Annotated in this window: 51 protein-coding genes and 1 tRNA gene (2 of these 52 cut by a window edge); 23 read left to right on the top strand and 29 right to left on the bottom strand. The window is 71.7% G+C overall.

All coding sequences use genetic code 11. The features are described 5' to 3' along the window. Together ACIQH8_RS04705 and ACIQH8_RS04710 are read left to right on the top strand one after the other, a co-directional pair. On the top strand, positions 1–858 hold the 3' portion of the coding sequence (locus tag ACIQH8_RS04705) for an NADP-dependent oxidoreductase (RefSeq protein WP_400995366.1). Its footprint begins 105 nt before the window's first position; the window shows 858 of its 963 coding nt (coding positions 106–963); its start codon lies beyond the left edge, outside the window; the stop codon is at positions 856–858. Positions 859–1,036: 178 nt separating this feature from the next. Further along, complete coding sequence (locus ACIQH8_RS04710; protein WP_400995367.1) at positions 1,037–2,416, top strand: cryptochrome/photolyase family protein; 1,380 nt, start codon at positions 1,037–1,039, stop codon at positions 2,414–2,416. A gap of 21 nt (positions 2,417–2,437) precedes the next feature. Here the strand turns inward: ACIQH8_RS04710 and ACIQH8_RS04715 are convergent, their stop codons facing one another. After that, on the bottom strand, positions 2,438–3,034 hold the full coding sequence (locus ACIQH8_RS04715) for a GNAT family N-acetyltransferase (RefSeq protein ID WP_400995370.1): 597 nt from the start codon (positions 3,032–3,034) through the stop codon (positions 2,438–2,440). 156 nt (positions 3,035–3,190) lie between these two features. Here ACIQH8_RS04715 and ACIQH8_RS04720 point away from each other — a divergent pair, with 156 nt between their 5' ends. Beyond that, a complete protein-coding gene (locus tag ACIQH8_RS04720) occupies positions 3,191–4,564 on the top strand; it encodes an ATP-binding protein (protein WP_400995372.1) in 1,374 nt (457 codons plus the stop codon). A 180-nt stretch (positions 4,565–4,744) separates the two neighbouring features. Here the strand turns inward: ACIQH8_RS04720 and aceB are convergent, their stop codons facing one another. Both aceB and aceA read right to left on the bottom strand, forming a co-directional pair. Then, positions 4,745–6,409, bottom strand: a complete 1,665-nt coding sequence (gene aceB, locus ACIQH8_RS04725) for a malate synthase A (protein ID WP_400995374.1) — start codon at positions 6,407–6,409, stop codon at positions 4,745–4,747. A gap of 114 nt (positions 6,410–6,523) precedes the next feature. Further along, the gene (gene aceA / locus ACIQH8_RS04730) at positions 6,524–7,849 is read right to left on the bottom strand and encodes an isocitrate lyase (RefSeq protein WP_400995376.1); all 1,326 of its coding nucleotides are present in this window, start codon (positions 7,847–7,849) and stop codon (positions 6,524–6,526) included. Positions 7,850–8,059: 210 nt separating this feature from the next. Here aceA and ACIQH8_RS04735 point away from each other — a divergent pair, with 210 nt between their 5' ends. The 8 genes from ACIQH8_RS04735 (at position 8,060) to ACIQH8_RS04770 (ending at position 16,487) form a co-directional block, all read left to right on the top strand. After that, positions 8,060–8,368 (top strand): hypothetical protein, encoded by a 309-nt coding sequence (locus tag ACIQH8_RS04735; RefSeq protein WP_400995378.1) that lies wholly within the window; start codon positions 8,060–8,062, stop codon positions 8,366–8,368. A gap of 78 nt (positions 8,369–8,446) precedes the next feature. Next, positions 8,447–8,818: a PadR family transcriptional regulator gene (locus ACIQH8_RS04740; RefSeq protein ID WP_400995380.1), complete on the top strand. Its 372-nt coding sequence runs from the start codon at positions 8,447–8,449 to the stop codon at positions 8,816–8,818. A gap of 1 nt (position 8,819) precedes the next feature. Next, a complete protein-coding gene (locus ACIQH8_RS04745; protein WP_400995382.1) occupies positions 8,820–10,259 on the top strand; it encodes a permease prefix domain 1-containing protein in 1,440 nt (479 codons plus the stop codon). A gap of 224 nt (positions 10,260–10,483) precedes the next feature. After that, on the top strand, positions 10,484–11,668 hold the full coding sequence (locus ACIQH8_RS04750) for an ABC transporter ATP-binding protein (RefSeq protein WP_400995384.1): 1,185 nt from the start codon (positions 10,484–10,486) through the stop codon (positions 11,666–11,668). Between the two features lie 45 nt (positions 11,669–11,713). After that, positions 11,714–12,901, top strand: a complete 1,188-nt coding sequence (locus ACIQH8_RS04755) for a spermidine/putrescine ABC transporter substrate-binding protein (protein WP_400995387.1) — start codon at positions 11,714–11,716, stop codon at positions 12,899–12,901. Next, the gene (locus tag ACIQH8_RS04760; RefSeq protein ID WP_400995389.1) at positions 12,894–13,787 is read left to right on the top strand and encodes an ABC transporter permease; all 894 of its coding nucleotides are present in this window, start codon (positions 12,894–12,896) and stop codon (positions 13,785–13,787) included. Before ACIQH8_RS04755 ends, ACIQH8_RS04760 begins: the two co-directional genes overlap by 8 nt. Then, on the top strand, positions 13,784–14,725 hold the full coding sequence (locus ACIQH8_RS04765) for an ABC transporter permease (RefSeq protein ID WP_400995391.1): 942 nt from the start codon (positions 13,784–13,786) through the stop codon (positions 14,723–14,725). Before ACIQH8_RS04760 ends, ACIQH8_RS04765 begins: the two co-directional genes overlap by 4 nt. Positions 14,726–14,810: 85 nt before the next feature. Next, complete coding sequence (locus tag ACIQH8_RS04770; RefSeq protein WP_400995394.1) at positions 14,811–16,487, top strand: amidohydrolase; 1,677 nt, start codon at positions 14,811–14,813, stop codon at positions 16,485–16,487. A 19-nt stretch (positions 16,488–16,506) separates the two neighbouring features. On the opposite strand, the gene ACIQH8_RS04775 is transcribed toward ACIQH8_RS04770, so the two are convergent. Both ACIQH8_RS04775 and ACIQH8_RS04780 read right to left on the bottom strand, forming a co-directional pair. Next, positions 16,507–17,154 (bottom strand): GNAT family N-acetyltransferase, encoded by a 648-nt coding sequence (locus ACIQH8_RS04775; RefSeq protein WP_400995396.1) that lies wholly within the window; start codon positions 17,152–17,154, stop codon positions 16,507–16,509. 39 nt (positions 17,155–17,193) lie between these two features. After that, complete coding sequence (locus ACIQH8_RS04780) at positions 17,194–17,661, bottom strand: hypothetical protein (protein ID WP_400995399.1); 468 nt, start codon at positions 17,659–17,661, stop codon at positions 17,194–17,196. Positions 17,662–17,940: 279 nt separating this feature from the next. Here ACIQH8_RS04780 and ACIQH8_RS04785 point away from each other — a divergent pair, with 279 nt between their 5' ends. Continuing rightward, positions 17,941–19,458, top strand: a complete 1,518-nt coding sequence (locus ACIQH8_RS04785; RefSeq protein WP_400995401.1) for a helix-turn-helix domain-containing protein — start codon at positions 17,941–17,943, stop codon at positions 19,456–19,458. A 27-nt stretch (positions 19,459–19,485) separates the two neighbouring features. Here ACIQH8_RS04785 and ACIQH8_RS04790 read toward each other — a convergent pair whose 3' ends face one another. Continuing rightward, positions 19,486–20,292, bottom strand: coding sequence for a glycoside hydrolase family 16 protein (locus ACIQH8_RS04790; protein WP_400995403.1), 807 nt, complete (start codon positions 20,290–20,292; stop codon positions 19,486–19,488). A gap of 164 nt (positions 20,293–20,456) precedes the next feature. On the opposite strand from ACIQH8_RS04790, the gene ACIQH8_RS04795 reads away from it, so the two are divergent. Continuing rightward, positions 20,457–21,905 (top strand): NAD(P)/FAD-dependent oxidoreductase, encoded by a 1,449-nt coding sequence (locus ACIQH8_RS04795; protein ID WP_400995405.1) that lies wholly within the window; start codon positions 20,457–20,459, stop codon positions 21,903–21,905. Continuing rightward, the gene (locus ACIQH8_RS04800; protein ID WP_400995407.1) at positions 21,902–22,279 is read left to right on the top strand and encodes a cupin domain-containing protein; all 378 of its coding nucleotides are present in this window, start codon (positions 21,902–21,904) and stop codon (positions 22,277–22,279) included. Before ACIQH8_RS04795 ends, ACIQH8_RS04800 begins: the two co-directional genes overlap by 4 nt. A 61-nt stretch (positions 22,280–22,340) precedes the next feature. Here the strand turns inward: ACIQH8_RS04800 and ACIQH8_RS04805 are convergent, their stop codons facing one another. Next, entirely contained in the window at positions 22,341–22,934 is a 594-nt protein-coding gene (locus ACIQH8_RS04805; RefSeq protein WP_400995409.1) for a TetR/AcrR family transcriptional regulator, read from the bottom strand. 17 nt (positions 22,935–22,951) lie between these two features. After that, on the bottom strand, positions 22,952–24,436 hold the full coding sequence (locus ACIQH8_RS04810) for an APC family permease (protein WP_400995411.1): 1,485 nt from the start codon (positions 24,434–24,436) through the stop codon (positions 22,952–22,954). A gap of 143 nt (positions 24,437–24,579) precedes the next feature. Between ACIQH8_RS04810 and ACIQH8_RS04815 the strand changes: the two genes are divergently transcribed. Beyond that, complete coding sequence (locus tag ACIQH8_RS04815; RefSeq protein WP_400995413.1) at positions 24,580–25,740, top strand: P1 family peptidase; 1,161 nt, start codon at positions 24,580–24,582, stop codon at positions 25,738–25,740. Between the two features lie 46 nt (positions 25,741–25,786). Here the strand turns inward: ACIQH8_RS04815 and ACIQH8_RS04820 are convergent, their stop codons facing one another. The 4 genes from ACIQH8_RS04820 to ACIQH8_RS04835 form a co-directional block, all read right to left on the bottom strand. Beyond that, a complete protein-coding gene (locus ACIQH8_RS04820) occupies positions 25,787–27,469 on the bottom strand; it encodes an alkaline phosphatase D family protein (protein ID WP_400995415.1) in 1,683 nt (560 codons plus the stop codon). 62 nt (positions 27,470–27,531) lie between these two features. Next, entirely contained in the window at positions 27,532–28,242 is a 711-nt protein-coding gene (locus ACIQH8_RS04825; RefSeq protein ID WP_400995418.1) for a winged helix-turn-helix transcriptional regulator, read from the bottom strand. A gap of 25 nt (positions 28,243–28,267) precedes the next feature. Continuing rightward, positions 28,268–28,726: a VOC family protein gene (locus ACIQH8_RS04830; protein WP_400995420.1), complete on the bottom strand. Its 459-nt coding sequence runs from the start codon at positions 28,724–28,726 to the stop codon at positions 28,268–28,270. Between the two features lie 106 nt (positions 28,727–28,832). Next, positions 28,833–30,554 carry a PucR family transcriptional regulator ligand-binding domain-containing protein gene (locus tag ACIQH8_RS04835; RefSeq protein WP_400995422.1) on the bottom strand — a complete coding sequence of 574 codons (1,722 nt, stop codon included), beginning with the start codon at positions 30,552–30,554 and terminating at the stop codon, positions 28,833–28,835. Between the two features lie 149 nt (positions 30,555–30,703). On the opposite strand from ACIQH8_RS04835, the gene ACIQH8_RS04840 reads away from it, so the two are divergent. From ACIQH8_RS04840 to ACIQH8_RS04850, 3 genes are all read left to right on the top strand, one after another. Further along, complete coding sequence (locus ACIQH8_RS04840) at positions 30,704–32,254, top strand: CoA-acylating methylmalonate-semialdehyde dehydrogenase (protein ID WP_400995425.1); 1,551 nt, start codon at positions 30,704–30,706, stop codon at positions 32,252–32,254. Between the two features lie 108 nt (positions 32,255–32,362). Next, positions 32,363–33,796, top strand: a complete 1,434-nt coding sequence (locus tag ACIQH8_RS04845; protein WP_400995428.1) for an aspartate aminotransferase family protein — start codon at positions 32,363–32,365, stop codon at positions 33,794–33,796. Positions 33,797–34,040: 244 nt separating this feature from the next. Next, entirely contained in the window at positions 34,041–35,606 is a 1,566-nt protein-coding gene (locus ACIQH8_RS04850; RefSeq protein ID WP_400995430.1) for an FAD-dependent oxidoreductase, read from the top strand. A 67-nt stretch (positions 35,607–35,673) separates the two neighbouring features. Here ACIQH8_RS04850 and ACIQH8_RS04855 read toward each other — a convergent pair whose 3' ends face one another. The 4 genes from ACIQH8_RS04855 to ACIQH8_RS04870 form a co-directional block, all read right to left on the bottom strand. Next, on the bottom strand, positions 35,674–36,552 hold the full coding sequence (locus ACIQH8_RS04855) for a Pr6Pr family membrane protein (RefSeq protein WP_400995433.1): 879 nt from the start codon (positions 36,550–36,552) through the stop codon (positions 35,674–35,676). Positions 36,553–36,618: 66 nt separating this feature from the next. Continuing rightward, on the bottom strand, positions 36,619–37,452 hold the full coding sequence (locus ACIQH8_RS04860) for an amino acid ABC transporter ATP-binding protein (protein ID WP_400995435.1): 834 nt from the start codon (positions 37,450–37,452) through the stop codon (positions 36,619–36,621). Continuing rightward, entirely contained in the window at positions 37,439–38,104 is a 666-nt protein-coding gene (locus ACIQH8_RS04865) for an amino acid ABC transporter permease (protein WP_328288708.1), read from the bottom strand. The genes ACIQH8_RS04860 and ACIQH8_RS04865 overlap by 14 nt, the downstream gene beginning before the upstream one ends. A gap of 30 nt (positions 38,105–38,134) precedes the next feature. Next, a complete protein-coding gene (locus tag ACIQH8_RS04870) occupies positions 38,135–38,947 on the bottom strand; it encodes an amino acid ABC transporter substrate-binding protein (protein ID WP_400995439.1) in 813 nt (270 codons plus the stop codon). 343 nt (positions 38,948–39,290) lie between these two features. Here ACIQH8_RS04870 and ACIQH8_RS04875 point away from each other — a divergent pair, with 343 nt between their 5' ends. Next, positions 39,291–39,623 (top strand): hypothetical protein, encoded by a 333-nt coding sequence (locus tag ACIQH8_RS04875; protein ID WP_400995442.1) that lies wholly within the window; start codon positions 39,291–39,293, stop codon positions 39,621–39,623. A 118-nt stretch (positions 39,624–39,741) separates the two neighbouring features. On the opposite strand, the gene ACIQH8_RS04880 is transcribed toward ACIQH8_RS04875, so the two are convergent. Continuing rightward, positions 39,742–41,025 carry an acyl-CoA dehydrogenase family protein gene (locus ACIQH8_RS04880; RefSeq protein WP_400995444.1) on the bottom strand — a complete coding sequence of 428 codons (1,284 nt, stop codon included), beginning with the start codon at positions 41,023–41,025 and terminating at the stop codon, positions 39,742–39,744. A gap of 46 nt (positions 41,026–41,071) precedes the next feature. Continuing rightward, on the bottom strand, positions 41,072–42,238 hold the full coding sequence (locus tag ACIQH8_RS04885; RefSeq protein WP_400995446.1) for a CaiB/BaiF CoA transferase family protein: 1,167 nt from the start codon (positions 42,236–42,238) through the stop codon (positions 41,072–41,074). 218 nt (positions 42,239–42,456) lie between these two features. Between ACIQH8_RS04885 and ACIQH8_RS04890 the strand changes: the two genes are divergently transcribed. Continuing rightward, on the top strand, positions 42,457–43,824 hold the full coding sequence (locus ACIQH8_RS04890) for an NAD-dependent succinate-semialdehyde dehydrogenase (RefSeq protein WP_400995449.1): 1,368 nt from the start codon (positions 42,457–42,459) through the stop codon (positions 43,822–43,824). A 64-nt stretch (positions 43,825–43,888) separates the two neighbouring features. On the opposite strand, the gene ACIQH8_RS04895 is transcribed toward ACIQH8_RS04890, so the two are convergent. After that, entirely contained in the window at positions 43,889–44,251 is a 363-nt protein-coding gene (locus tag ACIQH8_RS04895; RefSeq protein WP_400995451.1) for an iron chaperone, read from the bottom strand. An 84-nt stretch (positions 44,252–44,335) separates the two neighbouring features. On the opposite strand from ACIQH8_RS04895, the gene ACIQH8_RS04900 reads away from it, so the two are divergent. Then, entirely contained in the window at positions 44,336–44,605 is a 270-nt protein-coding gene (locus ACIQH8_RS04900) for an acylphosphatase (RefSeq protein WP_400995454.1), read from the top strand. Positions 44,606–44,646: 41 nt separating this feature from the next. Here ACIQH8_RS04900 and ACIQH8_RS04905 read toward each other — a convergent pair whose 3' ends face one another. The 9 genes from ACIQH8_RS04905 to ACIQH8_RS04945 form a co-directional block, all read right to left on the bottom strand. After that, a complete protein-coding gene (locus ACIQH8_RS04905; protein ID WP_400995456.1) occupies positions 44,647–45,405 on the bottom strand; it encodes an FHA domain-containing protein in 759 nt (252 codons plus the stop codon). 140 nt (positions 45,406–45,545) lie between these two features. Continuing rightward, complete coding sequence (locus tag ACIQH8_RS04910) at positions 45,546–45,878, bottom strand: hypothetical protein (RefSeq protein WP_400995459.1); 333 nt, start codon at positions 45,876–45,878, stop codon at positions 45,546–45,548. Positions 45,879–45,991: 113 nt separating this feature from the next. Then, positions 45,992–47,680, bottom strand: a complete 1,689-nt coding sequence (locus ACIQH8_RS04915; RefSeq protein ID WP_400995462.1) for a LuxR C-terminal-related transcriptional regulator — start codon at positions 47,678–47,680, stop codon at positions 45,992–45,994. A gap of 83 nt (positions 47,681–47,763) precedes the next feature. After that, the gene (locus ACIQH8_RS04920; RefSeq protein WP_400995465.1) at positions 47,764–48,927 is read right to left on the bottom strand and encodes a flavin-containing monooxygenase; all 1,164 of its coding nucleotides are present in this window, start codon (positions 48,925–48,927) and stop codon (positions 47,764–47,766) included. A 281-nt stretch (positions 48,928–49,208) separates the two neighbouring features. After that, positions 49,209–49,898 carry a 50S ribosomal protein L1 gene (gene rplA, locus ACIQH8_RS04925; protein ID WP_400995467.1) on the bottom strand — a complete coding sequence of 230 codons (690 nt, stop codon included), beginning with the start codon at positions 49,896–49,898 and terminating at the stop codon, positions 49,209–49,211. 143 nt (positions 49,899–50,041) lie between these two features. Continuing rightward, on the bottom strand, positions 50,042–50,470 hold the full coding sequence (gene rplK, locus ACIQH8_RS04930; RefSeq protein WP_155050323.1) for a 50S ribosomal protein L11: 429 nt from the start codon (positions 50,468–50,470) through the stop codon (positions 50,042–50,044). A 159-nt stretch (positions 50,471–50,629) separates the two neighbouring features. After that, positions 50,630–51,553, bottom strand: a complete 924-nt coding sequence (nusG, locus tag ACIQH8_RS04935; protein ID WP_328288710.1) for a transcription termination/antitermination protein NusG — start codon at positions 51,551–51,553, stop codon at positions 50,630–50,632. 66 nt (positions 51,554–51,619) lie between these two features. After that, positions 51,620–51,895, bottom strand: a complete 276-nt coding sequence (secE, locus tag ACIQH8_RS04940) for a preprotein translocase subunit SecE (RefSeq protein ID WP_400995471.1) — start codon at positions 51,893–51,895, stop codon at positions 51,620–51,622. A gap of 41 nt (positions 51,896–51,936) precedes the next feature. Next, positions 51,937–52,009, bottom strand: a tRNA-Trp gene (locus tag ACIQH8_RS04945). A gap of 450 nt (positions 52,010–52,459) precedes the next feature. Here ACIQH8_RS04945 and ACIQH8_RS04950 point away from each other — a divergent pair. Together ACIQH8_RS04950 and ACIQH8_RS04955 are read left to right on the top strand one after the other, a co-directional pair. Next, positions 52,460–53,677, top strand: coding sequence for a pyridoxal phosphate-dependent aminotransferase (locus tag ACIQH8_RS04950; RefSeq protein ID WP_400995473.1), 1,218 nt, complete (start codon positions 52,460–52,462; stop codon positions 53,675–53,677). Between the two features lie 14 nt (positions 53,678–53,691). After that, entirely contained in the window at positions 53,692–55,203 is a 1,512-nt protein-coding gene (locus tag ACIQH8_RS04955; RefSeq protein WP_400995475.1) for a deoxyguanosinetriphosphate triphosphohydrolase family protein, read from the top strand. A 76-nt stretch (positions 55,204–55,279) separates the two neighbouring features. On the opposite strand, the gene ACIQH8_RS04960 is transcribed toward ACIQH8_RS04955, so the two are convergent. Then, positions 55,280–55,770, bottom strand: the 3' portion of a protein-coding gene (locus ACIQH8_RS04960) for a LysR family transcriptional regulator ArgP (RefSeq protein ID WP_400995478.1). It continues 430 nt past the right edge of the window; only the last 491 of its 921 coding nucleotides appear in the window; its start codon lies off the right edge, out of view; the stop codon is at positions 55,280–55,282.

Below are 55,770 nucleotides of genomic sequence, written 5' to 3' on the forward strand. Positions count from 1 at the left end.
GCCGCGGGCGTGAACCCCATCGATCGCAAGACGAAGCTCGGCCGAGGCGTCGCCGCCGCGATCGCGTCGTACCCCGCGATACTCGGGCTCGACTTCGCGGGCATCGTCGAGGAGGTCCCCTACGCCGCGCATCCGCTGAAGGTCGGCGACCGGGTCTACGGCATGGGGCGGGTGCCGCGCATGACGGGCACCTACGCCGAGGTGGTGTCCGTCCCGTCGATGTCGGTCGCGCCCATGCCGATCGGCACGGGCTTCGTCGAGGCGGCGGGGATTCCGTGCGCGGCGCTCACCGCGTGGGGCGCGGTCGTCGACGTCGCGCGCGCGCACGACGGCCAGCGGATGCTGATCCACGCGGGCGCGGGCGGCGTCGGGCACTTCGCGGTGCAGCTCGCCACGTACTTCGGCGCCCAGGTGACGGCCACGGGATCGCCCCGCAACGCCGACTTCCTGCGCTCGCTCGGTGCGCAACGCGTCATCGACCACACGTCGGAGCGCTTCGAGGAGGTCGCGGGCGAACAGGACGTCGTGATCGACCTCATCGGCAACGTCATCGACGACACGGGCACGCGCTCGCTCGACGTGATCCGTCGCGGCGGGCTCATCGTCAACGTGCCGACGAAGTCGTGGCCGACCATGGCCGATGAGGCGGCCGCACGCGGCATCCGCTCGACCGGATTCGTGGTCTCGCCCGACGCGCGCACGCTGTCCGTGATCTCGCGCCTCGTCGACGACGGGGCGATCCGCGTGCACGTCGACGAGGTGTTCCCGCTCGAGCAGGGCGAGACCGCACACTCACGCCTCGGCGGCGGCCACGTGCGCGGCAAGCTCGTGCTGCGCGTCGCCGACGATCCGGCCTGAGCCCTCCGAGCGGGAGCCCTCGCCTGCCGGACCGCGCTCACCCGGTTCACCGGGGACCGACCGTCTCCGGGAGGATCGCTCGCGATCTCGTCTCGCGCGCCGTCCGACCCCCTGTGAACCGGGTGCGGGCCGGACGCCGCACGGCCCGGGTGACGGATGCCTCGGCTAGCGTCGAGCCATGGGTGCCGCGCCGTCGATCGTCTGGTTCCGTGACGACCTCCGGGTCGGCGACCACCCCGCGCTGCACGCGGCCGTCGAACGCGGCGAGCCCGTCGTCGCGGTGTACGTGCTCGACGAGGAGTCGGCGGGCATCCGGCCGCTCGGCGGTGCGGCGAAGTGGTGGTTGCATCACTCGCTCGACTCCCTCGCGGGCGTCCTGCGCGAGCGCGGAGTGCGGCTCGTGCTCCGGCGCGGGGCGGCGGGGCGCGTCATCCGCTCGCTCGTAGACGAGACCGGGGCCGGCGCCGTCTTCTGGAACCGGCGGTACGGCGGCGCCGAGCGCGAGATCGACGCCGACCTGAAGTCCGCCCTGTCCGACGACGGGCTCGAGGTGCGCAGCTTCGACGGGTCGCTGCTCTTCGAGCCGTGGACGATCCGCACCGGGTCGGGCACGCCGTTCTCGGTGTTCACCCCGTTCTGGAAGGCGTGCCTCGCGGCCGACGAGCCGCGACATCCGCTGCCCGCGCCCAGCGAGATCGACGGATTCGGCGGGCCGTCCGGCCGAGGCGGCCCCGCGAGCGACGACCTCGACGACTGGGAGCTGCTCCCGACGCGACCCGACTGGGCGGCCGGGCTCCGCGAGACCTGGGAGCCCGGCGAGCAGTCTGCCGACCGACGGTTGCGTGCCTTCCTCGCCGACGACCTGGCCGACTACGCGACCGGCCGCGACCGGCTCGATCGCGACGTCACCAGCCGGCTGTCGCCTCACCTCCGCTGGGGTGAGATCAGCCCGCACCGCATCTGGCACGCGACCCGCGAGCGCGCGGCCGGCACCGAGGGCGCGAGGAAGTTCCTCGCCGAGGTGGGCTGGCGCGAATTCGCCTGGCACGTGCTGTTCCACTTCCCCGACCTCGCGACGAAGAACTGGCGCGAGGAGTTCGACGCGTTCCCGTGGCCGCAGTTGCACCCGACCGCCCTCACCGCGTGGGAGGAGGGCCGGACGGGCGTCCCGGTCGTGGACGCCGCGATGCGCGAGCTCTGGCACACGGGTGGCATGCACAACCGGGCGCGCATGATCACCGCGTCGTTCCTCACGAAGAACCTGCTCATCGACTGGCGGCGCGGTGAGCAGTGGTTCTGGGACACGCTCGTCGACGCCGACCACGCCTCGAATCCGTTCGGCTGGCAGTGGGTCGCCGGCTCGGGGGCGGATGCCGCGCCCTACTTCCGCGTGTTCAACCCCGAGCTGCAGCGCGAGAAGTTCGACCCCGATGGCCGATACGTCGGTCGGTGGGTGCCCGAAGTCGATTCCGACGACTACCCCGAGCCCATCGTCGACCTGCGGGAGACGCGTGCCGCCGCGCTCGCGGCGTACGAGCAGGTGAAGGCCGCGAAATAGCAGACGGGCCGCGGGCGGCCGCTACCGCAGCGCGCGTTCCAGCACGTGGTCGTGCTCGACCCGGTCGCCGAGCCGGAACCCCTTCGAGCCGACCACCTCGAAACCCTGCTTCTCGTAGAAGCGGATGGCGCGGCCGTTCTCCTGGTTCACGCCGAGCCACACGACCGACGCGCCCGTCCGCGCCGCCGCCGCGAGCGTCTCGTCCATGAGCGTGCCGGCGATGCCCGCGCCGTGCGCGGCCGGATGGACGTACATCTTGCTGAGCTCGATCGCGGGACGCGTCGTGACGCTGGCTGCGGCGTCCGCATCGCCCGGCACGCCGTCCTCGGTCGCGACGAGCATCGACCAGCCGACCAGCCCGCCGGTCGCGGCGACCTCCTCGGACCCGGCGAGCGCGATGCCCGCCCCGGTCGACCGATCGGGTTCGGCGACGAGGATCGTCCGTTGGGGGTCGGCGAGGTACTCGGCGAAGCGCACCTCGCTGAGCTGCTCGGCGATGAACCAGGCGATCGCGTCGGCCTTCGTCGACGGCGGGCACGCGAGCGGGAAGGTGACCGCGGCGATTCGCGCGAGGGCCTCGGCATCGCCCGCCGTCGCGGGCCGGATCGTGACGGTCACATGGCGACGTTACCCCGGCGGCGCCTTCCGTGGTGGAGCGAGGCCCGCGAGTGCCGTGCCCCGGCCCAGCCGGGATCGTGGGATCAGGCTGAACCGGCCGGCGTCGCAGTGTCCCGATGGGTGCCCCGCTGGGCGCTCCGGTGGCAGGATCGGCGCATGGACCTTCGCGCCGACCCGCTCACCGCCCGCTCCGACGACGGACGCTCGTTCCGCATCCCCGGGCCCGCCGACGGATTCGTCGTGGGCGCGCTCGTCGTGGTCGACGACGGCGAGCAGCGCCAGCTCGGCCTGATCGAGCAGCGCGACGACGAGCACGGTCACCTCCGCGGGCGCCTGCTCGGCGTCATCTCGGAGGGGCTGCTCGACACGCGCACGACCGTCGCGTTCGCCTCGGCCGCGGTCGCGGCGGTCGATCCCGCTGCGGTCGACCTCTTGCACACGGCCACGGGCGCCGCGCTCGAGGTCGGCACCGATCTCACACCCCCGGGCGGTCCGGCTCGGCTGCTCCCCCACCGGTTCAACCGGCACACGTTCTGGTGCGGCCAGAGCGGGTCGGGCAAGACCTACGCACTCGGGGTCGTGCTCGAGCAGGTCATCGCGCACACCGCGCTTCCGATCGTCGTGTTCGACCCGAACTCCGACTTCGTTCGTCTCGGCGAACTGAACCCCGGGGCGAGCGGTCCGAGCGCAGACGCGTTGCGGCAGCGCGACATCCGTGTGCTCAGGCCGAACATCGAGGGCGCCGAGCCGCTGCGCGCCCGGTTCGTCGGCATGCCGATGGCCTCGAAGGCCGCCGTCCTCCAGCTCGACCCCGTCGTCGACCGCGAGGAGTACAACGCGCTCGTGCACCTGCGCGACGTCCTCGACACGAACGACCTCGGGTCGGTGCTGCCGACGCTGCGCTCCTCCGACGACCCCGTGCACCGCCAGCTGGCCCTGCGGGTGGAGAACCTCGGGCTCATGGAGTGGGAGGTCTGGGCCGGAACGGGTCGCGCGGCGACCGACGTCATCGACGAGCGGCCGGATGCCACGGTGCTCGACCTCGGCGGCTTCTCGACGCCCGAGCAGCAGCTCGTCGTGGCGCTCGCCGTGCTCGACGAGTTGTGGGCGCGACGCGAGGAGCGCCGGCCGGTGCTGCTCGTGATCGACGAGGCGCACAACCTCTGCTCGCCGCAGCTCGATTCGCCGGTCGCGGTCGCCGTTCGCGAGCGCCTCGTGCAGATCGCGGCGGAGGGCCGGAAGTTCGGCCTCTGGCTGCTGCTCTCGACGCAGCGGCCGTCGAAGGTGCACCCGGGGATCATCTCGCAGTGCGACAACCTTGCCCTGATGAAGATGAGCTCGCCGATCGACCTCGAGGGCCTCGCCACGTACTTCGGCTACGCGCCGACGGGGCTCATCGCCCGCTCCCCGTGGTTCCGTCAGGGTGAGGCCCTGTTCGCCGGCGGCTTCGTGCCCGCGCCGACCCTCCTGAAGATGAATGCCCGCCTGACCCCGGAGGGCGGTGTCGACGTCCCCGTCCCCCTCCGCTGACCCGCTGGATGGTGCGTTTCTCAGGAGTTTTTCGGCGTGTCGCGTCAATCAGCGGCGTGTCTTCCTGAGAAACGTGCGGATTGGGAGATTTCTCCTGAGAAAAGCATCAGGCGGACGGGCGTGGCGAAGCGGATGCCGCGGGCTTCCCGTCCCGCGACATCCGCTCTCGCACGGCCGGCCCTAGAGGAACCGGGCGTAGGCCCCGACGGTGAGGAAGGTCGGGAACTCGGGCTCGAGCGCGACCGACCGGAACACCGAGATGGCGTCGTCGAACCGGTCGCCCTCGAAACGGGGCAGGTCGGCCACGGCGGCCGCCATGATCCGCACGATCGACGTCTGGTCGATGCGCGTGCCCTCGGCGGTGACCGTGTTGTCGTGCAGCCACTGCCACACCTGCGATCGCGAGATCTCCGCGGTCGCGGCGTCCTCCATCAGGTTGTCGATCGCCGCGGCACCGGTCCCTCGGAGCCACGACTCGATGTACCGGATGCAGATCGAGATGTTGTCGTACACGCCGGCCTCGGTGACCTCGCCGCCGACCGACGGGATGTCGAGCAGCTGGGCGGCGGTGACGTGCACGTCCTCGCGGAGCCGGTCGACCTGGTTCGGCCGTTCGCCGAGCACCGCGTCGAACTCGGCGCGCGCGGTCGGGATCAGGTCGGGGTGCGCCACCCACGTGCCGTCGAAGCCGTCGCCGGCCTCGCGCCGCTTGTCGGCCGACACCGCGGCGAGCGCGCGCTCCGTGACCTCCGGGTCGCGGCGGTTCGGGATGAACGCGCTCATGCCGCCGATGGCGTGCGCGCCACGCTGGTGGCAGGTCGAGACGAGCAGCTCGGTGTAGGCCCGCATGAACGGCACGGTCATGGTGATCGCCTTGCGGTCGGGCATGACCCACCGGCGGCCGCGCGAGCGGAACGTCTTCACGATCGAGAAGATGTAGTCCCATCGGCCGGCGTTGAGGCCCGCGCAGTGGTCGCGCAGCTCGTAGAGGATCTCGTCCATCTGGAACGCGGCCTGGATCGTCTCGATCAGCACGGTCGCGCGGATCGTGCCGTGCGGGATCCCGATCTCCTCCTCGGCGAAGGTGAAGATGTCGTTCCACAGCTTCGCCTCGCGGTGCGACTCGAGCTTCGGCAGGTAGAAGTACGGGCCGCGGCCCTGCTCGATCAGCTTCCGGGCGTTGTGGAAGAAGTACAGCCCGAAGTCGACGAGGGAGCCGGATGCGTGCATGGCCCGCCCCGCACGGTCGTGGAACTTCAGGTGCTTCTCCACGAGGTGCCATCCGCGCGGGCGGAACACGATGGTCGGGGTCTCCGACGCCGTGACCCGGTACTCCTTGCCTTCCGGGCTCGTGTACTCGAGCTCGCCGCGGAGGAAGTCGAAGAGCGAGAGCTGGCCCTCGACGACGTTCGCCCAGGTCGGGCTCGTGGCGTCCTCGTGGTCGGCGAGCCACACCTTCGCCCCGGAGTTCAGCGCGTTGATCGCCATCTTGCGGTCGGTGGGACCGGTGATCTCGACGCGACGGTCCTCGAGGCCGGGGCCGGCACCCGCGACGCGCCAGGTGCGGTCGTTGCGGATCCACTCGGTCTCGGGGAGGAACTTCGGGTCGCGGCCGTTCGCCGCGTCGACGCGCGTCTGGAGGCGCACGGCGAGCAGTTCGTGCCGGGTGTGGGCGAAGCGCTCGTGCAGCCTGGCGATGAACGCGAGCGCCTCGGGGGTGAGGATCTCGTCGTACCGCTCGCCGAGCGGCGCGGTGACCTCGAGGTGCGGCTGCACGGTCTGGAAGCTGCCGGTCGCGGGCTTCGGCTCGTGCACCGTGGTCGGTCGGTCGATGGTGATGGTCATGGTCTCGTCTCCTTCGGTGCGATCCCGATGGTCGAGTAGGCCCGCCAGGGCCGTATCGAGACCGGTGGAGGGTCTCGGTACGCGCTTCGCGCTACTCGACCAGCGGGATCGGTTTCAGTGCTGGAACTGCTCTTCCTCGGTCGATCCGACGAGGGCGAGGGTCGCGCTGTTGGGGTTCAGCGCCGTGGCGATCTGGTCGAAGTAGCCGGTGCCGACCTCGCGCTGGTGGCGCGTGGCGGTGTAGCCGTCGGCCTCGGAGGCGAATTCGGCCTCCTGCAGCTCGACGTAGGCGGACATGGCCCGCTCGTTGTAGTCCTTGGCGAGCGTGAACATGCCGTGGTTCAGCGAGTGGAAGCCCGCCAGGGTGATGAACTGGAACGCGTAGCCCATGGCGGCGAGCTCGCGCTGGAACTTCGCGATCTGGTCGTCGTCGAGGTGGCGCTTCCAGTTGAACGACGGCGAGCAGTTGTACGACAGGCGCTTGCCGGGGAACTTCGCGTGCACGGCCTCGGCGAAGCGGCGGGCGAGCTCGAGGTCGGGCTCGGCCGACTCGACCCAGAGCATGTCGGCGTACTCGGCGTACGCGAGGCCGCGGGCGATGACCGGCTCGATGCCGTTCTGCACCTGGTAGAAGCCCTCGGCGGTGCGCTCGCCGGTGACGAACGGCCGGTCGCGCTCGTCGTGGTCGCTGGTGAGCAGGGTCGCGGCGAGCGCGTCGGTGCGCGCGATGATGATCGACGGCACGCCCGCGACATCCGCCGCCATGCGGGCCGCGTTGATCGTGCGGATGTGCTGGCCGGTGGGGATCAGCACCTTGCCGCCCATGTGGCCGCACTTCTTCTCGCTCGCGAGCTGGTCCTCCCAGTGCACGCCGGCGGCGCCGGCCTCGATCATCTGGTGCATGAGCTCGTAGGCGTTGAGCGGGCCGCCGAAGCCGGCCTCGGCGTCGGCGACGATCGGCGCCATCCAGTCGCGGTCGTCGGTGCCCTGCTCGACCTGGCCGGCGCGGAGCAGGGCGTTGTTGATGCGGCGCACGACGGCCGGGACCGAGTTGGCGGGGTAGAGCGACTGGTCGGGGTAGGTCTGGCCGGACAGGTTCGCGTCGGCGGCGACCTGCCAGCCGGACAGGTAGATGGCCTTGAGGCCCGCGCGCACCTGCTGCACGGCCTGGTTGCCGGTGAGGGCGCCGAGCGCGGCCGACCACTCCGGGTCCTCCATGCGCTCGAAGGCGGTGCCGGTGTTCTTCTGGATGTTCTCCCACAGCTTCTCGGCTCCGCGACGGGCGAGCGTGCGCTCCTCGCGGACCGGGCCGCGGAGCGCGATGACGTCCTCGGCGGTGTAGTCGCGCTTGACGCCCTCCCAGCGGGGGTCGGCGTCCCACTCGAGCTGGAGCTCGGCGGCGGTCTGCGTCTGGTCGCCGGGGCGGTTCTGGGTGCTCATCGTGGTGCTCCTTCGGTGCAGCGATCGGATGTCTCGTGGTGTCCGTCCGGCCGCTCCTGCGGTGCCGTCCGGGGGTCTGTGGAACCATGCTGCGCGCCCCGCGAGGGGGTCCGGCGACGAATCGGGGGGTGAACTTTCCGGGTTCTTCTGCGTCCCGGAACAACCGCGGGGCGAGCGGATGCCGCGGGCGGGCGGGAGCAGAATGAGCACGTGGCGCACGACGACGGCCTCACCGACGACGAGCGTCGCCTCGGACGGCGACGCTCCCGGCTGGGCGTGCTCGGCGTCGCCCTCTTCGTCGGGGGCCCGGTGCTCGGCGCGGCCCTCGTCGTGGTCGGGGTGGTCGTCGCGCTCCGCGAGGACCCGCGGTGGACGCTCCTCGCGGTCCTCGGCGGCGGCGTCGGCCTCGCGATGACGTTCGTCGGGCTGCGCCTGCTGACTCGGCTGGAGCGCGCGCGGGGGGCCGACGCGGCGGCCGAGCCGCCGGATTCCGAGGCTCCGCCCGCCGCACATGCGTGATACCTTGTGCTGCAAGGTACCTTGCACTGCAAGGTATGGGCACCGGGGCGCCGCCCCGACACGGGAGGAACGGCACGCATGCGCATCGGCAAGGACCTCGTGGCCGCCGCGGCCACGCCGGTCGTGCTCGGCATCCTCGCCGAGGGCGAATCGTACGGCTACGCGATCCTGCAGCGGATCTCGGAGCTCTCCGGCGGAGAGCTCGAGTGGAGCGACGGCATGCTCTACCCGCTGCTGCACCGCCTCGAGCGGCTCGGCCACGTCGAGTCGGAGTGGGGGGCGTCGCCGTCCGGTCGCCCGCGCAAGCACTACCGGCTGAGCTCGCAGGGTGCGGCCACGCTCGCCGAGCAGCGACGCCAATGGGACGTCGTCGGCGACGTGCTCGCGAAGGTCTGGCCGGACGGGCCGGGCAGCGGAGGTTCGGCCCGACTCGCGCTCGGAGGTGCCTGACATGGCGCTCGACGAACGGCACGAGCTCGACCGACTCGTCGCCTCGTGGCGCGAGTGGCTCGAACGACACGACGCGCTCAGTGCGCCGGACGTCGAGGAACTCGAGGGCCACCTGCTCGATCGCGTGGACTCGCTGCGCGCCGCCGGCCTCCACGACGACGAGGCCTTCCTCGTCGCCGTGAAGCGCCTCGGCGCGGTCGACGACCTCTCGCGCGAGTACGCGCGCGTGCACTCCGAACGACTCTGGAAGCAGCTCGTGCTCGACGACGGACCGGACGGCGGCGGGCGCTCCGCGACATCCGGCGACCGCGACGCGTCGGACGCACCGAGCTCGCTCCCCCGCCGCGCGAACGGCCTCGCCGTCGCCCTCGGACTCGGCGTCGGCGCGGGCCTCGCGGTGAAGGTCGCCGACCTCGTCGGCGTCGACCCGACGTTCTTCCTCCGCAACGCCCCGATCCTCGTGCTGCCCTTCCTCGCCGCCTGGTTCGCGTGGCGGCACCGGCCACCTCTGGGTGCGCTCGCCGGCATCGCCGGGGCCTTCGCGATCGCGGCCGTGGTGCTGAACGCCTACCCGTTCGCTCCCGGCACCGGCACCGGCACCGTCGCGTTCGCGACCGATCCGTCGATGACGGAACTGCTGGCGGCCGTCCACGCCGCCGTCGCGCTGTGGCTCGTCACGGGCGTCGCCTACGCCGCAGGCGACTGGCGGAGCAGCGACGCGCGCATGGACTTCATCCGATTCAGCGGCGAGTGGGCCGTGTACTACCTGCTCATCGCGCTCGTCGGCGGCGGCCTCTCGATGCTCGCCGTCGCGGTGTTCGGGTCGATCGGGGTCGACGTCCTGCTGTTCGTGGGCGAGTGGGTGATCCCGTGCGGCGCCGCCGGCGCGGTGCTCGTGGCCGCCTGGCTCGTCGAGGCGAAGCAACGTGTCATCGAGAACATCGCTCCGGTGCTGACGAGGGTCTTCACGCCGCTGTTCGCGCTCATGCTGATCGCGCTCGTCGCCGCCGCGGCACTGCAGTGGAACCTCGTCGACGCGAACCGGGATCTCCTGATCGCGTTCGACCTCGTGCTGGTCGTCGCACTCGCGCTGCTCGTCTACTCGTACTCGGCGCGCGACCCGCTCGTTCCTGCGGGATGGTTCGAGCGGATCCAGTTCGTGATGCTGGCCGGCGCACTCGTCGTCGACCTCATCGTGCTCGTCGCGATGGTCGGGCGCATCGGCGAGTTCGGCTTCAGCGCGAACAAGACGGCCTCGCTCGGCCTGAACCTCATCCTGCTCGTGAACCTCGCGCGGGCGGCCTGGCTGCACCTCGGATTCCTGCGCGGACGTGCCGCGTTCATCCGACTCGAGCGGTGGCAGACCGCCTACCTGCCGGTCTACGTCGCGTGGGCCGCCGTGGTGGTCGTCGCGTTCCCGCCGCTGTTCGCCTTCGAGTGAGGCGGGGCGCCGCGACGGGCGGATGCGGCCGCTCGCGTTTCGCCCGCATGACGAACGGCCGCCGACTGTTTCGCCCGCGTGACGATCGCCCGGACGATCTGTCAGGCGCGACCTTCCGAAGGGATGGTTCGTCCGGTTATCCACCTGTCCATTGCACACGCGTGCAACAGGGGGTTTGAATGGCCGGACGCGACGCGGCGTCAGTGAACCGGAGGTGCCCACAGGTGACGACAGCGACCGAGGCGAGGACCGTCTCCCCCACCGACGAGCGGGATGCCGCATCCGGATCCGTCGAACTCCGGCAGGTCACGAAGCGCTACGGCGACGCGATCGCGGTCGACGGACTGTCGCTCACCATCCAGCCGGGCGAGTTCATCTCCCTGCTCGGCCCGTCCGGGTGCGGCAAGACCACGACCCTGCGCATGATCGCCGGCTTCGAGCAGCCGGACGAGGGCGACATCCTGATCTCCGGACGATCCGTCCTGGGGGCGCCGCCCTACCGCCGCGACGTGAACACGGTCTTCCAGGCGTACGCGCTCTTCCCGCACATGACGGTCGCCGAGAACGTCGCCTACGGCCTCCAGCAGCGCCGCACGCCGAAGGCCGAGGTGCGGCAGCGCGTCTCCGAGGCGCTCGACCTCGTGCAGATGCGCCGGTTCGCCGACCGCAAGCCCACGCAGCTCTCCGGCGGTCAGCAGCAGCGCGTGGCCCTCGCCCGCGCGCTCGTCAACCGCCCCTCGGTGCTCCTCCTCGACGAACCGCTCGGAGCGCTCGACCGGCAGCTGCGCGAGGAGATGCAGCTCGAGCTGAAGCTGCTCCAGTCGCGGCTCGGCATCACCTTCGTGTTCGTCACGCACGACCAGGGCGAGGCCCTGTCGATGAGCGACCGCATCGCGATCATGCGCGACGGCCGCATCGAGCAGCTCGCCGACGCCGACACGATCTACGCCCGCCCGACCTCGGCCTACGTCGCCGCGTTCGTCGGCCAGCAGAACTTCTTCCGCGGGACCGCGACGGAGGGCGGAGCGGCGGTGGATTCCGTGCACGGCCTCGTGCGCGGCATCCGCTCGGACCGTCTCGCACCGATCGCCGACGGCACCTCGGTGCAGGCCGCGGTGCGCCCCGAGTTCGTGCGCATCGAGGCGGATGCCGCGGCCGGCGCCCCGGCGACCAGCGCGAACCGCGTGCAGGGCACCCTGCTGGGTGTCTCGCATCTCGGCGAGACCATGCAGTACCTCGTGCGCCTCGGCGACGACCAGAGCCTCATCGCCCGCCGCCCCACCCCGGAGGCGCCCGACCTCGCCGTCGGCGCGGCCGTCTCGTGCTCGTGGAACGACGCGAGCGTGCAGGTCTTCCCCTCCGACGACGCGGCCGCCGCCGGCGGCTACGTCGCGCCGCCGACGCACTGACCCCCACCCCGCCCGTCCTGCGACCCACACCCCCGAAGGAGCGACATGGCCGAGAAGTCCACCCCCATCCGGATCCTCGCGAGCACCGAGCAGGTGCCGATCCTCCAGCGCGCGATCGATCGCCGCCGGTTCCTGAGCTTCGCCGCCGCCATGGGCGGCACGGCGTTCCTCGCCGCCTGCTCGTCGCCCGGCGGCGGCACGTCGTCGGCGCCCGTCGCCACCGGCGGCGAACTCGAGGGTTCGCTCAGCATCTACACGTGGGGCGACTACGACTCCCCCGAGGTCGTCGAGTCCTTCACCGCCGACTTCGGCCCGAAGGTCACGTTCGACTCGTACGGCTCGAACGAGGAGCTCATCTCCAAGCTCGTCGCCGCGAAGGGCACCTCGGGCTACGACATCATCGTGCCGACCGGTGCGTTCATCCCGCAGATGATCGAGAACGGCATCGTCCAGAAGCTCAACAAGGACCTGCTGCCGAACCTCGAGCACATGGACCCGGCCTTCCTCGGCCGCAGCTGGGACCCCGAGAACGAGTACTCGATCTGCAAGGCGTGGGGCACCACGGGCTTCGTCTACGACAAGACCGTCATCACGCGCGAGCTGAAGGACTGGAACGACTTCCTCGACGCCGCGCAGAACGAGGCGAGCGGCAAGACCAGCGTCCTCGACGACCCGGCCGAGGTCACGGGCCTCTACTACTGGGCGAACGGCATCGACTGGAACACCACCGACGAGGCCGAGATCGCGGCGTGCGAGGACTTCATCGTGAACACCCTCGCGCCGCACATCTCGGCGTTCGACTCCTACCCCGGCGGCCAGGCGATCCCGCAGGCCACGCAGGTGCTCATGCAGGCGTGGAACGGCGACGCCCGCATCGGCATCATGGAGTCGCCCGACCCCGACCGCTGGCAGTGGGTGCTCGGCTCGCCCGCGACCGAACTCTGGATGGACAACTGGGCGATCCCGGTCGGCGCTCCGCACCCCGAGGCCGCGCACGCGTTCATCGACTGGACCATGGTGCCCGAGAACCAGCTCCTCCAGGTCGACTACATCGGCTACCACACGGGTGCCGCGGGCATCGAGGACGCCGCGAATGAGGCCGGCCTCGAGATGCTCGACCTCGTGTTCTTCACGGAGGAGCAGATCGCGACCATGCACGACGGCGAGGTCAACGAGGCCCAGCAGGCCAACGTCGACATCTGGAACAAGGCGAAGGCCGCCGCCGGTGCGTAGTCTCCGCCTGCCGAGCTTCGCCCTCGCGATCCCCGCGTGGGCGTGGCTCGTCACCTTCTTCGTCGTACCGGTCGGCGCGGTGCTGTACTTCAGCTTCGGCTACAAGCCGGGCATCTTCGGCACGCACGCGACCGACGTGCTGTCGTTCGACCGGTACGCCGAGGCCCTCACACCGACCTTCTTCGACGTGTTCCTCAACACGCTGTGGGTCGGCATCGCGGGCACCCTGCTCTGCCTGGCCATCGGCCTGCCGGTGGCGTACTGGATGGCGGTGAAGGCGCCCGCGAACCGACGGGGCCTCCTCATCGCACTCGTGATGGTGCCGTACTGGACGAACTTCCTCGTGCGCACCATCGGCTGGCAGATCATCCTCGCCCCCGAGGGCTGGATGTCGCAGCTCCTGCAGACCGTCGGCATCACCGAGGGCCCGCTCGAGATCCTGTACACCCGCACCGCGGTGCTCATCGGCGTGGTCTACAACTACCTGCCGCTCATGATCCTGCCGCTGTTCGTCGCATTCGACCGCGTCGGGCCGGCGCTCCGCGAGGCGTCGAAGGACCTCGGGGCGAACCGCGTCTCCACCTTCCTGCGGGTGACCTTCCCCCTCGCGCGGCCGGGCATCATCGTCGGCCTGCTGCTCGTCTACATCCCGCTCATGGGCGACTACATCACGGCGACCGTGCTCGGCGGGGCGCAGGGCAACATGGTCGGCCAGCTCGTGGCCAGCCAGTTCCAGGCCGCGCAGAACTGGGCGCTCGGCTCGGCGATGGCCGTCCTGCTCATCCTCGTGATCATGGTCTCGGCGGCCGCGATCGGGCTCCTGCTGTGGCTCGTGTCGCTGCCGTTCCGAGCCCGCAACCGCGTCGTCCTGGAGGCCTCGGCATGACCACCACCGCACCCGAGACGACGACGGATGCCGCGATCGGAACCGCCGCGGCATCCGCACCCCGCGCGACCGACGCACCCGTCGCGCCCCGCCGCCGCCCACGACGCTCCCCGGTCGACATCGGCCTGACGGTGTGGAGCGTGCTCGTCTTCCTGTTCCTGTTCGCGCCGATCGTCGTGATCCTCGTCTACTCGTTCAACAACGGACGCCTGCTCATCGCGTGGAACGAGTTCGGGTTCGAGCCGTACCGGGCGCTCTGGGAGAAGCCGGCGGTGCGCGACGCCGTCGCGGTGTCGCTCCGGACCGGTGCGATCGCGGCGGTGCTCGCGACGCTGCTCGGCACGCTCGCCGGCATCGCGCTCGCCAGGAAGCCCGGTAAGTGGGCGCTCTGGTTCATCGGGCTCCTGCTGCTCGTCTCGGTCACCCCGGAGATCGTCGACGCCGTGGCGCTGCTGCCGTGGCTGGTCTTCCTCGGCCAGGACGCCGGACTGTCGATCTTCAACGACGGCACCGTGCGACTCGTCGTCGGTCACTCGCTGTTCTCGACCGCCGTCGTGACGTACATCGTGCGCGCCCGCCTCGTCGGGCTCGACGCACAGCTCGAGGAGGCGTCGGCCGACCTGTACGCGAGGCCGTTCACGACCTTCCGCCGCGTGACGCTGCCGCTCGCGATGCCCGCCGTGCTCGCGGGCCTGCTGCTCTCGTTCACGCTGAGCCTCGACAACACGGTCGTCGCGGCGTTCGTGCAGGTCTCCGGCTCGACGCCGTGGCCCGTCTACGTGCTGAGCGCCCTGCGCGGCGGACTCCGGCCCGAGATCGCGGCGGTCTCGACGGTGATGCTGCTGCTCACCCTCGCGGCCCTCGCCCTCGTCGCGGTCGTGCTGAAGCGCGCCGGCGACTCCGCGACGCAGATCGCGCGCACGATGTCGGGCGGCTGACGCTCCGCGCGCGGCATCCGGCCCCGGTGGTCGAGTAGGCCGAAGGCCGTATCGAGACCTGCATCACACGAAAGGACCCACGCACATGCCCCACGCCGACCTCGTCTTCACCGGCGGCCCCGTCTTCACGGCCGACACCGTGCGGTCGCGAGCATCCGCGGTCGCCGTCCGCGGCGGCCGGATCGTCGCCGTCGGGTCGGACGACGACGTCCGCGACCTGGTGGGCTCGTCGACGGAGGTCGTCGACCTCCGGGGACGGCTGCTCGTGCCCGGCTTCCAGGACGCCCATGTGCACCCGGTCTGGGGCGGACTCGACCTCATGCGCTGCGACCTCGCCGAGCTGTCGACGCAGGACGAGTACCTGGCGCGCATCGCCGAGTACTCGGCAGCGCACCCCGACGACGAGTGGGTGCTCGGCGGCGGATGGTCGATGTCGGCGTTCCCCGGCGGCACCCCGACCGCCGCGGCGCTCGACCGGGTCGTGCCCGACCGCCCGGCGTTCCTGCCGAACCGCGACGGGCACGGCGCGTGGGTGAACTCGGCCGCCCTGCGGCTCGCGGGAATCGACCGCGACACCACCGACCCGGCCGACGGCCGCATCGAGCGCGACGCCGACGGCAACCCGTCGGGCACGCTGCACGAGGGCGCGATGTCGCTCGTGAACCGCCTGCTCCCCGAGACGAGCCTCGAGACGCTGACCGAGGCCGTGCTCCTCGGCCAGCGGTACCTGCACTCGTACGGCGTGACCGCCTGGCAGGACGCGATCGTCGGGACGTACGGCGACGCCGGCGACCCGGGCCCCGCGTACGTCGCGGCCGCGAACGCCGGGAAGCTCACCGGGCGAGTCGTCGGCGCGATCTGGTGGGACCGCACGCGCGGCATCGAGCAGATCCCCGACCTCGTCGCGAAGCGCGACGCGTACCGGGCCGGTCGCTTCGCCTCGACCAGCATCAAGATCATGCAGGACGGCGTCGCCGAGAACTTCACGGCGTCGATGCTGGAGCCGTACTGCGACGGCCACGGGCACTTCACCGACAACTCGGGCATCTCGTTCGTCGACCCGGCCGTGCTGAACCCGGCCGCCGCCGAGCTCGACCGCCTCGGCTTCCAGTTGCACTTCCACGCGATCGGCGACCGAGCGGTGCGCGAGTGCCTCGACGCGGTCGAGCACGCGATCGCGGCGAACGGCCGGAGCGACCACCGCCACCACATCGCGCACATCCAGGTCGTGCATCCCGAGGACATCCCCCGGTTCCGGGAGCTCGGCGTCGCCGCGAACATGCAGTCGCTCTGGGCGGCACTCGAACCGCAGATGGTCGAACTCACGCTTCCGTTCCTCGGCGACCCCCGGAGCGCGTGGCAGTACCCGTTCGGCGACCTGCTGCGATCCGGCGCGGTGCTCGCGGCGGGCAGCGACTGGTCGGTCTCGACACCCGATCCGCTCGCCGCGATCCACACGGCGGTGAACCGGAAGGCTGCTCCGGCCTACGCCGAGGGCGACTACGAGGCGTTCCTGCCCGAGCAGGCGATCGACCTCGCGACCTCGCTCACCGCGTACACGGCCGGATCGGCGTGGGTGAATCACCTCGACGACGTGACCGGCACGATCCAGGTCGGCAAGTACGCCGACCTGGTCGTGCTCGACCGCGACCCGTTCGCGGGCGCGGCGGACGAGATCGGTGCGACTCGGGTCGAGCAGACCTTCGTCGAGGGCGAGCGCGTGTTCGCGGCCGACGATGCGGGCGCGATCCGCGCGGCCTGATCGCGCGCGTGCTCCCGGCTCAGGCCCCGAGTTGCGCCCGGACCGCGTCGTCGAACCCGGCGACCTCGAGACTCCACTCGGGCCTGATGAACGCGTCGCGTTCGAGCCGCAGCAGTACCTCGCGCTCGACGTGATCCGCGCGGGAGACGACGCGCCGCTCGCCGTTCTCGACGTAACCGAGGTGCCGCGAGACGCCGAGCGAGCGATCGTTCCAGTCGATCGCCCCCGACTCGGCGGCCTCGGCGCCGAGGTGGTCGAAGCAGAACGCGAGTACGGCGGCGCGCATCTCGATGCCGAGGCCGATTCCTTGGCGTGACGCGGTCAGCCACGACCCCGTCGACACGGTGCGGAGCACTGCGAACCGCGTCGCGCGCACGTCTTGGACGCCGATCGGACGACCGTCCTCGATCACCGCGAAGAGCAGCGTCCAGCCGTCCGGGGTCGTGCCGACGCGCTCGCGCCAGACGTGCCGGGCGAGCTCACGACCGATCACGTCCGGTGCCTGGTCCGTCCATGGGAACGCGAACGGCATGACCGCGGGGTCGTGGATGCCGCCGAGCGCCGCGTCCGTGAGCCCGACGAGGTCGTCGTCGCGCACGGGGCGGAGTTCGAGCCGGGGCGTGCGCAGGGTGAGGCCGAAGGCCGGCCAGACGTCTACCAGGTCCATGGCATGACCATAGCCATGCCAGAAGGGACCGCAGCGACCTCAGCCCCCGCAGGCCGACTGGAGCTCGCCGACCGCCGAGGCGAACGTGCTGAGTCCGGCCTGCAGGGTGGCCGGGTCAGCGGTCGCCGGATCCTGTGCCGCGGCGCGGGCCTGGTCGAAGAACGACGTCGCCGCGTCCGCAGCGTCCTCAGCCGACGGCCGGAGTTCCGGGTTCGTGACTGCGCTGGTCGCTGCGACGATCGCGGACTCGACCTCGTCCATCGTGGCGATCGCCGCCTCGGGATCGTTGACGAGGTCGCTCTGGAGGGCAGTCCCGTCCACGATGGAGAGCCCGTCGAGACCGCCGCGGAGTTCCGTGCAGGCCTCTTCGACCGTCTGGTCGGAGCCGGCCGATGCTCCGTCCGATTCGTCCGAGGCCGACCCACCGCCGGCACCGGTGGTGCAGCCAGCGAGCAGGAGCATTGCGATCGCCGGGACGGCGAGCGCGGTCTGGGCGCGCAGGGTCATGTTCGGGTCCTCCGTTCGAGTCCGCGGCGGCGGACCGGAACAGCCTGCCACGACCCGATCGGGAGATGCGAAGGCTCCCAGCAAGTTCGCCGGTGCACCGGTCACGCGAGACCGATCGGCGTACGTCTGCACAGACTGGCTTCCATCAGCAGAATTCACGGCGTTCTTCAGTGCCGGTTGAGCCCGAGGGGGAGGCGGAACGGGGTGATGATTCTGCCGACGCAGAACTTCGAGGAGAGTTCGGTTTGCAGCATCCGGGCCCGCGTGTGAGCATGAGGCATGGTCACCGCCGATCGAGTCCGCCCCGCAGCCGTCCTCGCGGCATCCACCGGTTTCACGGTGCCGTCGCCCGACGTCGCGCCCGACGAGGTCGACGCCCTCACGCTCGGCCGCCGCATCCGCGAGCGCCGTCTGAGCGCCGGCATGACCCTCGGGCAGCTCGCCACGGCGATCGACCGGGCGCCGTCGCAGGTGAGCGCCATCGAGAACGGCAAGCGCGAGCCGCGGCTGTCGATGCTCCGGACCATCGCCCTCGCGCTCGGCACGACCGCCGACGAACTGCTGCGACCGGATGCCCCCTCCGAGCGGGCGGCACTCGAGATCGCCGTCGAGCGTGCACAGCGAGGCCCGGTGTTCTCCGCACTCGGCCTCGAGCCGTTCCGCGTGGCGAAGACCATGAGCGACCAGACCCTGGGGACGATCCTCGCGCTGCACAACGAGATCGACCGACTGCACCGCGAGCGGGCGGCGACGCCGGAGGAGGCCCGTCGGGCGAACGCGCAGCTGCGCGCCGAGATGCGGGCTCGCGACAACTTCTACCCCGAGCTCGAGGCCAAGGCCGCCGAGCTCCTCGAGGCCGTCGGCCACGCGGGCGGCCCGGTCTCGCACCAGCTCGTCGCCGACATGGCGAGCCACCTCGGCTACTCGCTGCACTACGTCGGCGACCTGCCGCACTCGACGCGCTCGGTGACCGACAAGCGCAACGGACGCATCTACCTGCCGACCCAGCAGTCGCCCTCGCGCGACTCCCGCTCGCCGATCCTGCAGGCGCTCGCGAGTCACCTGCTCGGCCACGAGGAGCCGGGCAACTACGGCGACTTCCTCCGTCAGCGCATCGAGACGAACTACCTGACGGCCGCGATCCTGCTGCCCGAGCAGGCGGCCGTCCGCTACCTGACGGAGGCGAAGAACCTCCGCCGCATCTCGATGGAGGAGCTCCGCGACCACTTCGCGGTCTCGTACGAGACGGCCGCGCACCGGTTCACGAACCTGGCGACGGCTCGCCTCGACATCCCGGTGCACTTCATGAAGGTGCACGAGTCGGGCACCATCATCAAGGCGTACGAGAACGACTCGGTGCGTTTCCCGTCCGACGCGCTGGGCGCGGTCGAGGGGACGACCGTGTGCCGCAACTGGACGGCCCGCACGGTGTTCGACGTCGAGGACCGCTTCAGCCCGTGGTACCAGTACACCGATACGACGTCGGGCACGTTCTGGTGCACGTCGCGGATCGAGAAGGCCAAGGAGGGCGAGTACTCGGTCTCGGTGGGCGTGCCGTTCGAGCATGTGAAGTGGTTCCGCGGCCGAGAGACACCGCATCGTGCGGTGTCGCGCTGCCCCGACGAGTCGTGCTGCCGACGCGCCCCCGACGAGCTGGCTGGCAAGTGGGCGGATGCCTCGTGGCCGGCGGCGCGAACCCCGACCTCGCTGCTCGCCGCCCTCCCGACGGGCACCTTCCCGGGCGTGGACCAGACCGAGGTGTACCAGTTCCTCGAGGCGCACGCACCCCGCGCCTGACCGCGCTCTCGCCGACCGGGGCGGGGCTCAGCCCGCCCGGTACCCCCGCACCGCGTGCACCGCGAACGACTCCGGGTAGTCGGCGACCGCGGGCGGCTCGGGCGGGAAGGCGTAGACGTTCAGCATGAGCTGCATCGGGTACTGCGGCGACTGCGGAACTCGCTTGCGCACGAGTCCGTCGATCGAGAACACGACCTCGTCGGGCCGCCAGTCGACGGCGTAGCGGTGCGGCTCGCGCACGTCGTCGTGCATGCGCACCTGCTCGAAGTCGTCGGTGATGGCCGGGTCGTCGAACGGGTGCACGCCCATGCCGACGAGCGCGCTGCCGTCGGCGGCGATGTCGCGGCCGAAGATCTCGAACACGCAGATCTCGGCCGACTGCGACGGCTCCTCCTCGAGCCCGATCATCCAGAGGGCGGCCATCGCGTGCTCGTCGATGCCGTCGATCGCGGCGACGATCTCGATGCGACCGAAGCGCGGGGTGAACAACCGCAGGTCGCCCTGCGCCTCGCGCACCACGAGGTCGTCTCGGAAGGGGTGCTGTCCCGTCACCGAGCCGACGGGGCCCGACCGCACCGCGGTCTGCAGGTTCGACACCTGCGTCGCTCCGTCGTACTCGACCGACCACGCCGGCTGGTCGGCGTCGACGCGCAGCCGCAGCACGCCGTCGGCCACGTCGTACCGGGCGCGCGTGCGTTCTCGGCTCGACCACTGCGGGAGGTAGTGCGGGATCCACTGCTCGAGGTCGAGCTCGGGACCGGAGAGATCGGCGTCGAACTCGAGCAGGTCGGGGGCTGGCGGCGGCACGGGAGGAGCGGGCGGCACTGCGGGCATGCGATCGATCCTGCCCCGCCCCGCCGACACGAGGGTCCTTCATCCACAGCCGCGCTGCACAGGTCGTCCGGCCGCGCCTCGCCATCCTCACGACCTGTCTATTGTCCAGTTGTGCAATATAGGGCAGGATGGAGGCACCAGACCGACTTGGAGTGATCCCGACCATGGGAACGACCGTCTTCGAACGCCGCCGCCCCGCGGCATCCGTCATCGACCGCAGCCTCGCCGACACGCAGCACCGCGTGTTCTGGCTCGACGACCTCGCCGACGAGGCGCAGCCCGCGCGCCCGCGACTCGCAGGCACGACCGTCGCCGACCTCGCGGTCGTCGGCGGAGGCTACACGGGCCTCTGGACGGCCGTGCTCGCCAAGCGGGCGAACCCCGACCTGCACGTCGTGCTCCTGGAGGCGAAGCGCATCGGCTGGGCGGCGTCCGGCCGGAACGGCGGCTTCTGCGAGTCCAGCCTCACGCACGGCCGCGAGAACGGCGTCAGCCGCTGGCCCGGCGAGATCGACGAGCTCGACCGGCTCGGGCTCGCGAACCTCGACGCGATCGAGGCGGCCGAAGCCGAGTACGGCATGGACTTCGAGTTCGAGCGGAACGGCTCGCTCGACGTCGCGATCGAACCGCACCAGGTCGAGTGGCTGCACGAGATGGCCGCGGATGCCGCGGCACGCGGCGACGACACCGTGAGACTGCTCGACGAGCACCAGGTGCGCCAGGAGATCGACTCCCCCACCTACCTCGGCGCCGTCTGGAACACGCGCACCAGCGCCATCCTGCACCCGGCGAAGCTCGCGGCCGAGCTCGCGCGCGTCGCGGAGGAGGCCGGCGTCGAGATCTTCGAGCAGTCGCCCGTGACCCGCCTCGACACCCCCGGGTCGACCGGCGCGGTGCAGCTCGTCACCGAGCACGGCCGCGTCGACGCCACCCGCGCGGTGCTCGCGACGAACGTCTTCCCGTCGCTGCTGAAGCGCAACCGGCTGATGACCGTGCCCGTCTACGACTACGTGCTCATGACCGAGCCGCTGACCGACGAGCAGCGCGCCTCGATCGGCTGGGCGAACCGCCAGGGCGTCGGCGACATGGCGAACCAGTTCCACTACTCGCGGATGACCCGCGACGGCCGCATCCTCTACGGCGGCTACGACGCGGTGTACCACTTCGGCGGCCGCATCCGGGAGGGCTACGAGGACCGCCCCGAGAGCTACGAGAAGCTCGCGAGCCACTTCTTCACGACCTACCCGCAGCTCGAGGGCCTGCGCTTCACGCACCGCTGGGCCGGCGCGATCGACACGTCGACGCAGTTCACGGCCTTCACGGGCCTCGCACGCGACGGCCGCGTCGCCTACGCGTCGGGCTTCACCGGGCTCGGCGTCGCCTCGACGCGGTTCATGGCCGAGACCATGCTCGACCTGCTGGCCGGCCGCGACACCGAGCGCACGCGCCTGAAGATGGTGAAGACGCGACCGCTGCCCTTCCCGCCCGAGCCCGCGGCATCCCTCGGGATCAACGCCACGCGCTGGTCCCTCGATCGCGCCGACCACCACGGAGGACGACGCAACGTGCTGCTGAAGACCCTCGACGCCCTCGGCCTGGGGTTCGACTCGTGAGCGCCGACGCGATCGCGCGCCTCGCCGCAGGTGCGGTGACGGATGCCGCGGGGCTCGAGCTCGCGCACGAGCCCGTGCCCGCCGACCAGGTCGTGGCCGGATCGCCGTCGACCGGGTACACCCCGCTCGACGAGCCGGCCGACGGTGCTCGCGCCGGCGAACTCGGCGTCTGGGAGATGACACCCGGTGCCATGCGCGACGTCGAGGTCGACGAGGTGTTCCTCGTGATCGCCGGCCGCGCGACCGTCGAGTTCGTCGAGCCCGCACTGCCGTCGATCGAGCTGCGGCCCGGGTCGATCGTGCGGCTCGACGCCGGCATGTCGACGGTCTGGACCGTGACCGAGACGCTGCGCAAGCTCTTCATCGCACGCTGAGGCGGGTGACCGCCCGGCGACGCCGGAGGGGGTCCGAACCTCGAACACGGCGGAGGTCCGGTCAGAGCTCGCAGTCGAGCGCGATCGCGGCGAAGTCGAGCACGGCGCGCCGGCACTCCGCGCGGTCGAGCCCGAGGCCGAGCAGCGGGTACAGGTCGTAGGAGTCCTCGAGCGCGACGAGGTTCCGTGCGATGGCGGCGACCGGCATGCGGGGCCGGAATGCGCCGACGCCCGCGCCGATCTCGAGCGTGGTGCGGTAGAGCATGACCTGGCGCTCGACGATCGACCGGTGGAGCGGACGGAGCTGCGGCCGCTCCGGGAGCAGCGCGATGCTCTCGTAGAGGATCCGCAGGTCGTCGCTGATCTCGTCGGGGATTCCGGCCTCGATCATCGCCCGGAGGCGATCGACCGGATCGGCGACCTCCTCGGCGATGCGACGACGGCGCTCGTAGAACTCCTCGAGCACGCCTTCGACGGCCGCGGCGATCAGGTCGTCGAAGGTCGGGAAGTAGTACAGGACGCTCCCGGCGCTGACCTCCGCCTCGGCGGCGACCGTGCGCACGTTGGCCTGCAGGATCCCGCGCTCGCCGGCGACGCGGCGCAGCGCCGCGACGAGTGCGTCGCGACGCTGCGCCTGCCGGGTGGACTGCTTCACGTGCGTCCTTCCTCGCGTCACTCGGCGTCGATCGGCTCCGCCAGTCGCCGGTAGTGCGCCGGGTCGCGACGCCTGATCGCCAATCCCCACACGATACCGGCGATGAACAGGATCGGAGTCGGGAGGATGAGGACCAGGTTCGTGACGGGATCGAGCCCGGTGACGAACTCGAAGTTGAGCACGATCAGCAGGAAGCCGGTGATGAGCCCGGCTGCGCCGAGCACCGGCGCGATGACGACCCGGAACAGACCGTGGCCGCGTCGGTCGCGTGCGAAGAAGCCGATGACCGAGATCGCCGCGACGGACTGCGCGAAGACGAGGCCGGCGACGCCCGTCCCGTACGACCAGATCCCGAGCTGCAGGATCGGATCGGCGCCGGTCGCCCATCCGATCAGGATCGCGACGACCGCGAGCGCCGCGATCGCCGTGCTGGCCACGTGCGGCGCCCGGCTCGTGGGATGCGTCCGCGCGAGCGGTGCCGGCAGCAGTCCCTCGCGGGACAGCGAGAACAGGTAGCGGCTCGAGGCGTTGTGGAAGGCCAGCAGGCACGCGAAGAAGCTCGTGACGACGAGCACCTGGAGCGCGGTCGCCGCCCATGCGCCGAGGTACTGGTCGCCCGCGATGAAGACGGTCTCGGTGAAGGCGTCGGTCGCGACGAGATCGAGCACGCCCTCGACGCCGAACGCGACGGTGATCACCCAGAAGGTGAACGCGTAGAACACGGCGAGGAATCCGACGGCGACATAGGTGGCGATGGGCACGGTGCGCGCCGGGTCCTTCGCCTCCTCCGAGTAGATCGCGGTGCCCTCGAACCCGATGTAGGCCCCGAACCCGGTGACGAACAGCGCGGCGACGCCCGGCGCGAACAGGACGTGCTCGGGCGCGAACGGCGCGGCGCTCCACGGTTCGGGTCCGCCGTTCAGGAGCACGCCGATCGAGAGCACGAGCAGGATGCCGACCTCGGCCGTGAGCAGGACGGCGAGCACCTTCGCGCCGACGTCGACCTTCCGGTACCCCAGGAACGCGACGAGACCGGCCGCCGCGAGCGACCAGATCGGCCACGGCACGTCGATCCCGAAGAGGCTCGTGAAGGTGAGCGCGGCGAAGAACCCGAGGAAGCCGTAGAAGCTGATCGACAGGGCGATGTAGGCGAAGACGGTCACGAGCGCCGTGCCGATCCCGGCCGGCTTGCCGATCCCCTTGGACGCGTAGGCGTAGAACGCCCCGGTGTTCCGGACGTGGCGGGACATCGCCGTGAACCCGACGGCGAACAGGATCAGGACGATACCGCAGATCAGGATGGCGCCGGCGGCGCCGATCCCGCCGAGCCGCAGGGTCGTCGGTGCCGCGCTCGCGACGACCGTCAGCGGCGCTGCGGCCGAGACCACGAAGAAGACGATGTCCCATACGCGGAGCCGGCCTCCGGCGAGCCTGCCCGCGGCGTTCGCGTCCGGCGGTGTCGGCGGATCGACCACGGTCGAATCGGGGAAGTGCTGCGTCATTGCCACGTCTCCTCACGTGCCTCGCTGGTGCTCGAGAAAGAACCTGAACACGCATTCAGATTCCTGTCGACGCTCGATGTCAAGAGTGTTAGATTCGAAAGCGCAAGATTCTGAACGATTGTTCGAACTCCCGGGAGTCGATGATGACCGCTGCCCCGCACACCCGCGCCCGAGACCTCGGCGTGCCCTTCGACGGCACTCCGGGCGCATGGAACGCGATCACCGACGTCCCCGGCGTCGAGGTCGGCTACGCCACCCTCATCGCGGGCGAGCCGGGCGACGCGCACGTCGCCCGCACCGGGGTGACGGCCATCCTGCCCCGCGGGCGCGACGGCGCCGGGGTCCCGTGCGCCGCCGGCATCCACTCGCTGAACGGCAACGGCGAGCTCACGGGTCGCAGCTGGATCGAGGAGGCCGGTTCGCTGACCCTGCCGATCGGCATCACGAACAGCCACGCGGTCGGCGCCGTGCACACCGGCATCGATCGGTGGGCGCACGAGACGCACCCGGGGCTCGCGGCGGAGTGGATGCTCCCGGTCGTCGGCGAGACCTGGGACGGCTACCTCAACCAGATCAACGCGGACCACGTGCGTCCGGAGCACGCCATCCTCGCGATCGAGTCGGCCGCGAGCGGCCCGGTCGCCGAGGGCAACGTCGGCGGCGGCACCGGCATGAACTGCTACGGCTTCAAGGGCGGCTCGGGAACCGCCTCGCGCATCGTCCCGTTCGGCGACGAGACGCACACGGTCGGCGTGTTCCTCCAGGCGAACTTCGGCAGCCGTCACGAGCTGCGCCTCGCGGGCGTGCCGCTCGGCCGCGACACGGCGGCGCCGAACCCGTTCGAGGACCTCGAGTGGTTCGTCCGAGACGGCGAACGGGCGCGCGTGCGCGCCGGGTCCGGCAGCGTCATCGGCATCGTCGTGACCGACGCCCCGCTGCTGCCCGGCCAGTGCGAGGCGCTCGCACGGCGCGTGCCACTCGGCCTCGCGCGCACCGGCACCAGCGGCAGCCACTTCTCGGGCGACATCTTCCTCGCCTGCTCCACCGGCAACGCCCGCTCGTTCACCTCGAACATCCCGACCGCCGACCTCGACGACGAGCCCTACGAGACCGCCCGCTACGTGCCGTGGGGCCGGATCGACCCCTACTTCGAGGCCGTGGTCCAGGCGACCGAGGAGGCCGTCGCCAACGCCCTCGTCGCCGCCCGCGACATGGTCGGGCGCGACGGCCACGCGAACGTCGCGCTCCCGCACGACGAGGTCCGCGCCGCGTTCGCCGGTCGCGCCCGCGAGTCCGCGGCCTGACCGTCGGCCGGGTGGGCGGGCGTCCCGGCGCGGGCCCGCGACCCCATCAGCCCGAGGTCACGCGCGCTCGCGGATCCGCCGGCACGCGTACGTCGGCGACCTGCTCGAGGTGCGGATGGTCCTGGTCGCCGTCGTCGACCACGCCCGTGTGCCACGACAGCCGGAGCCCGTCGGGCGCGTCGACCAGCAACGCGAGGTTGTTCGCGAACCACGGCCCCTTCACGGTGCTCCAGCGGAACGGCGCGTCGGGCACCTTGGCGGACCGGGCCGCGAGCCGCCCGATCGGCGTCGCCGCGCCGTACGACATCACGACCGAGAACCAGCGCATGACGCGCGGCAGCGGGTTGCGGATCGGCGAGCAGACCGCCTGCAGGATCCGGGCCCCCGGCACGTCGTCCCGGTCGACCTGGGCGAGGTAGGAGTAGTGCACGTCGCCCGCGAGGAACAGCACGTTCTGCGGGGCAGGCCCGCGCTCGCCCGCAGCGAGCTCCCGGACCATCCGCGCGACCTTCTGGAACGTGTCCTGCCAGGCGCCCCAGTGCTCGAGGTCGACGGCCTGGCGGAGCGCCTCGCCGATGCGCGCCGGCGTCCGGCCCCACGCTCCCTGCGAGATCGCCTCGTCCCACGCCTCGACGTTGTGCAGTCCCATCGGAAGGAGGAACGGGAGCGAGGTCGCGATGAGCACGTGCCGGAATCCCCCGGTCAGCTGCGCGTCGAACCAGGCCAGCTCGTCCGCGTCGAGCAGCCCCCTGGCGTCGGGATCGAGCTCGCGTGCCGCCCGTGAATCGACGACGACGAGGCGGATGTCGTCGTAGTCGCGCGTGTAGCTCCACCGCGTGCTCGTCGGCTCCCGGTCGCTCCGGTCTGCGAACGCGTCGACCTCGTCGGTCAGGTCGAGCTCGTCGTCGCCGTCGTGGCGGGCGATCCGCTGCCAGAGCTCGTCGTCGGCCCGCTCGTCGGGCGTGAGATTGCCGAGGTGCTGGTAGACCCAGTACGAGCCGAGCCCGGCCACGATGCGGCCGTGCCACCACGAGGTGGCCTCCATTTTCCGCTTCCAGTCGTGCGAGGCGTTCCAGTCGTCGCGCACGTCGTGGTCGTCGAAGATCATCGCGGTCGGCACCGTCGAGAGCAGCCAGCGGTTGGCCGGGTCCGACCACGCGAGCCGGTACAGGTGCGCGTACTCCTCGTAGTCCTTCAGTTCCTCGCCCGGCTCCTCGTCGATGTCGCGCCTGTTCCGAATGAACTCCTGCATCTCGTCCGAGGTGATGTCGGCGTAGACCTGGTCGCCGAGGAACATCATCAGGTCGGGCCGCTCCGCGTAGCCCTCGGCGAGCGCGAGCGCGAAGGTGCGCATGGCGTCGACACCGTGGGTGAGATTGCCCTCCAGGTCGTGGGGCACGCTCGTGCGGCATGATCCGTACGCCAGGCGCAGTCGCCTGCCCGGCTCCCAGGTCGCGATGACGGATGCCGGGTACTCCGAGTCGGCCTCGGGCCACGCCGGTTCGCCGTCGACGTCGACCTCGTAGGGCAGCACCGCACCGGGCTCGAGCCCGTCGAGCTCGACGAGCGCGTAGTGGTGGTCGTGGACCGCGAAGGTCCGCGCCTGCCAGGTCCGGCCGCCGGCGCGCACGCGCACGGTCGCGGCCTGATCGGTCTCGACCCAGACGGTCGCCGTGGTCTCGCCGACGTGACGCAGCATGGGTCCCAGGATGAGCGGGGTGGTCGCCATGCTGCGTTTCTACCGTGTCCGGCCGGGGAGCGTCACGGGGTTGCCACGCGAAGGCGGATCGTTCAGGCGACGGATGCCGCGGCGCCGCCGACCGCGTCCTCGGGAGGTCGGACGGGGTCGATGCGGAACGTGCGCGCGAAGCGCGCCACCGCGCCTGCGTCACCTGCGAGCACCGGCACGGTCGCGGCATCCGCTCGCCCGGCGATCAGGTCGCGCAGTTCCGACGGCTCGAGGGCGAACTCGACGCTCGAGCCCGCGGCATCCGCCCGGTCCGTCGGGCGCGGCTGCGGGACGGCGTCGGGTCCGATCGGCACGACCTCGAGGGCGCGACCATCGACGCTCGCCGCGACCGACGCGCGCCCGACGTGCAGCACGTACTCGGTCGCGGGCTCGTCGGCCGCGCTCTCCGCCCGGAATGCCGAGCGCAGCGCGATCGCGAGCCCCTCGTGGCTGAGCCGCTCCTCCTCGCCGGGATCGCCGAGCACCGACCACCCCCACCGCTCGAGCTCGACCACGACGGGTTCGAGCGCTCGACCGAGCGGCGTGAGCTCGTACCCGCCGCGCACGGTGGGCACGCGCCGCACGACGCCCGACTCCTGCAACTCGCGCAGCCGGTCGGCGAGGATGTTCGTCGGGATCCGCGGCAGGCTCGCCTTGAGGTCGCCGTACCGGCGCGGGCCGACGAGGAGGTCGCGAACGATGAGCAGCGCCCAACGCTCGCCGACCCGCTCGATGGCCCGTGCGACGCCGTCGTACTGTCCGAAGCCCCGCACGCGGGACGCCATGCGATCGGCCCGGTCAGGCCGACGGGGACGGTGCGCCCGCGCCCTGCTCGGCCATGAACGCCTCGGGCCCCTTCTCGACGGCCGCGGGGTGCATGAAGAAGTACTCGAGGATGTTGCCGTCGGGGTCCTCGATGTCGCGCGTGTACATGAAGCCGAGGTCGTTGGCCGGACGCGGCTCGGAGCCGCCCGCGGCGAGTCCCTTGCCCAGGAGCTCGTCGACGGCCTCGCGCGAGTCGCAGGTCAGGGCGATGAGCGCCTGGGCGTGGGTCTTCGGCTCGGTCACCTGCTTCTCGGTGAACGTCTGGAAGTACTCCCTGGTCAGCACCATGAAGTAGACGTTCTCGTCGAGGACGACGCACGCGGCGTTCTCGTCGCTGAACATCGGGTTGATGGTATAGCCGAGCGCGGTGTAGAACGCTTTCGACCGGTCGAGGTCGGCGGTCGGGATGTTCACGAAGATGCTGGTGGTCATGGTCTCCCCCTGTGAGGTCGGGTCGTGCCGGATGGCCGACATGGCAAGCTTGCTCTTTGCAAGTGCACTTGTCAAGAGCAAGTAGCGGATGGCGCGAGGCCGGTGCTCAGCGCACCCCGCTCCGCCGCACCAGCAGTGCGAGATGCAGCGCCGTGAGCGTCTCGCCGTCGTCGAGGTCGACGTCCAGCAGGTCGCCGATGAGCGCCAGCCGCTGGTAGAACACCGAGCGCGAGAGGTGGCTCGCCTGCGCCGCCGCGGTGCGATTGCCGGGGTGGGCGAGCATCGCCGCGAGCACGTCGAGCAGGTCGCCGCCACGCGCCAGGTCGTGCTCGATGAGCGGCGCGAGCATGCGCTCGCCGAGCTCCTGCAGACGGTGATCGTCGCGCAGCGCCGTCACGAGCTTCACGAGCGGACGATCCTGCGACCGACGGACGATCGGGCCGCGCGAGCCGCGCGGGATCGGCGTGCGCGACAGGTCGAACGCCTCCTGCACGGAGACGAGCAGGCCGTCGAGATCGCCGGCGCGGGCGCCGATCGCGAGCGCGACCCCCGCGGCATCCCCCACCGCGCCCTCACCGCGCGCGACGAGCTGCGCGGCGAACCGTCGCGCCGCGTCGTCGTCGAACCGGGTGCCGGACGGCAGCGACAGCAGCACGACGCGAGCGGATGCCGCCGAACCCGTGCCGACCGGCCGGCCGTCGAGCGCGCGCCCGCCGAGCCCGCGAGCCGCGGCATCCGCATCGCCCTCTGCACCCCGCCCCGTCACGACCACGCCGTACAGGTCGGCGCCCTGCACCGGCAGGCCCGCCGCCTCGAGGCGAGCGATCGCGCCGCCCGGTGCCGCGAACCGACCGCCGAGCAGGTGCTCGACGAGTCGCTGCCGCCCGATGCGGCCCCAGGTGTCGTCGTCGCCGTCGGCGAGCCGGCCGAGCGCGAGCGCGATCGCGCCCTGCTCGAGCACGCTCGTGCGACCGGCCGGGTGCGCCGGCCCGGGCAACGCGATGAGGTGCCCCCAGCGGATGCCGCGAGCCTCGACGGGCACGATGAGCCACGCGTCCGGATCCGCCGCGGTCGGGTTCGACGCCGCGCCGCGCCCTCCCGGCACGCCGCCCGGCGCCCAGCGCCGATGCGCGTCGCGCGAACGCAGCTGCCAGCCCGCGAGCACGTCCCCCTCCGACTCCGGCGGAAGATCGGCTGCGACGACCTCGTGCGAGAGGTTCTCGAGCAGCACGGGCGCGGCGAGGGTCTGCGCGAGCTGCTGCACGATGTAATCGGCCGGAGCGCCGCGCAGCGCGAGCGCCGTGAACCGCTCCCGCACCTCATCGCGCGCGTGCAGCGCCGCCGTCTGCTCTGAGATGATCCGGCGGTGCACCGCCTGGGTCAGCCCGACGAACTTGACCTCGCGGTGCAGGGCCGCGAGCGCCAGCCCGTGCTCGGCGGCGGCACGATGCACGACGGCCGGCACGTAGCGGTAGTGCGCGCCGAGTTCGAGGACGAGACCCGAGACGCCGACCCCGACCAGCCCGGCGATGAAGGCGCGGAGCTCCTCGGGTTCGGTCGGCCAGCCCGACCCGGTCGAGAGCAGGAGCTCGCCGCCGTCGAGGAGCCGGGCGACGCCGGCACTGTCGGAGACGTGCACCCAGCGCACGCGCGCGTCGAGCGCCGCGTCGCCCACCAGCACCTCCGGTACGCCCGCCGCGACCGCGTCGAGGGCGAGGATCTCGCGCACCGTCGGGAGGGCATCGTCGGGTGCGAACCCGTTCGCGGCACCCGCCGCCGCGACCGGACGATCCGTTCGATCTGGTTCGTCTTCGCGACGCTCTGGCATCCGCTCGGCCTCTCTGCCTCTGTAAGACTGGGGAAACGCCAGCTTAGACGACGCCGGTCGATCTGTCCGGTCCCGGCATCCGAGCGGCGATCACCACCCCGCGACGCGGTGCCGAGGCATCCGTCGCCACGACCCACCGAAGGAACGCCATGAGCCTCACCGAGACCGCCTCGTCGCCCGCCGCGACCACCGACGTGCCGCAGATCGGGCACTGGATCGACGGTGCGCTGCGTGCGTCCGCCTCGGGGCGCACCGCGCCCGTGTACAACCCCGCCACCGGCGCCGTGCAGGCCGAGGTCGCCCTCGCCGACCAGGCCGAGATCGACGAGGCCATCGCCTCCGCGGAGCGCGGCTACCGCCTGTGGAGCGGGTACTCGATCGCGAAGCGCCAGAGCGTCCTCTTCGCGTTCCGCGAGCTGCTGAACTCGCGCAAGGGCGAGCTGGCCGCGATCATCACGCGCGAGCACGGCAAGGTGCTCTCCGACGCGATGGGCGAGATCCTCCGCGGGCAGGAGGTCGTCGAGCTCGCGACCGGGTTCCCGCACCTGATCAAGGGCGCGTTCTCCGAGAACGCCTCGTCGGGCATCGACGTGTACTCGCTGAAGCAGCCCCTCGGCGTCGTCGGCGTGATCAGCCCCTTCAATTTCCCCGCGATGGTGCCGATGTGGTTCTTCCCCATCGCGATCGCCGCCGGCAACGCCGTCGTGCTCAAGCCCTCCGAGAAGGACCCGTCGGCCGCGCTGTGGCTCGCCGAGCTCTGGAAGGAGGCCGGCCTGCCCGACGGCGTGTTCACGGTGCTCCAGGGCGACAAGCTCGCCGTCGACGGCCTGCTCACCAGCCCGGTCGTGCAGTCGATCTCGTTCGTCGGCTCGACCCCGATCGCGCAGTACATCTACGAGACCGCGTCGAAGCACGGCAAGCGCGTCCAGGCCCTCGGCGGCGCGAAGAACCACATGCTGGTCCTGCCCGACGCCGACCTCGACCTCGTCGCCGACCAGGCCGTGAACGCCGGCTACGGCGCCGCCGGCGAGCGGTGCATGGCGATCTCGGTCGTCCTCGCCGTCGAGCCCGTCGCCGACGAGCTCATCGAGAAGATCCGCGAGCGCATCGGTCGGCTCCGCATCGGCAACGGCGCCGGCGTCGACGGGGTCGAACCCGACATGGGCCCGCTCATCACCGACGTGCACCGCGACAAGGTGTCCTCGTACGTCGACATCGCCGAGCAGGACGGCGCCACCGTCGTCGTCGACGGCCGCGGCTACGCGGTCGACGGCCACGAGGACGGCTTCTTCTTCGGCCCCACCCTGCTCGACCGGGTGCCCACCACGAGCCGCGCCTACACCGAGGAGATCTTCGGCCCGGTGCTCTCCGTCGTCCGGATCGCCTCGTACGACGAGGGGCTCGACCTCATCAACTCGGGGCAGTTCGGCAACGGCACCGCGATCTTCACCAACGACGGCGGCGCCGCCCGGCGGTTCCAGAACGAGGTGCAGGTCGGCATGATCGGCATCAACGTGCCGATCCCGGTCCCGGTCGCCTACCACTCCTTCGGCGGCTGGAAGCAGTCGCTGTTCGGCGACAGCAAGGCTTACGGCGTGCACGGCTTCGACTTCTTCACGCGCGAGAAGGCCGTGACCAGCCGCTGGCTCGACCCCGCCACCCACGGCGGCATCAACCTCGGCTTCCCGCAGAACCACTGACCTCTCCGGTGGTCGAGTAGCGGCGAAGCTGCGTACCGAGACCGCTCACCAGGTCTCGATACGGCGCTGGTGCGCCTACTCGACCACCGAACCCGAAAAGGACTTCGCATGACCGACACCCTCATCCCCGTCGAGACGACGGATGCCGCGGCCGCGGCCTCGTACGTCGACCGCCACGGCGCACTCCACACCCTCCCCGACGCGGCCGCCGAGGCGCAGGTGCGCGCCGACGACCGCGCCCACGTCTTCCACTCGTGGAGCGCGCAGGCGCTCATCGACCCGCTGCCCGTCGCCGCCGGCGAGGGCGCCACGTTCTGGGACTACCAGGGCAACGCCTACCTCGACTTCTCGTCGCAGCTGGTGAACCTCAACCTCGGCCACCAGCACCCCGACCTCGTCCGCGCCATCCAGGACCAGGCGGGTCGCCTCGCGACGATCCAGCCGTCGATGGCGTCCGATGTGCGCGGCGAGCTCGCCCGCCGAATCGCCGAGGTCGCGCCCGGTGACCTCGACAAGGTGTTCTTCGCCAACGGCGGCGCCGACGCCAACGAGTACGCGGTGCGGATGGCGCGTGCCGTGACCGGTCGCCGCAAGGTGCTGTCGATGTACCGCAGCTACCACGGCGGCACCGCGACGGCGATCTCGCTGACCGGCGATCCGCGCCGCTGGGCGAACGAGCCGAGCGACGGCTCGGTCGCGCACTTCTTCGGCCCGTACCCGTACCGCTCGTCGTTCAACGCCTCGAACGAGGCGGAGGAGACCGAGCGCGCGCTCGCGCACCTCGAGCAGGTCATCACGCTCGAGGGCGCGAACACGATCGCGGCGATCATCATCGAGACCGTGGTCGGCACCAACGGCGTGCTCGTGCCGCCGCCCGGCTACCTCGAGGGCGTGCGGGCGCTGACCGAGAAGTACGGCATCGTCTACATCGCCGACGAGGTCATGGTCGGCTTCGGCCGCGTGGGCGAGTGGTTCGCGGTGAACCACTTCGGCGTGACGCCCGACCTCATCACCTTCGCGAAGGGCGTCAACTCGGGCTACGCGCCGCTCGGCGGCGTCGTGATCTCCGAGCGCATCGCGTCGCACTTCGACACGGTCGCCTTCATGGGCGGGCTCACGTACTCGGGTCACCCGCTCGCCTGCGCCCCGGGCGTCGCGACCTTCGAGGTCTTCGAGCGCGACGGCATCCTCGAGCGCGTCCGCGACCTCGGCGACCGGGTCGTCGGTCCGCGCCTGCGCGAGATGGCCGAGCGCCACCCCTCCGTCGGCGATGTGCGCGGCCTCGGCCTCTTCTGGGCGATCGAGCTCGTGCGCGACCGCGAGACCCGCGAGCCGCTCGTGCCGTTCAACGCCTCCGGCGCGGATGCGGCGCCGATGGGCCGGGTCGCCGCGGCCTGCAAGCAGGCGGGACTCTGGCCGTTCATCCACTTCAACCGGATGCACGTGGCGCCGCCGCTCGTGATCGGCGAAGCCGATCTCGTGCGCGGGCTCGACATCATCGACGCGGCCCTCGACGTCGCCGACGCCGAGATCACGGGCTGACAGCACCCCCATCCAACCGCATGAGGATCCGCGGTTCGGGCCCGCACGCCCGTCCCGCGGATCCTCGTGCGCTTCGGCCGCTCACCGCGCCGCGCGGTTCACTCTCGCGGATATCCGATCCGGCGCGCCTCGAGATCACACAGCAGACCGGCGCGCCGGATCGTATATCCGCAGAAGTGTGCACGGGGCGGCGCGGACGCCCGCGTGCCGGGCGGCCCGAGCCCGAGCGGCTAGCCTGAGGCACATGGACGCACGGGGGCCCGCAGGGGGGATGCCGCGGCGCGCGTTCCTCGCCGCGACGCTCGGCGGCCTCGCCATCACCCTCGCCGCGTGCACCGACGGCGGCCCGACGCCGACCCCCACCCCGACGCGCACCCCCGCGCCGTCGCCGACTCCGAGCCCGGGCGGCGTGCCGAGCCCGTCGGCGTTCCTCCGCTCCCGGTGGAGTCGCGATCCATTCACGCGCGGGGCGTTCAGCTTCGATGCGGTGGGGTCCACGCCCGAATTGCGCGCGTCCCTCGCCGAACCGATCGCCGACCGGCTCGTCATCGCCGGCGAGGCCACCTCGTCCGACGCCCCGGGCACCGTGCACGGGGCGTACGCCGAGGGCATCCGCGCGGCGCGCACGCTCGCCGAGCTCGCCGATGACGGCGACCGCATCGCCGTCATCGGCGCCGGCATCGCCGGGCTCGCCGCCGCCCGCACGCTCGCCGACGCCGGTCACGACGTCGTCGTGGTCGAGGCGGGCACGACGCTCGGAGGACGCCTCCGCACGGTCGAGGACGACGCGTTCGGCGGGCCGGTGGTCCTCGGCAGCGTGTTCGCGTCCGACGGCGCCGAACTCCGGCCCGTCCTCACCGACGCCGGCGTCGCGACCCGCCCGTTCGTTCCGGTGATCCAGGCGCGCACTCCCGAGGGCGTCGTCGCCGAGCCGTCATCCGCCGGCTGGGACGCGATCGCCACCGCCCAGGAGTGGGCCGCCGGCAACTCGACCGACTCGTCGCTGACCGACGCCCTGGTCCGCTCCGGTGCGGTGCCGATCTCGGACGAGCCCGGGGCCGACGGCCTGAGCCCGCGAGACTGGCTCGTCAACGCCCTCGCGACCGGCGTCGAACCGACCACGGGTGCCGCTCCGACGCGGGTGTCCGCGCAGCGCTTCGATGTCGACATGGTGTGGCGGCCGACCTCCCGCGTCGTGAGCGGGTGGACGGCGCTCATCGACCGCCTCGCCGAGGGCCTCGCCATCGCAGGCTCGAGCGTGGTCACCGAGATCGCGGTCGACGACGAGGGCGTGAGCCTCCGCCTCGACACGGGCGAGTCCCTGCGCATGCAGCGGGTGATCGTGACCGCATCCGTCGGAGTCCTGAAGACCGACACCATCTCGTTCCAGCCCCCGCTGCCGCTGCTGCACCAACGGGCGATCGGCGTGCTCGGGATGGGCGCGGCCGACGTCGTGTGGCTGGCCTTCGACGAGCCGTTCTGGCGAGCGGATGCCGCGGTTCCGGACTCCGACGACGGCGGTCCCGACGCAGAGGGGACCGCCGAGCCGTCCGACACGGGCGGCGCCGAGCCGTCCGACACGGGCGGCGGCGCCGAGACGTCGTCCGCGGCCGATCCGGCCGCGAACGTGTACACGCTCGTCGGCGCGACGCCGACCGTCGCCGCATGGCTCGACGTCGGCGTCGACCCGAGGCGCCCCGTCCTCCTCGGCATCATCGCCGCGGAGCATGCACGCCGGATCGCGGAACTCGACGACGACGCGGCACGGACCGAGGTGCTCGCCGCCCTCGGCCCCTTGGCCGCGGGGTAGGCGTCTCGCGGCGGTGCGGGCTCGGTCCGCCGGCCACCGCTCGGTGGGCGCCCGCCGTCCGGTCGTCTCAGTCCGTCGTCTGCTCGTGCATCACGTCGGTCGCCACGCTCCGACGCGAGGCCGCGGCACGACGGCGCGCCCACACCCGGCGTCGCACGCCGCGCAGCGCGAGCCGACGGTGGATGCCGACCAGCACGGACGTCAACCCGAGGAAGATGAGCAGCACGACCACGCAGTAGACGGCCACGCCGAGGTACCCGCCGACCTGGCTGGCGTCGAGGAAGAAGTACGGGTACCAGCCGACGTCGGCGCCGCGCAGGAGGGTGTAGGCGAGCCACCCGGCCGGGAAGACCAGCACGAGACCGATGGTCGCCCACGGGACGGGTGGGTTCACCGCGATGACGGCGTCGACGCTCCAGGCGATGAGCGCGAGCACCGGGACGACGAAGTGCAGGAGCGTGTCGGACCAGGGGATCTCGAGTCGGTAGTCGCGCGTGGACGCCTGGAACGCGATGACTCCGAACACGATCCCCGACACGAGGAGGTAGACCGTGATGATCGTCCGGAACGCCGCCAGCACGGGAGGGTCGCGGCGCTGGGTGAGCGCGTATCCGGCGGCGATGAACAGCACCACGACGGCGAGCATGGCCGACTGGATGGTGAAGTAGCTGAAGAAGTTCACCGAGGCGAAGAGCGGGAACTCGAGGACGTACTGGTAGTTGGCGATCAGCGCGACGATCTCGATGATCGCGATCGCGAGGCGGAACACGCCGAGCGCCCGCCGCCGCCGGGTGACCCGGATGACGGAGGCCGCACCGTCGGGGGGCGGCCCCGCGCTCGGCGGTCCGGCCGCATCGACCCCGCCGGGCGCGCCCGACGCCGCAGGCTCCGTCGGCGCCGCGGCGCTCCCCGCCCCCGAGCCGGAGTCGAGGACGTGCGCGGACATGCCCTCACGGTAGTCGCCCCGCCTCCACGCCCGTCGGGGATACGCCGGACCCGCCGTTCCGGCTCGTCAGTCGAGCGGCCGCAGGATCCGGTCGAGGAACCGGCGGGTGCGCTCCTCGCGCGGGTTCGTGAAGATGTCCTTCGGCGCGCCGCGCTCGACGATGACGCCGCCGTCCATGAACAGCACCTCGTCGGCGGCCTGCCGCGCGAACTGCAGCTCGTGCGTCACGACGACCATGGTCCAGCCCTCGTCGGCGAGCTCCTTGATCACGTGCAGCACCTCGCCGACGAGTTCGGGATCGAGCGCGCTCGTGGGCTCGTCGAAGAGCAGCAGGTCGGGCTTCAGCGCGAGCGCGCGCACGATGCCGACGCGCTGCTGCTGGCCGCCCGAGAGCTGGTGCGGGTACTGGTCGTGCTTCTCGGCGAGGCCGACGCGATCGAGCAGCGCCTCGGCGGAGGCGATCGCCTCGGCCCTGGGCACCCGCTGCACGCGGATCGGTCCCTCGACGACGTTCTCGAGCACCGTCATGTGGGGGAACAGGTTGTGGTGCTGGAACACCATCGCCGAGCGGTCGCGCATGGCCAGGCGCGCGGTCCGGTCCGCAGGTCGGGCGAAGTCGATCGCGGGCCCGCCGTCGAACTCGAGCGTGCCGGCATCCGGCGTCTCGAGCCCGTTGAGCGATCGCAGCACGGTCGTCTTGCCCGACCCGCTCGGTCCGATGAGGGTCACGACCTCGCCGCGTCGAACCGCGAAGTCGATGCCGCGCAGCACCTCGTTCGCGCCGAACGACTTCCGGATGCCGCGTGCCGACAGCAGCACGGCGGCATCCGCCGCTCCCGCCCCACGGGGAGCGAGCGGGTCGCCGCCCGGGGGCGGCACGGGCGCGTCAGTGGGCGACATAGCGGTCCAACCTCTTCTCCAGTCGCGTCTGCCCGCCCGAGAGCGCGAGGCAGAACAGCCAGTAGATCAGCGCCGCCTCGAGGTAGAGCAGCATGAACTCCTGGCTGAATGCCGCGATCTGCTGGGCGACGCGGAACAGCTCGGTGACGAGGATCAGCGATGCGAGCGACGTGTCCTTCACGAGCGAGATGAACGTGTTCGACAGCGGCGGCACCGAGACCCGGGCGGCCTGCGGCAGGATGACGCGGCGGAGGGTCGTCGCGGGCGACATCCCGATCGTGTACGCCGCCTCCCACTGGCCCTTCGGGACCGACAGGATCGCGGCGCGGATCACCTCGGCGGCGTACCCGCCGACGTTCAGCGAGAAGGCGATGATCGCGCTCGGCCAGGGGTCGATCACGAGGCCGACCGCCGGAAGTCCGTAGAAGATCACGAACAGCTGCACCAGCAGCGGCGTGCCGCGGATCACCGAGATGTAGAACCGGGCGATGCCCGACACCACCCGGTTCTTCGACAGTCGCATGAGCGCCACGGCGAGCGCGAGCACGAGTCCGATCGCGAACGATGCGAGGGCGAGCGGGATGGTGCCCGTGATCCCGCCCCACACGATCGGCCAGAACGACTCGAGGAACAGTTGCAGGCCCTCGTTCACGGGTCACCGCCTTCCTGGGACGGCGACAGGCTACTCGGTGACGTCGGCGCCGAAGTACTTCTCGCCGATCTCGGCGAGCGTGCCGTCGGCGGCGAGCTCGGCGAGGGCCTCGTCGATCGCGGCGACGAGCGCCTCCTTGTCCTGCGTGAGGGCGAAGGCGCTCTCGGAGGTCTCGTCGGTCTCGGCGGCGACCTCGATCGCGGCATCCGGCGTCGCGTTCAGGTAGTCGAGGAAGGTCAGCCGGTCGTTGATCGTCGCGTCGACGCGGCCCTGCTCGAGCAGCGACACGGCCTGCGCCCAGCCCTCGACGGCCTCGACGTTCGCGCCCGACTCGGTCGCGAGCTCGTACCAGTTGCTCGTCAGCGACTGCGCGGTGGTCTTGCCGGCGAGGTCGTCGAACGACGAGATCGACGCGTCGCCCTCGTTCACGACGATGACGCCGCGCGAGACGGTGTACGGCGTGCTGAACAGGTATTGTTCCTCGCGCTCGGGCGTGATCGAGACCTGGTTCGCGATCACGTCGAACCGGCCCGCGTCGAGGCCCGCGAACATCGCGTCCCACTGCGTCTCCTGGAAGGCGATCTCGAGGCCGAGCTCCTCGGCGACGGCCTCGGCCACCTCGACGTCGTAGCCGACGAGGTCGCCCGAGCCGTCCTCGTGGTAACTGAACGGACGGTAGGTGCCCTCGGTCGCGACCGTGAGCGTGCCGGCCTGCACCAGGCCGTACTCGTCGCCCGCGGCGTCCGCTCCGCCCGAGGCGCCCTCGCTCGTCGAGCACGCGGCGAGCGCGAGGACGGCGGCTGATGCGGCGGCGAGGCCGAGCAGGGTGCGGGTGCGAGTCATGCGTGGTGCTCCGTTCGTGACGTGGAAGTGCCCGGCGGGATGGTGCCGGCTGCCGGATGCGGCAGTGGGCCCCGGCGGATGCGGACGAGTCCAGCACGGTCGGGGCCACGTGGTGAAACCCGATGACCCCGGGTTTCATTTCCGATCCGGCTGGATTCGCGGCCGATTCGGCGACGGATCGACGATGCCACGCCGACGGGGCGGCCACATACGCGCGCGGGCATACACGCTCGGGCGCCTCGAGCGCAATGGGCGGCAGCGGCGATTTCCGCGTGGCTAGGCTGGCGCGGTCGAGGGGCGGATCCCCTCGTCGCACTGCCCCCGCAGATCGAAGGAACCCGAAATGATCACGCTCTCCTGGCTCCTCCTCATCGCCCTCGCCGGCGGCGTCCTCGCGATCGTCGACGGAATCTGGCGCCTGCGCGCACGCGGCGGCTCCACGGTGATCGGCATCATCGAGATCATCGTCGCCGGCCTGTTCGTGCTGTCGCTGTTCCTGCCCGGCATCCCGTTCGGGTCGCTGGTGCTCGGCATCGCGACGCTCGTCGTGCTCGTGGTCGCGCTCATCATGCGCGGACGCCTGGGCATGACCCTCACGATCATCGCGATCGTGCTGGTCGCCATCTGGCTCGTGCTCGTGAACGACTGGCTCGTCATCCCGGGCATCAACGGCTAGCCCGCGCGGCCCCGGACCCGTGCACCCGCGCGCGTCGAGAGGATGCCGGATGCACCGCTGAGGCAGCGTTGCGGTGCGGATGGCATCCTCTCGGCGCCGTGGCGACCGGGCGGTGTCGCTAGAAGGCGCTGAGGCCCGTGAGCGCGCGCCCGATCACGAGCTGGTGCACCTCGTCGGTGCCCTCGTAGGTGCGCACCGACTCCAGGTTCGCGGCGTGCCGCATCACGGGGAACTCGTTCGTGATGCCGTCACCGGCGAGGATCGCACGCGCCTCGTGCGCGATGCGCAGCGCCTCGCGCACCGAGTTGAGCTTGCCGACCGAGATCTGCGCCGGCGTGAGGGCCCCGCGCTCCTTGAGCCGGCCGAGGTGCAGGGCGAGCAGGACGCCCTTCTCGACCTCGACGAGCATGTCGGCGAGCTTGGCCTGGATGAGCTGATTCGCCCCGATCGGCCTGCCGAACACCTCGCGCGTGATCGAGCGCCCGAGCGCGGACTCGAGGCACGACCGGGCGGCGCCCATGGCACCCCACACGATGCCGTAGCGCGCCTCGTTGAGGCAGCCGAACGGGCCAGAGAGCCCGCGAGCGCCGGGCAGCATCGCGTCGGCGGGCAACCGGACGCCCTCGAAGGTCACGTCGCACTGCACGGATGCGCGCATCGAGAGCTTGCCGTCGATCGGCGTCGCGGTGAAGCCCGCAGTCGACGTCGGCACGAGGAACCCGCGCACGACGCCGTGGTCGTCGCCCGACGGGTCGTCGACCTTCGCCCAGACCACGGCGACGTCGGCGAGCGAGGCGAGCCCGATCCAGCGCTTCGCGCCGTCGAGCACCCACCCGTCGCCGTCACGGCGGGCGGTCGTCGTCATGGCGGCCGGATCGCTGCCGCCCTGCGGCTCGGTGAGCGCGAAGCATCCGATGAGCTCGCCCGCCGCCATGCCCGGCAGCCAGCGCTGTTTCTGCTCCTCCGAACCGTACTTGTGGATGGCGCTCATCGCGAGCGAGCCCTGCACCGAGACGAAGGTACGCCAGCCCGAGTCGGCCGCCTCGAGCTCGAGGCACACCAGGCCGTACGCGACGGCGCCGGCCCCGGCGCATCCGTACCCCGTGAGGTGCATGCCGAGGAACCCGAGCTCGCCGGCCTCGCGCACGAGCTCGCGTCGGAAGTGCTTGTCCTCGAAGTCCTGCTCGATGATCGGCGCGATGCGTTGCTGCGCGAACCGGCGGGCGCGGTCGCGCCAGGCCAGCTCGTCGTCGGTGAGCAGCGCGTCGAGGTCGAAGACCGCATCGATGCGGGGTGCGGTCACGGTCGCGTCGGTCTCGGTCGCGTCGGTCGCGTCGGTCACGGTCGCGTCGGTCGCGTCGGTCTCGGTCGCGTCGGTCGCGTCGGTCTCGGTGGCGGTCATGGCGGTCCTTCCAATCGGTCGTGGGCCCGGCGGGCCGGATGTCTCGTCAGCCGCGCGAGCGCCAGTCGGCGCCCCGATCGGCGTCGAGTGCGGGCGGAGCGGTGCGGTACGTCGCACCGTCGCCGCCGACTCGGATGGGGTTCGCGATCGATCGGTGCGCAGGCGCCGCCTGGTCAGGCTCGCGGGTCTCGGCGACGGGGTCCAGGCCGAGCGCGTCGGCGAACGCGATCGCCTCGGCGACGTCGTTCACGAGCCCCGCGGGCACGCCGGCCGCGGCGAGCGCGTCGACCCAGTGCCGAGCGGATGCCGCGGCGAGCGCCCGCTCGAGCACGTCGGCGAGCTCGGCGCGATGTGCGACGCGGTCGGCGTTCGTGCGGAACCGCGCATCGTCCGCGAGGCCGGGCATGCCGAGGACGCCGGCGAGCACGCCGAACTGGCGGTCGTTGCCCACGGCGATGACGAGTTCGCGGTCGCCGGCGCGGAACACCGCGTACGGCGCGATGCTCGGATGCTCGTTGCCGAGCCGGCGGGGCGGGTGGCCCGTCGCGAGCGTCGAGGACGCCTGGTTGGTGAGCGCCGAGAGCAGGCTCTGCAGGAGCGTCACCTCAACGAGGCATCCGACCCCCGTGCGTTCGCGCTCGCGGAGGCCGAGCAGGATCCCGGCGACGGCGTTCTGCCCCGTCAGCACGTCGACGAGCGCGACGCCGACCTTCGACGGTTCGCCGTCCGGATCGCCCGTGATGCTCATCAGTCCGCCGACGGCCTGCACGAGCAGGTCGTACCCGGCGAGCGCCGCGCCCTCTCCCGTGCCGAATCCGGTGATCGAGCAGTAGACGACGCCCGGGTTGTCCTCGCGCACGTCCTCGTACGCGAGTCCGAACCGCGCCATGACCCCGGGGCGGAAGTTCTCGACGACCACGTCGGCGGTTGCGGCGAGCCGGCGCGCCTCGGCGAGCCCGGCGGCATCCGTGAGGTCGAGCGCGACCGAGCGCTTGTTGCGGTTGACGCCGCCGAAGTACGTGGCGCGGCCCGTCGCGTCGACTGGCGGGGTCCAGTGCCGGGTGTCGTCGCCCGCGGGCGGCTCGACCTTGATCACGTCGGCACCGAAGTCGGCGAGCATCATGGTCGCGTAGGGCCCGGCGAGCACGCGCGAGAAGTCGGCGACGCGGATGCCGCGCAGCGCGCCCGTCTCGACCCGGTCCGCCTCAGCCATCCGCCCTCCTCGGCGATCGGACCCGGCCCACGCGGGTCCCTCCGTCACCATACCCACGCGCTCCGAAGGCCCCGTTGTACAGCACGTCCATCGGTCGGCGCCGATGCGCCATCGCGTCGATCGCCTTCCGCGTCGATCCGCTTAGGCTTGGAGGCGGCGTGCACCGTCGTCGCCGACCGGCTGGCGAGTCCCGTGCACCAACACCCCAGAGGAGTCCCATGACGAACTACGCCGTCGTCAACCCGGCCACCGGAGAGACGGTCAAGACGTACCCGACCATCACCGACGCCGAGCTCGAGGCCGCGATCGCGAGCGCCGCCGAGGCGCACCGCACGTGGGCCAAGTCGACCACCGTCGAGGAGCGCGCCGCCCTGATCCGCCGCGTCGGCGAGCTGCACGTCGAGCGCCGCCAGGAACTCGCCGAGATCATCGTCCGCGAGATGGGCAAGCCGATCGAGCAGGCCCTCGGCGAGGCCGACTTCGCCGGTGCGATCTACGAGTACTACGCCGACCACGCGTCCGAGTTCCTGAAGGACGAGGCCGTCGACCTGCTCGCGGGTGAGGGCTCGGCCATCATCCGCCGCAGCTCGCTCGGCCCGCTCCTCGGCGTCATGCCGTGGAACTTCCCGTACTACCAGGTCGCGCGCTTCGCCGGCCCGAACGTGATCATCGGCAACACGATCATCCTGAAGCACGCCGAGCAGTGCCCCGAGTCGGCCGCCGCGATCGAGCAGATCTTCCGCGACGCCGGTGCGCCCGAGGGCGTCTACGTGAACGTCTACGCGTCGCACGACCAGATCGCGACCGTCATCGCCGACCCGCGCGTGCAGGGCGTCTCGCTCACCGGCTCCGAGCGCGCGGGCGCGGCCGTCGCGGAACTCGCGGGCAAGCACCTGAAGAAGGTCGTGCTCGAGCTCGGCGGCTCCGACCCCTTCATCCTGCTCTCGACCGACGACCTCGACGCGGCCGTGCAGAACGCGGTCGACGCGCGCCTCGACAACAACGGCCAGTCGTGCAACGCGGCCAAGCGCTTCATCGTGATCGACGAGCTGTACGAGCCGTTCCTCGAGAAGTTCACGGCGAAGATCGCCGAGGTCGAGGCGACCGACCCGACCTCGTCGGACTCGGCGCTCGGCCCGCTGTCGTCGCTGAAGGCCGCAGAGGGCCTCGACGAGCAGGTCAAGCGCGCGGTCGAGCACGGCGCCACGCTCGTGCACGGCGGTTCGCGCGACGGCGCGTTCTTCCAGACCACGGTGCTGACGGATGTCACCCCCGAGAACCCCGCCTCGAAGGAGGAGTTCTTCGGCCCGGTCGCGCAGGTCTACCGCGCCGCCGACGAGGCGGAGGCCGTGCGCCTCGCGAACGACATCCCCTTCGGCCTGGGCTCGTACGTCTACACGACCGACCAGGAGCAGGCCATGCGCGTCGCCGACGCGATCGAGGCCGGCATGGTCTTCGTGAACCTCGTGCTGGCGGATGGCGCGGAGCTGCCCTTCGGCGGCGTGAAGCGCTCCGGTTCGGGCCGCGAGCTCGGCCGCTTCGGCGCCGACGAGTTCGTCAACAAGAAGATGATCCGCATCGGCTGATCCGCCGTCGTGTCGTCGAAGCGCCCCGGGGCATCCGCCTCGGGGCGCTTCGCCGTCTGGGCGCTCACGCGCGGCGGCCGGAGGCCGCGTCGATCTCGTCGCGGCGCAGGCCCACGAGGCGGCGCACGGCCTCCTCGGGCAGCGGATGCTCCGGGGTGAACCGGACGGCGCCCTTGGTGCGGTCGAACCCCTCGAGCAGGTCGGCGGCCCCGTCGATCACGGCGGGGCTGAACGGGTAGAGCCCGATGTGCGCCTTCGCCTCCATGACCGCGAGGAGCGGCTTGCCCGCGTAGCGCAGGGCCGGCATGCCGTAGCTCCGCCCCTCCTCGGCATCGGGCACGACCTCGCGTGCGATGAAGAACACGCCCTCGATGCTCGAACGTGCCGGATCGTGGAGCCCGGCGACGTACTCGGTGACCTCCCCCATGGCCGTCATCGTACGCGCGCGGCTCGGGCGCGGCATCCGTGCGGTCGCGCGGCACGCGGTCTACCCTCGTCGCAGGGGGGTCGCATGATCCGGCAGCGCGTCATCGTCCACGGCCGCGTCCAGGCGGTCGGCTTCCGGTTCAGCGCGCGCGTCGAGGCGCAGCGCCTCGGCGTCTCGGGGTGGATCCGCAATCGCAACGACGGCGCGGTCGAGGCCGAGATCGAGGGCGAGGCGGCATCCGTCGACGCCATGCTCTCGTGGCTCGACGAGGGCCCGCCCGGCGCCGACGTCACGTCGCTGAGCACCGCCGACCTCGCGCCGACCGGCGAGCGCGGCTTCCGCGTCCTGGGCTGACGTCGACGAGCGGATGCCGCGGCCGGGCGTCGACCGTGGTCTCACGGCACGGTCGACGACGGGAGCCGGTCACCGGTGACGGCCTCGGTCAGGGTCGCGACGCCGAACGCCAGGGCGGCGCCCCCGACACCGAGCACGAGCACCGTCACGATCGCGGCGACGAACACCGGGAGGCCGCGGCTGCGCCGGGGGACCTCGAAGCCCATCGGTGCGGTCGTGACCGACCCGCCGGTCGCCGGATCGGTGATCGCTGGTGCGACCGTCGCGCCCGGCACGCCGCCGACGACCGCCGTCGGCGGAGGCTCCGGCACCCGCCGCAGCGCGTCCTTCGTGATCTGGGCGAGCGCGGCCGCCATCCCCGTGAGCGGTGCGGCGATCCACGGCGCTATCCCGGTCAGGCCGGTCGTGACCTGCACCACCACGCCGACCCCGAGGAGCAGCAGCGTCACGAGTCCGCCGACGAGTACGGCGCGCCCGATCCGCACCCTGCCGCGGCGGAACGCGACGCGCGCCGCGGGCCGCTCGCGCGGCCCGAGGTAGGACAGTTCGACGGAACCCAGCCGGACGAGGTCGCCGTGGTGGAGTTCATGCGGCCGGTCGGCGTCGGACCCGTTCACCGACGTGCCGTTCGTGGACCCCGCGTCCTCGATGGTGACGGTGTCCCCGGCGCGCACGATCCGGGCGTGCCGACGGCTCATGCCGTCGACGTCGAGGACGATCCCGCAGGACGGGTCGCGCCCGATGACGGTGGTGCCGGGCGGGACCGCGAGGCGTCGCCCTCCCCACCGGCCCCCGGCCACGAGGAGAGTCGGTTCCGATGCTGCGTGCTGAGGTGACATCCGACTGCCTGCCGGCGGCCGAGACGGCGCGCCTCGACCACGCGTCGAGCGTACGCCGGGTCGGGTCTCCCAGCCACTCGCGGGCTCGGGCGCCGACGCGATCAGGCGCCGATCGCCGCGTCCGGGGTCCGGGCGCGCGGGGCGGCCTCCGCGTCCGGGGTCTCGCCGCGCCCGCGCGGCCGCGACTGCCGCACGCACAGCACGAGCATGATCGCCGAGGCCACCAGGTAGAACGAGTGCAGCAACCAGATCGGACCCGCCGGCAGGCTGAACACGTACACCGAGTAGACGACGTTCGCCACGTTGATCAGGACGATGCTCCCGAGGCTGTACGAGCCCACGTCGTGCGTGCGGAGGGCCTTCCACACCATGGGCAGGTTGGCGGTCGCGAACACGATGGCCGCGACCATCCCTGCGAGCACCGGAACATCCATGTTCGCGACGCTACGCGCGACCGGTTCCGGCCGCGTCGGGAGAAGCACGCAACCTCGCGCACCGCGCCGATGGGTCGTTCTACCCATACGGCCGCCGTCCGGCGCTGCCGCGATCAGACGAGCCGGTGCTCGAATGCGTAGGCCGTCGCCGCGGCCCGGCTCGGAACGTCGAGCTTCGTGAAGATGTTGCTCAGGTGCCGCGCCACGGTCTTCTCGCTGAGATGGAGTTCCCCGGCGATCTCGCGGTTCGTGATCCCGCGCGAGACCAGCCGCAGCACCTCGACCTCGCGCTCGGAGAGGGGCAGGTCGCCGCGGTCCGCCGCTCCGCGCTCGCGGTGGAGCGCGGCGAGCGCCGGCCTCGCGCCCCGCTCCGCGAACGCGGACTCCGCCAGCTCCTCCTCGAGCAGGGCGGCCTCGTCCTCGTCGAGCGCGCGGTGCGCCCGAGCCATGAGCGCGCGGCACCGCGCGACCTCGTACGGCGCGCCCGCCTCGACCCAGGCCTCCCGGGCCTCGCGCAGACGGGTGAACGCCCCCGACGCGTCGCCCGCGGCGAGGCGGACCTCCCCGTCGGCGTAGGCCGAGATGGCGCGAAGCATGACCGACGCGTTGCTGCGCTGCATCGCGGCCAGGTCGTCTGCGGCGACTCGGGCGGCGTCGAGATCGCCCGCGGCCACCTCGATACTCACGATCGCAGGCAGCAGGTGGCATCGGGTGGCGGGGTCGGCGCTCTCGGCGCTCCGCCGGATCAGGCTCTGCGCGAGCGACGGGCGACCCTCGTCCAGGCGGAGGAGCGCCAGTCCGGGCTGCGGATCCCATCCCGATTCCGCCGCCTTCGCGTACCTCGCCTCCGCTTCCTCGAACTCGCCCCGGAGCCGCAGCACCTCCGCCTGCTGGTAATGCGCACCGAAGGCGGCCCCGAGATCGCCGGAGCGCAATCGCTCCTCCGCGAGCTTCGCGGCCGACATCGCGTCGGTCCAGGCTCCGTGCAGGCGGAACAGCTCGGCCCGGTGCGCCTGGCACTGCCCGCTGAACGCGACGAGCGAGGGCTGGTCTCGGCACCAGCGATCAAGCGCACGGGTCCATTCGACCGCGCGGGCGAGTTCGAAGGTGAGGTGGCAGTACCCGATGACGGCGCAGTACACGATCCCGGATGGCACGGGGCCGACCTCTCCCGCGGTGACCGAGACCATCACCTCGTCGAGCATCCGGATCCCGCGAGCCGTGTTGCCGGCCATGATCGCGGCCTGACCGCTGCCGAGGAGCGCGAAGGCGCCGACATCCGGATCGCCCGTGCGTTCTGCGATCTCGCCCGCCCGGCCGAAGAGCTCGATCGCCCGCGGGGCATCGCCGGCGTACAGGGCTGCCAGGGCCTCCGGGATGAGGACGAATCCGGCGGCGGCACCGGGTTCGTCGAGTGCGTCGACGAGCCGGCTCGCGCGCCCGAGCCACCCCATGCCCAGTGACGGATTGCCCGAGTTGATCGACTCGAGGCTGAGCCAGCTCGCCGTGTAGGCGGCTCGGTCCGGTCGGCCGGCGGCGAGGTGGGCTTCGTGGGCGAGCGTGCCCACCTCGATGGCCCGCTCGCCGAGGCCGACGAGCTCGGCCGCCAGGGCGAACCGGTCGAGGTCGTCGCCCGACAGTGCGGCGGGGCCGCCCTCCGTCCGTTCGAACCAGTGGACGGCGTCGCCCCACCGGTGTTCCGCGTACGCGGTGCGCGCCTGCTCGAGACCCCTCGTCGCGACCATCGCCATCGGATCGGCCCGCGCGACCGGTCGGCCGTCGGGAGCCGCCCCTTCTCGCACGGTACCGCGCACCTTCCGGGGCGGCAAGGCCCCGCGACGGACGCGGGCGGCCGGACCGCGCGGGCGACCGGACCGCCACGCGCTCACCGGCTCGCGGCCGACCCGACGGTCTCGACGACCGCATCCGTCCGAATCGCCGGTGTCGCGGCGATCCGCTGCGAGATGCGACGTGCGTCGCGGCCGACGCCGACCAGCGTTCCGGACCCCTCGGACTGGAGCAGGTGCAGCCCGAGCAGGTACACGCCCGGCGCGCCCTCGACGGCGCCGCGCACGTGCTCCGGCCGCCGCCCGCCCGCGAACGACGGCAGGTGGACCCAGCGGAAGTCCTCGTCGAAGCCGGTGCACCAGATGACGTTCGCGACATCGATGGCCGTCCCGTCGACGACGGGCCGGCCGCCCTCGACGCCGGTGGTCCGCGGCAGCATCCGGACACCCGCTGCCGCGAGCTCCCGCCGCCGTACCCGGATCAGCGGTTCAGCCCGACCGCGCTTCCGGTCGAGCATCCGCCGGCCGAGCGGCGTATCGGCCGTCGCGACGTACACCCCGAGGAAGCGGATCACCGGCAGGCCCCAGCGTGCTGCGGCGCGGCCGTGGCGGATCGGCAGCTGCCCGCTCGGGCGACCCGAGATCACGGTCTCGTGCGACCTGGACACGTCGAGCGCGATCTCCGACGCGGAGTTGCCGAAGCCCACGACGAGCACGCGACCCGGAGCGAGCTGCGCGGGGCTGCGGTACTCGTCGGAGTGCAGGCTCACGATGTGCGGTGCGAGCCGATCGGCGAACGCCGGCCTGCGCGGCACCTGGTGCGGTCCGGTCGCGATCACGACGTTGGCCGCCGCGAATCGCCGCCCGTCGGCGGTCGTCAGCACGTAGCGGTCGGCGATCGGGTCGAGCGCGACGACGTGCGCGCCCGTCACGACCGGGAGCCCGCCGACGCCGACGTAGTGCTCGAGGTAGTCGGCGAACTCGTCCTTGGTGGGGAACGCGAGCGGGTCGTCGCCGAACGCATGGCCGGGCAGCGCGTCGTACTTGGCCGGCGTGTTCAGTCGGAGCGAGTCCCATCGCCGTCGCCAGGCCCCGCCGATCCGATCGTGGGCGTCGAGGATCACGAAGTCCCGCCGCTGCTCCGCGAGCTCGTGTCCGATCGTGAGGCCGGCCTGTCCGCCGCCCACCACGACGGTGTCGTGCAGTTCGATCCCATTCGGGGCCACGTCCGCTGCGCGACGCGGCGTTCCCGTGGCATCCATGATGTCCTCCGTCTCCGAGTCCGGCGGGACCCGGACCCTCTGGCATCACGGTAGGCATCCGGCCCGCGCCGGCGCGTCGGGCGGATCACCCATCCCCCGCTCGTCGGATGGGCAGAACGATGCACGACCGCTCCCGGGCGCCGCCCGGGCCCCTCGGCCGTCGTGGCGACGGCGTACCGCCGCTCCCGTCGCCGCCGCAACAACGACGACGAAGGGCCCGCCAGCGAACCGGCGGGCCCTTCGGATCTCGATACGCGCTTCGCGCTACTCGATCACCGTGTTCAGATGGCGTTGACGTCCAGCGGGATGCCGGGGCCGAACGTGGTCGACACGGCGCCCTTCTGGATGTAGCGGCCCTTGGCGCTCGACGGCTTGAGGCGAACGACCTCTTCGAGAGCGGTCTTGATGTTGTCGTTCAGCTGCTCCTGCGTGAACGAGGCCTTGCCGACGACGAAGTGCACGTTGGCGTGCTTGTCGACGCGGAACTCGATCTTGCCGCCCTTGATGTCTTCCACGGCCTTGGCCGGGTTCGGGGTCACGGTGCCGGTCTTGGGGTTCGGCATGAGGCCGCGCGGACCGAGGACCTTGCCGAGACGGCCGACCTGGCCCATGAGCTCGGGGGTGGCGACGGCCGCGTCGAACGCGGTGTAGCCGCCGGCGACCTTCTCGATGAGCTCGGCGCCGCCGACCTCGTCGGCGCCGGCCGCGATCGCGGCCTCGGCCGCGGGGCCGGTCGCGAACACGATGACGCGGGCGGTCTTGCCGGTGCCGTGCGGGAGGATGACGGTGCCGCGCACCATCTGGTCGGCCTTGCGGGGGTCGACGCCGAGCTTCAGCGCGACCTCGACGGTCGAGTCGAACTTCGACGAGCCGGTCTCCTTCGCGAGCGCGACGGCGTCGGTCGGGGTGTAGTACTTGCCGGCCTCGATCTTCTCGGCCGCGGCCCGGTAGGCCTTGGACTTCTGTGCCATGTTGGTTCTCCTTGCGAGAGTGTGGTCATCGCGCCTGGCGGGCGCTGCCACGGATGAGAGTTCTGGTGAGCGGATGCCGCGTGGCATCCGTGCCCGGTGGTCGAGTAGGCGCGCAGCGCCGTATCGAGACCCGGGCGAGCCGCTTATTCGACCGTGATGCCCATCGAGCGAGCGGTGCCCGCGATGATCTTCGACGCGGCGTCGATGTCGTTGGCGTTGAGGTCGGCCATCTTCGTCTCGGCGATCTCGCGGACCTGGGCGGGCGTGATCTTGCCGACCTTGGTGGTGTGCGGGACACCCGAGCCCTTGGCGACGCCGGCGGCCTTCTTGATCAGCTCGGCGGCGGGCGGGGTCTTCAGGATGAAGGTGAACGAGCGGTCCTCGTAGACCGTGATCTCGACGGGGATGACGTTGCCCCGCTGAGCCTCGGTGGCCGCGTTGTAGGCCTTGCAGAACTCCATGATGTTCACGCCGTGCTGACCCAGGGCCGGGCCGATCGGCGGGGCCGGGTTGGCGGCGCCGGCCTTGATCTGAAGCTTGATCAGACCAGTGACCTTCTTCTTCGGTGCCATGATTTCTCTCTTCCTGTTTCGAACGCCCGACCGGAACGGCCGGGGCACTCTCCCGCGATCCCGGCGGTTCCGGTCGCGGTGGTCTGTTGTGCGGGTGTCCTGGACGCAGCACAACCCTCCGATGATACCGGAGGGTTGCTGCGGAGGCCCTGAGAGCCCCTAGAGCTTGGTGACCTGGTCGAAGCTGAGCTCGACCGGGGTCTCGCGCTCGAAGAGCGAGACGAGGACCGTGAGCTTGCCGCTCTCGGGCTTGATCTCGCTGATCGTGCCGGGAAGGCCCGCGAACGAGCCGTCCTTGATGGTGATGGTCTCGCCGATCTCGAAGTCGACCTCGGCGGGGATCTGGCGTGCGGCGCCGCCCGCGGCGGCCCCCTTCGCACCCTTGGCGGGCGCGACGTCCTTGATGTCGACGAGGCTCTTCAGCATGTTGAAGGCCTCCTCGAAGCGGAGGGGGGTCGGGTTGTGCGCGTTGCCCACGAAGCCGGTGACGCCGGGAGTGTGGCGGATGACCGACCAGCTCTCCTCGTTGAGCTCCATGCGGACCAGCACGTAGCCGGGCACGCGGACGCGCGTGACCATCTTGCGCTGGCCGTTCTTGATCTCGACGACATCCTCCATCGGCACCTCGACCTGGTGGATGTAGTCGGCCATCGCCATGGTCTCGCGACGCTGCTCGACGTTCGCCTTCACCCGGCGCTCGAAGCCCGCGTAGGAGTGGACGACGTACCACTTGCCCGGGAGGAAGCGCAGCTCGTTGCGGAACGCCTCGTACGGGTCGTGGTCCTCGTCCTCCTCGGTGACGGCCTCGAAGGCCGCCTCGGCCTCGTCGGCGGAGTCGATCTCGAGGGCGTCGTCGACGACCGCATCGGCCTCGGGGTCGGTCGCCTCGGCGATCGCGTCGAGGACGGCGTCGAGGTCGACGTCGTTGCCCTCGTCGTCGACGACGTGCACGGCGCGGTGCTCGGCCGGCTCCGCCGAATCCTCGTCGCGCTCGAGCGAGTTGCCCTCCTGCGCCTCGTCCTCCTCGGAGGACTGCTCGGCAGCGGTCGCCCAGTCGACGTCCTGGCGCTCGTTCTTCGACACTTCCTCAATCCTTCTTTCTGCCGTGCCACCGGTGACCGGCGGGCAGGTGTCGGGCCGACGGCCCGATCAGACCCCCGGCGTTCCGAAGACGAACACGACCAGCCACGAGAAGAGCTGGTCGAGCCCATAGACGATCGCCATCATGATGGCCACGAAGACCAGCACCACCGCGGTGAAGCTCGCAAGCTCCTTGCGCGTCGGGGTGACGACCTTCTTCAGCTCGCCGATGACCTGTCGGATGAACAGGGCGATCCGGGCGAAGGGGTTGCGCCGCGCCGCGCTCTCGCGCTTGGCGTTGGCGACGACATCCTCGCTGGGTTCGTCGAGTACTTTCCGGGCCACCTCGTACACCTTTCATGGGCCGGCCATCGCCGGCCGGCTCGCAGGGCGGACAGGACTCGAACCTGCAACCTGCGGTTTTGGAGACCGCTGCTCTACCAATTGAGCCACCGCCCTAAGCGACCCGGCTGACCGGATCACCTCGGGTCGAAGTCGCTTCGATCGGCATTCGCAACGAGCAGGTCACCCGCCGTGAAGGCGCGTTCGATCTTGGCTGACTTCAACAACCTCACCAAGTGTATGCGACGTCGGAAGGTGCGCCAAACCGTGGCCCGACGCGCGCCCGCCGCCCGACCCACGACGGCGCCGCGACGACACGGGACGTACGTCCCGCGCGGGCGACGACCGATCGGCGTATCGTGAGCCGTGTGGCCGCCCAGGCGGTGCACACAGGTTTCGGGGAAGCGCGCCTGTGGGGGCAGGCGCCGGACGCCGCGGCTCGGGGGAACACCGCCGCGGCGTCCCTCTCTGGGCCGGTTCCCGCCGGCGCACTCCGGCCGATTCACGCTGACGGACTCCCGACCGATTCCCACTGACGCGCGAGAGCCCGCGCCGTAGGCTGGGAGCGTGACCGATCAGCGCCGTCTCTCCGCCCGCATCTCCGCCATCGCCGAGTCCGCGACCCTCAAGGTCGATGCCAAGGCCAAGGCCCTCCAGGCCGAGGGGCGACCGGTGATCTCGTACGCGGCGGGCGAGCCCGACTTCCCGACTCCCGCGCATATCGTCGAAGCGGCGCTCGAAGCCGTTCGCGATCCCCGCAACCACCGCTACACGCCGGCGGCCGGCCTCCCCGACCTGCGCGAGGCCATCGCGGCGAAGACCCTGCGCGACTCCGGACTCGCGGCCGGCGCGAACCAGGTCGTGGTCACCAACGGCGGCAAGCAGGCCGTGTACCAGGCCTTCCAGGTGCTGCTCGACGACGGCGACGAGGTGCTCGTTCCCACGCCGTACTGGACCACCTACCCCGAGGCCATCAAGCTCGCGGGCGGCCGCCAGGTCGACGTCTTCGCGGGCTCCGAGCAGGGCTACCTCGTCACGGTCGAGCAGCTCGAGGCGGCACGCACCGACCGCACCCGGGCACTGCTCTTCGTGTCGCCGTCGAACCCGACCGGCGCGGTCTACCCGCCCGACCAGGTGAAGGCCATCGGCGAGTGGGCCCTGGAGCACGGTATCTGGGTCGTGACCGATGAGATCTACCAGAACCTCACCTATGCGGAGGACCCGGAGGCGACGCCGCCTCGTGCACTCTCGATCGTCGAGGCCGTGCCGGGCCTCGCAGACCAGGCGATCCTCGTGAACGGCGTCGCGAAGACCTACGCGATGACCGGCTGGCGCCTCGGTTGGATGGTCGGCCCCGCCGACGTCATGAAGGGCGCCGCGAACCTGCAGTCGCACCTCACCTCGAACGTCTCGAACATCTCGCAGCGCGCCGCCCTCGCGGCCCTCACCGGCCCGCAGGAGCCGGTCGAGGAGATGCGCCGCGCGTTCGACCGTCGTCGCCGCACGATCGTCGCCGAGCTGTCGAAGATCGAGGGGATGTCGGTGCCCGTTCCCGAAGGTGCCTTCTACGTCTACCCCGACGTCACGGGCCTCCTCGGCCGGGAGTGGGGCGGCGTGACGCCCACGACCTCGCTCGAGCTCGCCGACCTGATGCTCGAGCGCGCGGAGGTCGCGGCGGTCCCGGGCGAGGCGTTCGGACCGAGCGGCTTCCTGCGCTTCAGCTACGCCCTCGGCGACGAACCGCTCCTCGAGGGCGTGCAGCGGTTGCAGGGGCTGTTCTCCTGAGCGAGCTCCCGCCGATGGGTCGTGCGGAGCGGCGCACGCCCGAGCCCCGCAGCAGCGCCGACGTCGTCGGCGAGCACTCGCAGTTCCGGCTCGACCTCGAGCGGGTGCGGTTCTCGGCGTACTTCTCGCGCCTGTCGGCGGTCACCCAGGTGATCGGGCAGCCGGGCGCCGGGCCGCTCATCCACAACCGGCTCACGCACTCGATCAAGGTGACCGCGGTCGCGCGCGCCATCGCGGTGAAGATGACGGATGCCTCGTCGCCGACGCGCGAGTTCGCCCTCGCGCACGGCTGCGATGCGGTGGTCGTCCAGGCCGCCGCGTCGGCGCACGACCTGGGGCACCCGCCGTTCGGGCACCTCGGCGAGCGCGTGCTCGACCGACTCGCCCGCGACACGCTGGGCCTGCCCGACGGGTTCGAGGGAAACGCGCAGACCTACCGAATCGTGACGACGCTCGACGTGAGCGAGGTCGCGCCGCGCGGCCTCAACCTCACGGCCGCGGTGCGGAGCGCGGTCGCGAAGTACCCGTGGACCCGCCACGTGGACGTGTCCGCCCTCGGCGACGGGCCCCTGCCACGCGGCATCCGTCGCACCGATCGCGGGGTCGAGGCACTGAAGTTCTCGGCGTACGGGATCGACGCGGCCGACCTCGTCGAGGCGCGGAACGGGCATCCGTCGCTCCGGCAGTCGCTCGAGTGCTCCATCATGGACATCGCCGACGACATCGCGTACTCGATCCACGACGTGGACGACTTCCACCGTGCGGGCCTCCTCGGCCAGGGCGCCGTGGCGCGCGAGTTCCGCGGATGGATCGAGTCGGGGCTGCAGCTGCGCGACCTCGACGACGCGGAGCTCGCCCGGCGCAGCGCGCCGCCCGGCAGTGCGCTCGAGGCGCTACGACGGAAGATGCACGCGACCGACCCGTGGATCGCGGGCGACGAGGCGTTCCGCGCCGCGGTCGGCGTGGTCGCCGACGACCTGGTCGACGGGCTGCTGGCGAGCCCCTTCGACGGTTCGATCGCGGCCGAACGGGCGCTGTCGTCGTTCACGAACCGGTGGATCGACCACCTGCAGTCGTCGGTCGTGCCGGCGCCCGACGGTGTGGTGCGCGCCGGCCTCGTGACGCTCGACGAGCGGGCCTGGCACGAGGTCGAGATCCTGAAGTTCGTGCACCGGCACTTCATCCTCGACCGGTCCGACATCGTGATGTACCAGCGCGGCCTCAGCCGCGTGATCACGCGGGCCGTGAAGGGCCTCACGGCGTGGCTGCGCGACGAGGACGACCGGGATCGCGTGCCGCAGCGGCTCCGCGAGCTCGTCGAGATCGCGACCGACGGGTACGACGCGCTCCGGACGACGCGCCCGGAGGGCGTGCCCGTCCCGGAGGCGTCGGACGTGCGGGCGCTCGGTGTCGGCCGCGGCGTCGTCGACTACGTGGCGTCGCTTTCCGACGATCAGGCGCTCGCCGTGTCCGAGGCGATCGACGGGCGCCCCGACCGGCTCTGGGACATCGGGCAGAACCTCTGATCGGTGGTCGAGTAGGACGCGAAGCGCCCGTATCGAGACCAGCGCGTGGGCGCGGTCTCGATCCGCTCCTGCGGTGCTACTCGACCACCGGCGGGCGAGCGACGGATGGCTCGAGTGCGCGCCGCGCGTCGCGGATCAGTCCGTCGGCGATCGCGTCGAGGAGCGGCGAGCCCAGGTTCCACTGCTGCCAGAACAGCGGCACGTCGACGGGCGGCCCGCCGAGTGCGACGAGCCGGCCGTCGGCGAGGTCGTCGTCGGACTGGAACCCGGGAAGCAGCCCCCAGCCGAGCCCGAGCTTGATCGCGGTCGCGAAGTCGTTCGACGCGGGCACGAAGTGCCGCGGCGGGTCGGCGGCATCCGCGCCGACCATCCGCAGGTACTCGCCCTGCAGGTCGTCGCGCCGGTCGAAGTCGACGCGCGGCGCGGCCGCCAGCGCCGCGGCATCCGCCCCGCCGGGACACCACCGCGCAACCCACGCCGGCGTCGCGACGGCGGTGTAGCGCATCACGCCGAGCGGGCGGACGAGGCATCCCGCCACCGGCGTCGCCTGCGAGGTCACGGCGCCCA

Origin of the sequence: Agromyces sp. GXQ0307, assembly GCF_044769845.1 — a bacterium.
Taxonomy (GTDB): Bacteria; Actinomycetota; Actinomycetes; order Actinomycetales; family Microbacteriaceae; genus Agromyces.

What these genes read in the sequence shown, in the direction of transcription:
- ACIQH8_RS04775 (WP_400995396.1), bottom strand. Translation starts at nt 17,154, where the DNA reads ATGGACCTGGTAGACGTCTGGCCGGCCTTCGGCCTCACCCTGCGCACG.
- ACIQH8_RS04920 (WP_400995465.1), bottom strand. Translation starts at nt 48,927, where the DNA reads ATGGATGCCACGGGAACGCCGCGTCGCGCAGCGGACGTGGCCCCGAAT.
- ACIQH8_RS04835 (WP_400995422.1), bottom strand. Translation starts at nt 30,554, where the DNA reads ATGCCAGAGCGTCGCGAAGACGAACCAGATCGAACGGATCGTCCGGTC.
- ACIQH8_RS04745 (WP_400995382.1), top strand. Translation starts at nt 8,820, where the DNA reads ATGGCGCTCGACGAACGGCACGAGCTCGACCGACTCGTCGCCTCGTGG.
- ACIQH8_RS04765 (WP_400995391.1), top strand. Translation starts at nt 13,784, where the DNA reads ATGACCACCACCGCACCCGAGACGACGACGGATGCCGCGATCGGAACC.
- ACIQH8_RS04820 (WP_400995415.1), bottom strand. Translation starts at nt 27,469, where the DNA reads ATGGCGACCACCCCGCTCATCCTGGGACCCATGCTGCGTCACGTCGGC.
- aceB (WP_400995374.1), bottom strand. Translation starts at nt 6,409, where the DNA reads ATGACCATCACCATCGACCGACCGACCACGGTGCACGAGCCGAAGCCC.
- ACIQH8_RS04720 (WP_400995372.1), top strand. Translation starts at nt 3,191, where the DNA reads ATGGACCTTCGCGCCGACCCGCTCACCGCCCGCTCCGACGACGGACGC.
- ACIQH8_RS04790 (WP_400995403.1), bottom strand. Translation starts at nt 20,292, where the DNA reads ATGCCCGCAGTGCCGCCCGCTCCTCCCGTGCCGCCGCCAGCCCCCGAC.
- ACIQH8_RS04795 (WP_400995405.1), top strand. Translation starts at nt 20,457, where the DNA reads ATGGGAACGACCGTCTTCGAACGCCGCCGCCCCGCGGCATCCGTCATC.
- ACIQH8_RS04885 (WP_400995446.1), bottom strand. Translation starts at nt 42,238, where the DNA reads ATGGCTGAGGCGGACCGGGTCGAGACGGGCGCGCTGCGCGGCATCCGC.
- ACIQH8_RS04875 (WP_400995442.1), top strand. Translation starts at nt 39,291, where the DNA reads ATGATCACGCTCTCCTGGCTCCTCCTCATCGCCCTCGCCGGCGGCGTC.
- ACIQH8_RS04845 (WP_400995428.1), top strand. Translation starts at nt 32,363, where the DNA reads ATGACCGACACCCTCATCCCCGTCGAGACGACGGATGCCGCGGCCGCG.
- ACIQH8_RS04810 (WP_400995411.1), bottom strand. Translation starts at nt 24,436, where the DNA reads ATGACGCAGCACTTCCCCGATTCGACCGTGGTCGATCCGCCGACACCG.
- ACIQH8_RS04890 (WP_400995449.1), top strand. Translation starts at nt 42,457, where the DNA reads ATGACGAACTACGCCGTCGTCAACCCGGCCACCGGAGAGACGGTCAAG.
- ACIQH8_RS04910 (WP_400995459.1), bottom strand. Translation starts at nt 45,878, where the DNA reads ATGGATGTTCCGGTGCTCGCAGGGATGGTCGCGGCCATCGTGTTCGCG.
- rplK (WP_155050323.1), bottom strand. Translation starts at nt 50,470, where the DNA reads ATGGCACCGAAGAAGAAGGTCACTGGTCTGATCAAGCTTCAGATCAAG.
- ACIQH8_RS04830 (WP_400995420.1), bottom strand. Translation starts at nt 28,726, where the DNA reads ATGACCACCAGCATCTTCGTGAACATCCCGACCGCCGACCTCGACCGG.
- ACIQH8_RS04785 (WP_400995401.1), top strand. Translation starts at nt 17,941, where the DNA reads ATGGTCACCGCCGATCGAGTCCGCCCCGCAGCCGTCCTCGCGGCATCC.
- ACIQH8_RS04880 (WP_400995444.1), bottom strand. Translation starts at nt 41,025, where the DNA reads ATGACCGCCACCGAGACCGACGCGACCGACGCGACCGAGACCGACGCG.
- ACIQH8_RS04855 (WP_400995433.1), bottom strand. Translation starts at nt 36,552, where the DNA reads ATGTCCGCGCACGTCCTCGACTCCGGCTCGGGGGCGGGGAGCGCCGCG.
- ACIQH8_RS04770 (WP_400995394.1), top strand. Translation starts at nt 14,811, where the DNA reads ATGCCCCACGCCGACCTCGTCTTCACCGGCGGCCCCGTCTTCACGGCC.
- ACIQH8_RS04780 (WP_400995399.1), bottom strand. Translation starts at nt 17,661, where the DNA reads ATGACCCTGCGCGCCCAGACCGCGCTCGCCGTCCCGGCGATCGCAATG.
- aceA (WP_400995376.1), bottom strand. Translation starts at nt 7,849, where the DNA reads ATGAGCACCCAGAACCGCCCCGGCGACCAGACGCAGACCGCCGCCGAG.
- ACIQH8_RS04815 (WP_400995413.1), top strand. Translation starts at nt 24,580, where the DNA reads ATGACCGCTGCCCCGCACACCCGCGCCCGAGACCTCGGCGTGCCCTTC.
- ACIQH8_RS04850 (WP_400995430.1), top strand. Translation starts at nt 34,041, where the DNA reads ATGGACGCACGGGGGCCCGCAGGGGGGATGCCGCGGCGCGCGTTCCTC.
- rplA (WP_400995467.1), bottom strand. Translation starts at nt 49,898, where the DNA reads ATGGCACAGAAGTCCAAGGCCTACCGGGCCGCGGCCGAGAAGATCGAG.
- ACIQH8_RS04870 (WP_400995439.1), bottom strand. Translation starts at nt 38,947, where the DNA reads ATGACTCGCACCCGCACCCTGCTCGGCCTCGCCGCCGCATCAGCCGCC.
- ACIQH8_RS04740 (WP_400995380.1), top strand. Translation starts at nt 8,447, where the DNA reads ATGCGCATCGGCAAGGACCTCGTGGCCGCCGCGGCCACGCCGGTCGTG.
- ACIQH8_RS04840 (WP_400995425.1), top strand. Translation starts at nt 30,704, where the DNA reads ATGAGCCTCACCGAGACCGCCTCGTCGCCCGCCGCGACCACCGACGTG.
- ACIQH8_RS04710 (WP_400995367.1), top strand. Translation starts at nt 1,037, where the DNA reads ATGGGTGCCGCGCCGTCGATCGTCTGGTTCCGTGACGACCTCCGGGTC.
- ACIQH8_RS04860 (WP_400995435.1), bottom strand. Translation starts at nt 37,452, where the DNA reads ATGTCGCCCACTGACGCGCCCGTGCCGCCCCCGGGCGGCGACCCGCTC.
- ACIQH8_RS04755 (WP_400995387.1), top strand. Translation starts at nt 11,714, where the DNA reads ATGGCCGAGAAGTCCACCCCCATCCGGATCCTCGCGAGCACCGAGCAG.
- ACIQH8_RS04955 (WP_400995475.1), top strand. Translation starts at nt 53,692, where the DNA reads ATGGGTCGTGCGGAGCGGCGCACGCCCGAGCCCCGCAGCAGCGCCGAC.
- ACIQH8_RS04895 (WP_400995451.1), bottom strand. Translation starts at nt 44,251, where the DNA reads ATGGGGGAGGTCACCGAGTACGTCGCCGGGCTCCACGATCCGGCACGT.
- ACIQH8_RS04900 (WP_400995454.1), top strand. Translation starts at nt 44,336, where the DNA reads ATGATCCGGCAGCGCGTCATCGTCCACGGCCGCGTCCAGGCGGTCGGC.